Source organism: Saccharopolyspora endophytica (assembly GCF_018070075.1).
Classification (GTDB): Bacteria; Actinomycetota; Actinomycetes; order Mycobacteriales; family Pseudonocardiaceae; genus Saccharopolyspora; species Saccharopolyspora endophytica.
Genome location: NZ_JAGPXE010000022.1, coordinates 1 through 48218, shown reverse-complemented (window position 1 = coordinate 48218; position 48218 = coordinate 1). Strand labels below are relative to the sequence as shown.

45 protein-coding genes and 1 CRISPR repeat array are annotated in these 48218 nt (G+C 65.8%); of the genes, 25 read left to right on the top strand and 20 right to left on the bottom strand.

What is annotated here, in order from left to right; all coding sequences use genetic code 11:
* Nucleotides 1–205: 205 nt before the first annotated feature.
* The gene (locus tag KBO27_RS32400; protein ID WP_210973672.1) at nucleotides 206–1555 is read left to right on the top strand and encodes a tyrosine-type recombinase/integrase; all 1350 of its coding nucleotides are present in this window, start codon (nucleotides 206–208) and stop codon (nucleotides 1553–1555) included.
* A gap of 529 nt (nucleotides 1556–2084) precedes the next feature.
* On the opposite strand, the gene KBO27_RS32395 is transcribed toward KBO27_RS32400, so the two are convergent.
* The 6 genes from KBO27_RS32395 to KBO27_RS32370 all read right to left on the bottom strand — a co-directional run bounded on the left by KBO27_RS32395 (nucleotide 2085) and on the right by KBO27_RS32370 (nucleotide 6176).
* Nucleotides 2085–2867, bottom strand: coding sequence for a sulfite exporter TauE/SafE family protein (locus KBO27_RS32395; protein WP_210973671.1), 783 nt, complete (start codon nucleotides 2865–2867; stop codon nucleotides 2085–2087).
* 82 nt (nucleotides 2868–2949) lie between these two features.
* Nucleotides 2950–3540, bottom strand: coding sequence for a rhodanese-like domain-containing protein (locus tag KBO27_RS32390; protein WP_210973670.1), 591 nt, complete (start codon nucleotides 3538–3540; stop codon nucleotides 2950–2952).
* Nucleotides 3541–3579: 39 nt separating this feature from the next.
* Complete coding sequence (locus KBO27_RS32385; RefSeq protein WP_210973676.1) at nucleotides 3580–4998, bottom strand: MBL fold metallo-hydrolase; 1419 nt, start codon at nucleotides 4996–4998, stop codon at nucleotides 3580–3582.
* A 155-nt stretch (nucleotides 4999–5153) separates the two neighbouring features.
* Nucleotides 5154–5327 carry a rhodanese-like domain-containing protein gene (locus KBO27_RS34080; protein WP_246538722.1) on the bottom strand — a complete coding sequence of 58 codons (174 nt, stop codon included), beginning with the start codon at nucleotides 5325–5327 and terminating at the stop codon, nucleotides 5154–5156.
* 82 nt (nucleotides 5328–5409) lie between these two features.
* Nucleotides 5410–5679 (bottom strand): metal-sensitive transcriptional regulator, encoded by a 270-nt coding sequence (locus KBO27_RS32375; protein ID WP_443706195.1) that lies wholly within the window; start codon nucleotides 5677–5679, stop codon nucleotides 5410–5412.
* A 155-nt stretch (nucleotides 5680–5834) separates the two neighbouring features.
* Nucleotides 5835–6176, bottom strand: a complete 342-nt coding sequence (locus tag KBO27_RS32370) for a hypothetical protein (RefSeq protein WP_210973669.1) — start codon at nucleotides 6174–6176, stop codon at nucleotides 5835–5837.
* A 77-nt stretch (nucleotides 6177–6253) separates the two neighbouring features.
* On the opposite strand from KBO27_RS32370, the gene KBO27_RS34880 reads away from it, so the two are divergent.
* The gene (locus KBO27_RS34880) at nucleotides 6254–6640 is read left to right on the top strand and encodes an SbtR family transcriptional regulator (RefSeq protein ID WP_372448895.1); all 387 of its coding nucleotides are present in this window, start codon (nucleotides 6254–6256) and stop codon (nucleotides 6638–6640) included.
* A gap of 71 nt (nucleotides 6641–6711) precedes the next feature.
* On the top strand, nucleotides 6712–7503 hold the full coding sequence (locus KBO27_RS32360) for a MerR family DNA-binding protein (protein ID WP_210973667.1): 792 nt from the start codon (nucleotides 6712–6714) through the stop codon (nucleotides 7501–7503).
* A gap of 79 nt (nucleotides 7504–7582) precedes the next feature.
* Here the strand turns inward: KBO27_RS32360 and KBO27_RS32355 are convergent, their stop codons facing one another.
* The 8 genes from KBO27_RS32355 to KBO27_RS32320 all read right to left on the bottom strand — a co-directional run bounded on the left by KBO27_RS32355 (nucleotide 7583) and on the right by KBO27_RS32320 (nucleotide 14189).
* Nucleotides 7583–8083: a DUF4396 domain-containing protein gene (locus KBO27_RS32355; protein ID WP_210973666.1), complete on the bottom strand. Its 501-nt coding sequence runs from the start codon at nucleotides 8081–8083 to the stop codon at nucleotides 7583–7585.
* A gap of 277 nt (nucleotides 8084–8360) precedes the next feature.
* On the bottom strand, nucleotides 8361–10673 hold the full coding sequence (locus KBO27_RS32350; RefSeq protein ID WP_210973665.1) for a heavy metal translocating P-type ATPase: 2313 nt from the start codon (nucleotides 10671–10673) through the stop codon (nucleotides 8361–8363).
* 14 nt (nucleotides 10674–10687) lie between these two features.
* Complete coding sequence (locus tag KBO27_RS32345; protein WP_210973664.1) at nucleotides 10688–11644, bottom strand: DUF8832 domain-containing protein; 957 nt, start codon at nucleotides 11642–11644, stop codon at nucleotides 10688–10690.
* Between the two features lie 52 nt (nucleotides 11645–11696).
* Nucleotides 11697–11906: a heavy-metal-associated domain-containing protein gene (locus tag KBO27_RS32340; RefSeq protein WP_210973663.1), complete on the bottom strand. Its 210-nt coding sequence runs from the start codon at nucleotides 11904–11906 to the stop codon at nucleotides 11697–11699.
* 27 nt (nucleotides 11907–11933) lie between these two features.
* Nucleotides 11934–12215, bottom strand: a complete 282-nt coding sequence (locus KBO27_RS32335) for a metal-sensitive transcriptional regulator (RefSeq protein WP_210973662.1) — start codon at nucleotides 12213–12215, stop codon at nucleotides 11934–11936.
* Nucleotides 12216–12380: 165 nt separating this feature from the next.
* Complete coding sequence (locus KBO27_RS32330; RefSeq protein WP_210973661.1) at nucleotides 12381–12602, bottom strand: heavy-metal-associated domain-containing protein; 222 nt, start codon at nucleotides 12600–12602, stop codon at nucleotides 12381–12383.
* A 19-nt stretch (nucleotides 12603–12621) separates the two neighbouring features.
* Complete coding sequence (locus KBO27_RS32325; RefSeq protein ID WP_307870742.1) at nucleotides 12622–13665, bottom strand: urease accessory protein UreH domain-containing protein; 1044 nt, start codon at nucleotides 13663–13665, stop codon at nucleotides 12622–12624.
* A gap of 107 nt (nucleotides 13666–13772) precedes the next feature.
* Nucleotides 13773–14189, bottom strand: coding sequence for a hypothetical protein (locus KBO27_RS32320; protein ID WP_210973660.1), 417 nt, complete (start codon nucleotides 14187–14189; stop codon nucleotides 13773–13775).
* A gap of 731 nt (nucleotides 14190–14920) precedes the next feature.
* Between KBO27_RS32320 and KBO27_RS32315 the strand changes: the two genes are divergently transcribed.
* From KBO27_RS32315 to KBO27_RS32300, 4 genes are all read left to right on the top strand, one after another.
* Nucleotides 14921–15556: a DUF305 domain-containing protein gene (locus KBO27_RS32315; protein ID WP_307870741.1), complete on the top strand. Its 636-nt coding sequence runs from the start codon at nucleotides 14921–14923 to the stop codon at nucleotides 15554–15556.
* Nucleotides 15557–15745: 189 nt separating this feature from the next.
* Complete coding sequence (locus KBO27_RS32310) at nucleotides 15746–16249, top strand: hypothetical protein (RefSeq protein WP_210973659.1); 504 nt, start codon at nucleotides 15746–15748, stop codon at nucleotides 16247–16249.
* A gap of 247 nt (nucleotides 16250–16496) precedes the next feature.
* Nucleotides 16497–17477: a 2,3-diaminopropionate biosynthesis protein SbnA gene (sbnA, locus tag KBO27_RS32305; RefSeq protein ID WP_307870740.1), complete on the top strand. Its 981-nt coding sequence runs from the start codon at nucleotides 16497–16499 to the stop codon at nucleotides 17475–17477.
* The gene (locus KBO27_RS32300) at nucleotides 17474–19960 is read left to right on the top strand and encodes an MFS transporter (protein WP_210973657.1); all 2487 of its coding nucleotides are present in this window, start codon (nucleotides 17474–17476) and stop codon (nucleotides 19958–19960) included. The genes sbnA and KBO27_RS32300 overlap by 4 nt, the downstream gene beginning before the upstream one ends.
* A gap of 1118 nt (nucleotides 19961–21078) precedes the next feature.
* On the opposite strand, the gene KBO27_RS32295 is transcribed toward KBO27_RS32300, so the two are convergent.
* Nucleotides 21079–22410: a hypothetical protein gene (locus KBO27_RS32295; RefSeq protein ID WP_210973656.1), complete on the bottom strand. Its 1332-nt coding sequence runs from the start codon at nucleotides 22408–22410 to the stop codon at nucleotides 21079–21081.
* A 1712-nt stretch (nucleotides 22411–24122) separates the two neighbouring features.
* Nucleotides 24123–24457: direct repeats of the CRISPR family, unit length 29 nt; unit sequence CGGACCACCTCCACGTGCGTGGAGAGCAC.
* Between the two features lie 408 nt (nucleotides 24458–24865).
* Between KBO27_RS32295 and KBO27_RS32290 the strand changes: the two genes are divergently transcribed.
* Nucleotides 24866–25630 carry a hypothetical protein gene (locus tag KBO27_RS32290; RefSeq protein WP_210973655.1) on the top strand — a complete coding sequence of 255 codons (765 nt, stop codon included), beginning with the start codon at nucleotides 24866–24868 and terminating at the stop codon, nucleotides 25628–25630.
* 238 nt (nucleotides 25631–25868) lie between these two features.
* Here the strand turns inward: KBO27_RS32290 and KBO27_RS32285 are convergent, their stop codons facing one another.
* On the bottom strand, nucleotides 25869–26078 hold the full coding sequence (locus KBO27_RS32285; protein WP_210973654.1) for a DUF397 domain-containing protein: 210 nt from the start codon (nucleotides 26076–26078) through the stop codon (nucleotides 25869–25871).
* A 23-nt stretch (nucleotides 26079–26101) separates the two neighbouring features.
* Nucleotides 26102–26959 carry a helix-turn-helix domain-containing protein gene (locus tag KBO27_RS32280; RefSeq protein WP_210973653.1) on the bottom strand — a complete coding sequence of 286 codons (858 nt, stop codon included), beginning with the start codon at nucleotides 26957–26959 and terminating at the stop codon, nucleotides 26102–26104.
* Nucleotides 26960–27239: 280 nt separating this feature from the next.
* On the opposite strand from KBO27_RS32280, the gene KBO27_RS32275 reads away from it, so the two are divergent.
* The 8 genes from KBO27_RS32275 to KBO27_RS32240 all read left to right on the top strand — a co-directional run bounded on the left by KBO27_RS32275 (nucleotide 27240) and on the right by KBO27_RS32240 (nucleotide 31566).
* Nucleotides 27240–27413 (top strand): hypothetical protein, encoded by a 174-nt coding sequence (locus KBO27_RS32275; protein WP_210973652.1) that lies wholly within the window; start codon nucleotides 27240–27242, stop codon nucleotides 27411–27413.
* A gap of 273 nt (nucleotides 27414–27686) precedes the next feature.
* Nucleotides 27687–28172 (top strand): hypothetical protein, encoded by a 486-nt coding sequence (locus KBO27_RS32270; protein WP_210973651.1) that lies wholly within the window; start codon nucleotides 27687–27689, stop codon nucleotides 28170–28172.
* Nucleotides 28169–28435, top strand: a complete 267-nt coding sequence (locus KBO27_RS32265; protein WP_210973650.1) for a hypothetical protein — start codon at nucleotides 28169–28171, stop codon at nucleotides 28433–28435. Before KBO27_RS32270 ends, KBO27_RS32265 begins: the two co-directional genes overlap by 4 nt.
* A 226-nt stretch (nucleotides 28436–28661) precedes the next feature.
* Nucleotides 28662–28991 (top strand): hypothetical protein, encoded by a 330-nt coding sequence (locus KBO27_RS32260; protein WP_210973649.1) that lies wholly within the window; start codon nucleotides 28662–28664, stop codon nucleotides 28989–28991.
* Between the two features lie 203 nt (nucleotides 28992–29194).
* The gene (locus KBO27_RS32255) at nucleotides 29195–29431 is read left to right on the top strand and encodes a hypothetical protein (RefSeq protein WP_210973648.1); all 237 of its coding nucleotides are present in this window, start codon (nucleotides 29195–29197) and stop codon (nucleotides 29429–29431) included.
* Between the two features lie 99 nt (nucleotides 29432–29530).
* Nucleotides 29531–29821 (top strand): hypothetical protein, encoded by a 291-nt coding sequence (locus KBO27_RS32250; protein ID WP_210973647.1) that lies wholly within the window; start codon nucleotides 29531–29533, stop codon nucleotides 29819–29821.
* A gap of 264 nt (nucleotides 29822–30085) precedes the next feature.
* The gene (locus KBO27_RS32245; RefSeq protein ID WP_210973646.1) at nucleotides 30086–30880 is read left to right on the top strand and encodes an alpha/beta hydrolase family protein; all 795 of its coding nucleotides are present in this window, start codon (nucleotides 30086–30088) and stop codon (nucleotides 30878–30880) included.
* Complete coding sequence (locus KBO27_RS32240; protein WP_210973645.1) at nucleotides 30877–31566, top strand: acyltransferase; 690 nt, start codon at nucleotides 30877–30879, stop codon at nucleotides 31564–31566. The genes KBO27_RS32245 and KBO27_RS32240 overlap by 4 nt, the downstream gene beginning before the upstream one ends.
* Here KBO27_RS32240 and KBO27_RS32235 read toward each other — a convergent pair.
* The gene (locus KBO27_RS32235) at nucleotides 31531–32277 is read right to left on the bottom strand and encodes a glycosyltransferase family 25 protein (RefSeq protein ID WP_210973644.1); all 747 of its coding nucleotides are present in this window, start codon (nucleotides 32275–32277) and stop codon (nucleotides 31531–31533) included. The genes KBO27_RS32240 and KBO27_RS32235 overlap by 36 nt on opposite strands.
* 18 nt (nucleotides 32278–32295) lie before the next feature.
* The gene (locus tag KBO27_RS32230; protein WP_210973643.1) at nucleotides 32296–33483 is read right to left on the bottom strand and encodes a hypothetical protein; all 1188 of its coding nucleotides are present in this window, start codon (nucleotides 33481–33483) and stop codon (nucleotides 32296–32298) included.
* A 160-nt stretch (nucleotides 33484–33643) separates the two neighbouring features.
* Here KBO27_RS32230 and KBO27_RS32225 point away from each other — a divergent pair, with 160 nt between their 5' ends.
* Genes KBO27_RS32225 through KBO27_RS32210 form a run of 4 tightly spaced genes read left to right on the top strand, consistent with a single transcriptional unit; the run spans nucleotide 33644 to nucleotide 37618 of the window.
* Nucleotides 33644–34651, top strand: a complete 1008-nt coding sequence (locus tag KBO27_RS32225) for an NAD-dependent epimerase/dehydratase family protein (protein ID WP_210973642.1) — start codon at nucleotides 33644–33646, stop codon at nucleotides 34649–34651.
* Nucleotides 34648–35913 carry a glycosyltransferase family 4 protein gene (locus tag KBO27_RS32220; RefSeq protein ID WP_210973641.1) on the top strand — a complete coding sequence of 422 codons (1266 nt, stop codon included), beginning with the start codon at nucleotides 34648–34650 and terminating at the stop codon, nucleotides 35911–35913. The genes KBO27_RS32225 and KBO27_RS32220 overlap by 4 nt, the downstream gene beginning before the upstream one ends.
* Complete coding sequence (locus KBO27_RS32215) at nucleotides 35913–36953, top strand: hypothetical protein (protein WP_210973640.1); 1041 nt, start codon at nucleotides 35913–35915, stop codon at nucleotides 36951–36953. The genes KBO27_RS32220 and KBO27_RS32215 overlap by 1 nt, the downstream gene beginning before the upstream one ends.
* Nucleotides 36950–37618, top strand: a complete 669-nt coding sequence (locus KBO27_RS32210; RefSeq protein ID WP_210973639.1) for a hypothetical protein — start codon at nucleotides 36950–36952, stop codon at nucleotides 37616–37618. The genes KBO27_RS32215 and KBO27_RS32210 overlap by 4 nt, the downstream gene beginning before the upstream one ends.
* Here KBO27_RS32210 and KBO27_RS32205 read toward each other — a convergent pair.
* On the bottom strand, nucleotides 37573–38574 hold the full coding sequence (locus KBO27_RS32205; RefSeq protein WP_281420934.1) for an aminoglycoside phosphotransferase family protein: 1002 nt from the start codon (nucleotides 38572–38574) through the stop codon (nucleotides 37573–37575). The two genes, KBO27_RS32210 and KBO27_RS32205, sit on opposite strands and share 46 nt — an antisense overlap.
* Before the next feature lie 42 nt (nucleotides 38575–38616).
* Here KBO27_RS32205 and KBO27_RS32200 point away from each other — a divergent pair, with 42 nt between their 5' ends.
* Genes KBO27_RS32200 through KBO27_RS32180 form a run of 5 tightly spaced genes read left to right on the top strand, consistent with a single transcriptional unit; the run spans nucleotide 38617 to nucleotide 48125 of the window.
* Entirely contained in the window at nucleotides 38617–39066 is a 450-nt protein-coding gene (locus tag KBO27_RS32200) for an NUDIX domain-containing protein (protein WP_210973637.1), read from the top strand.
* Complete coding sequence (locus KBO27_RS32195; protein ID WP_210973636.1) at nucleotides 39059–40714, top strand: PD-(D/E)XK nuclease family protein; 1656 nt, start codon at nucleotides 39059–39061, stop codon at nucleotides 40712–40714. Before KBO27_RS32200 ends, KBO27_RS32195 begins: the two co-directional genes overlap by 8 nt.
* Complete coding sequence (locus tag KBO27_RS32190) at nucleotides 40674–41849, top strand: restriction endonuclease-related protein (protein ID WP_210973635.1); 1176 nt, start codon at nucleotides 40674–40676, stop codon at nucleotides 41847–41849. The genes KBO27_RS32195 and KBO27_RS32190 overlap by 41 nt, the downstream gene beginning before the upstream one ends.
* Nucleotides 41842–45291 carry a pPIWI_RE_Z domain-containing protein gene (locus tag KBO27_RS32185; protein ID WP_210973634.1) on the top strand — a complete coding sequence of 1150 codons (3450 nt, stop codon included), beginning with the start codon at nucleotides 41842–41844 and terminating at the stop codon, nucleotides 45289–45291. Before KBO27_RS32190 ends, KBO27_RS32185 begins: the two co-directional genes overlap by 8 nt.
* A 20-nt stretch (nucleotides 45292–45311) precedes the next feature.
* Entirely contained in the window at nucleotides 45312–48125 is a 2814-nt protein-coding gene (locus tag KBO27_RS32180; RefSeq protein WP_210973633.1) for a pPIWI_RE module domain-containing protein, read from the top strand.
* The last annotated feature ends 93 nt before the right edge of the window (nucleotides 48126–48218 follow it).

The window sequence follows — 48218 nt, the reverse complement described above, 5'->3', positions numbered from 1 at the left end:
CCGCACCCGATGGACGATACGTTGGAAGCCAGTCCTCGACGCCTTCGCCATCACCTTCGGTGACCGCTGGCCGGACGCCGAAACCTACTGATCAACACGCTGGAAACACCGTTCCTGCGAAAGACCCTTGAGCTGCGTGGTTCTGCACCGCACGCTGGAAGCCGATGGAGTGAGAGTCCCCGAACTTGCACACCGAGGAGAAGCCATGGGCTACTGCAAGCAGCGTCTCAACCGGCAAGGCCACGCCCGCTACACCGCCTACTACTGGGACCTGCGCGGCCGAGCCCGCTCCGCGGGCACCTTCAGCCGCAAACGCGACGCCGAGCGCGCCTGGCGCCGCGCCGAAGCCGAGACCACCGAGGGCCGCTTCGTGGATCTGGCCAGCGGACGGCAGCGCTTCGGCCGCTACGTCACCGATACCTGGCTGCCCAACCACACCATCGAACTCAACACCCGCCAAGGCTACGAACAGATCATCACCAAATACCTGCTGCCCGGATTCGCGACCATGCGCATGAACGAAATCCTGCCCACCCACATCCGCGACCACCTCCGCCAGCTGGCCGACGACGGCGCCACCGCACACACCCTCGCCCGCTGCAAAACCGTGCTCTCGGCGATCTTCACCACCGCACTCAACGACCGCATCGTGGTCTTCCACCCCTGCAGCGGCGTCACCACACCCGCCGTCCCCAAACGCCCCCTACGCATCCTCACCCCAGCCGAATACGACGCACTACACGCCGCACTCGCCGCGGCCCGCTGGCAACTGCTCGCCGACCTCGCCCTCGAAACCGGCATCCGCTGGGGCGAACTCGCCGAACTCCGCACCCACGACCTCCACCCCGCAAGCCGCGTGCTCACCATCAGCCGCGCCGTCGTCGAACTCAACCAACCCAACACCGACGGAACACGATTCGTCGTCAAGCACTACCCCAAAAACACCGAATACCGCCAACTCCACCTCACCACCGAACTCACCACCGCCCTCCAACACCACATCACCCAACACGACCTCGTCGCCGACGATCTCCTCTTCGGCACCCCCACCATGACCCCCAACACCCACACACCAAGCACCACCCCGGCACCCGCCGGGCACGGCACCGCCACCCGCTACAACACCGGATGCCGCTGCCAACACTGCCGTACCGCCATCGCCACCTACCGCCACCACCGCCGAGCCCACGGACACGACCGCCCCACCCGCCACCGCCGCATCCGCCACGACCAACACCTCGACCGCGGCTGGTTCCGCAAAAACATCTGGTACCACGCACTAGCCGACGCCGGCCTCACCCACCCGGTCCGCATCCACGACCTCCGCCACACCAACGCCTCCTGGATGCTCGCCGGCGGAGCCGACCTCGAAACCATCCGCGAACGCCTCGGCCACCGCAGCCTCCGCGCCACCGAGCGCTACCTCCACACCCTCCCCCACACCCACAACACCGCCCTCACCGCACTCCACCGAACCCGCACATGCCCACCCAGCACCCCGAGAACTGGTCAACTCACGGTCACAAACCCCACCCCGCAGAAGACGAAGAGCTGAACCCACTCGACACGAATGCCCAGACCAACGCCACGGCCACCACTCAAAAGGCCGCACAATGAACGCAAAAACCGTGCGACCAGGGTGCACATCCCACGGTCACACCACGGTCAACACCGTGCCCGAACAACAAAACGCCCTGTCGGCAACAACGCCGACAGGGCTTCTCACCTGCATCAAGAAATGGTGCGCGATACTGGGATTGAACCAGTGACCTCTACCGTGTCAAAAAAAAAAGGTAGACAGCCATAGCTCCCTGACCTGCGAGAATCGAGAACGCGCAGTTTACGACCATACCGTCCCCGCTACCTACAGCCGGTTGAGCGCAGTTCACTGCACATCCATCCTCCCAAAATCCTCCCAAATCCTTACTCCCAAAGATCGTTCGGACACGCTCAATGCCTCGACAACCACGGAGACCGGACAGAAGGACGATGGGTGCACCCTTGGGAAAGTCAGCATGTCAACCGAAGCCTGGGCAATTCCTTTCGCTTCCTGAGGGAGTTGTCGATTCGGGCCTGGGCGGTCCTCATCCGAGGGCCGAGGGGTTGACGAGGGCGGCCGCGGCGACGAAGACCGCGACGGCCAGCACCACGAAAGCGAACCAGCGGCGCACGCTTGACGAGTTCAGCCGTGTCGACAGCCGAGCGGCCACGATAGAAACCACCAGAGACGTGCCTGCGAACAACAACAGGACCCGGTAATCGATGGTCGCGATCGAGCCGGCGTGCGCGGCGAGTCCAGCTCCCGAGTTGATTAAGACGACCACTAGCGAGGTCGCCACCGCTTGCTGCGCTCCCAAGCCCAGCAGCAATGACAGCGCGGGGACGATGATGAAGCCGCCGCCGACGCCGAACAGTCCGGTGAGCACGCCGACGGTCGCACCGGCGAGCACGGATTTGGGCAGGCAGGTGCGCCAGTTGATGCCGCCCTGCTGGGTGCGGCAGGCGCCGGTGTGGTTCTCGCCGCCGCGCAGCATGCGCACCGCGACGATGACCATGAGCGCGGCGAAGGCCAGCAGCAGCCAGCGCTGCGGGAAGAGCTTGCCGAGCGCGGCGCCGCCGAAGGCGGCGGGGATGCCGGCCGCGCCGAAGACCAGCGCGACCGGCCACCGCACCGCGCTGCGCCGCTCGCGGGGCAGCAGGGCGCCCAGCGAGGACAGTGCGACCACGGCTAGCGAGGTGGGGATGGCCGTCTGCAAGGGTTGTCCGACGCCGTAGACCAGCGCCGGTACGGCGAGGATCGAACCACCGGCACCCAGCAGTCCCAGTGCCAACCCGATCACGGCGCCGAACACCACTGCCAACAACAACGAAACCACCTATCCCGGTGGCGGACTCATCGACCGCCCCGCCGCCGTCAACGCCGTGCACGCACTTGCCGGAGAGCAGCTCTCAGCCGTGCGGCCCGTTCCCGTCGGTGAGGGCCTCGAGCAGGGCCCGGCCGTCGGTGCTGGGAGTGCGGTTGTGGGGCAGCAGTCCGAGGACGCGGGACATCGCGCAGGTGTTGCTCACCGCGGCGAAGGTCAGACCCGCGCCGACGAAGCCGGCGACCCACTTCAGTGGTTCGTAGGCGGTGCTGGCCACCACGCCGGTGAGCACGAGCAGTCCGGCGACCAGCCGCACCTGCCGCTCCATGGCCCACGTGCCGCGTCCCTGGTTGATCTCGCCGCCTTGCTGCTGCCAGCCGGTGATGCCGCCGCGCAGCACGCTGAGCCGATCGAGCCCGGCGCTTTCCAGCAGGGTGCGGGCCTGCTCGGCACGACCGCCCGAGGCGCACACCAGCACGACCGGGTCGCCGTGCTGGGCGGTGAGCTCGTCGCGGTGTTCTCTCAGCAGGTCGAGGGGAACGTTGTAGGAGCCCGGGATGTGCGACGAAGCGAACTCCCCGGGCGCGCGCACGTCGATCAGCCGAATCTGGGGGTCGGCGTCGCGTAATGCGCGGACCTGCGCGGTGTCGACGACCTTGGGCAATGCTTGGGGCATTCTTCGGATACCTCCGCGTTCTTGTTCGGGTTGTGGGTGTCAGGTTCCGTCGGTCATCGGCACGCCGGCCGCGGCGGCGGTGTCGAACTTGTCGTCGATGAGCACGACCGTGTGTCCGGCCGCTTCCAGCAGCGAGGCCGCCGCGGTGGCGCGGTAACCGCTGCCGCAGTGCACCCACACCGCACCCGCGGGCACCTCGTCCAGCCGGTCCTTGAGCTCGTAGAGCGGCACGTGCACCGCACCGGTGATGTGGGAGGCGGTGAACTCGTTGTTGGTCCGCACGTCCAGCACCACCTCCGGCGCCGGGAGACCGTTGGAGCTACCGCCCCATGCCGAGGCCAGGTCGGCGAAGGTGGCCGTCGGCGTGCTGCGCAGCTGACCGGACTCGGCCGCCAACTCCTCCGGGGAACCCACAGCGGCCGCGGCGAACTTGTCGATGCCGATGCGGGCCAACTCGCGCTGCGCCTGGCCGACCTGCTCGCGGGACTCGCCCAGCAGCGTGATCGGAGCGCCCCAGTCGATCATCCAGCCGAGCCAGGTCACCATTGGCCCATCCAGCCCGAGGCTGACGGTGCCAGCGAGGTGTGAGACCACGTAGGCCTTGCGGGAGCGCAGATCGACCACCCACTCCCCGTGCTCCAAGCGGCGGCGCAGCTCCTCGGGCTCGGCCCGGACGGGTTCGCGCAGGTCCAGCGGCTCCGGTCCGGTGGTGTTCTGCACGCCCATGTGCGCGTAGTAGGCCGGGTAGGCGTCCAGCCCCGCGAGGGTCTGCTCGACGAAGTCGCCTTCGGCCAGCGTCAGGGCCGGGTTGATCCGCTTTTGCTCGCCCAGCGTCGCGGAGTCGCCCGAGGCCTGCGTGGCCGAGCAGAAGCTGCCGAACCCGTGGGTCGGCCAGATCTGCGCACCGTCGGGCAGGATCGAGGCCAGTTTCTGCGCCGAGGCGTGCTGGTGCCGAGCGAGGTCCTCGCTGTGCTGCTCGCCCAGCAGGTCGGTGCGCCCGGTCGTGCCGAACAGCAACGATCCACCCGTGAACACGCCCACCGAGCCATCGGTGCCCTCCAGCACGTAGGACAGGTGGTGGAAGGTGTGCCCCGGCGTGGCCACCGCGCGGACCTGCATCCGCGGTGAGAGCTCCACCGCTTCGCCGTCGGTCAGCGGGCGCCGGTCGAACGGCACCTCGTCGGCAGCCGCCAGCCCGTACTCGGCGCCGGTCAACCGGGCCAGCTCCAAGCCACCGGAGACGTAGTCGTTGTGCACGTGCGTGTCCAGCACCAGGGCGATCCGCACGCCCAACCGCCCGGCGGCGGCGATCACCCGATCCACGTCCCGCTGGGGGTCGACGACCACAGCCACCTCGCCGTCAGTGGCCAGGTAGCTTCGGTCCCCCAGCGAGGACGTCTCGATCACCTCGACCACCAGGCCACCGGCCAAGCGGTCCTCCTTCTTCACCACATCCATCGCCGTCACCGTTGCGCACCCCTTTCAACCTCGTTGCCTGCTTCGATCCACCCCGAAGTCCCACCGGCCACCGAAACCGCTTGGCCACCGGCCGCGTTCATCGCCTCCGCAGCCTTCAAGCTGCGCCCGCCCGAACGGCAAATGACGTAGCACTCCTACCTCGCAAAACGCTGCGGCGAAGCCAGCACCTCCTCCAGCGGCACGTTCACCGCACCCGGCACATGACCCGAGGCGAACTCCTCCGGCTCACGCACATCGACCAACCGAGTACCCAACCGCCACGCCCCGGCGAAGAACTCCACACCAACTTCCGGCGCCTTCTCAGACAACGATCCCTCCCTAAACCCCAGGGGGTATCAATGAATTCAACGACTTCGACCGCCAGGAGAAGGGCACTGCACGACCTCGCGCTCAGGCGAGCGCGAGAAACAGGCGCTCCAGCTCCTGCTCGGTCATCGGCGGTTCATCGCCGTCCTCGCGAGCCTGCTGGCAGTACCTCATACCGCTGGCCACGATCTTGAAACCAGCACGGTCCAGAGCACGCGAAACAGCCGCGAGCTGGGTCAGCACCTCAGCGCAGTCCCGCCCCTCCTCCATGGCCTCGATCACGCCGCTCAACTGACCCCGCGCCCGGCGCAGCCGCGTCAGGGCATCCCCCACCAACTCCGGCTTCATCTCCACTGCGACCATCTCCCTTCACTGGCCACAACGTAACAAACCCCCGGGGGTATTCCGACTCGGCGAAGGATCATCAATTTGCATATCGCCTGCCGAAGCGCAGAAGGACCGCAGGCTCGATGGGACTGCGGGCCTCTCCGCGGCGGCACGGTGTCAGCTCAGCAGCTGCGGGATGGCTTTCCATAGCAGATTCGCCGCGGTGGCCAACAGCAGCACGGTGATGACGGCATCCAGCCTGCGCTTGTCAATGGCGAAGCGGCTGCGGATGACCTGCCCATCGCGAGGTCGAGCAGCGTGACGAGAGCGATGGTTGATCCCAGCCAGATTCGGTACTCGGTGAGGACGCCCTGCAGCCACATCTGGACGATGCGCTCGCCGATGACCACGGCGAAGAACAGGGATAAGCCGTCGATGTAGCGCTGGGCGTTGCGTTCGAAGGTTTGCAGGTAGGCGGGTAGCACCGGGCCGAGGTTGACGGCTCCGAGCAGGAATCCCTGCACCGCTCCGACGAGGCTCAGCAGGGCCGGGTGGCCGCTCTTGGTGTGGTGGCGAATCGGCGGGTGAGCTGGAAGGTGATGTGGGCGAGCAGGATGAGCGCGACCAGCACCGACAGCAATGCCTGGTCCGGTTTGGTGCTCAGCAGGGCAACCCCCACCACGGAGCCGAACAGCCCGAAGCAGTGCTGAAGGAGTTCGCGCAGATCTCCTACCAAAGACACGGAACCGAGCTCGCTGCTCTGCTGCACCGCGGCGAGCACGTCACCGACGCGCAACAGCACCTGTCCGCATTCCTCCAGCATCTGATCGCCGAGGGTGGACAGACCGGCGAGCTCCGCGATGACGTGGCACCCGCTGAGCTGGCCAACTTCTGCCTGCACTCGCTCACCGCCGCTGCCGGACTGCCCTCCCAGGAAGCCGTGCAACGGCTCGTCACGGTCACTATGTCTGGACTGCGACCCGAGTGACCATCCGCAGGCTTGCCGAGCCTGCGAGGGTGGCGCATGACTGGACCTTCCATCTGGGTGGAAGGTGCACGGTGAGCGCGGAGAACGAGACAAGGATCTATGCCGCTACGGGAGGTTCGGTGCGCATCGGAGAGCTCGCCCGCGCGGTGGGGGTCAATCCCAAGACCGTGCGCTACTACGAAGGCATCGGTCTGCTGCCCGCTGCAGACCGGACCAGCGCTGGTTACCGGGTCTACAACGACAGTGACGTCGAGCGCGTGAGGTTCATCAAGGCAGCTCAATGGCTGGGCTTGCGTTTGGATGAGATCGCGGAAGTGCTCGCGTTGCGTGATGCCGACCAGCGCCCGTGCGGTTATGTCCGCGGTGTGCTGCACGAGCACGTCGCCGACATCGATGAGCGCATCGCCGAGCTGCAAGCGATGCGGTGGAATTTGCTGCGCTTGGAAGAGAAGGCGGACCGCTTGGCTTCCGAGCCGGGTGCGGCTTCGGCCTCGTGTCCCCTCATCGACCATGTGCGCGCCTCAGAATCAGGCGTGGAGTTGACTTTCCACTCTGATGGAAGCCCTAGCGTGCCGGGTGTGGAGGTGATGACGATGGCACAGCGCCAGATCGAGGTATTCACAACTGGGTGTCCCGGTTGCGCGGACGCGGTGGCCCTAGTGGAGGACATGGCCGGCCCAGGCTGCGAGGTCCATGTGCGTGACCTGCGCAGCGATAGTTCTGCCGTCGCCAAGGCAGCCGACTACGGGGTCACCCGGGTTCCGGCTGTGGTGGTCGATGGCAGGTTGGCTGACTGCTGCCGGACAACGCAAGGCCCGACCCGTGAGGGGTTGGCCGCAGCCGGTGTGGGTAGATGCTCGTAAGCCCGTGACTGTGGTGGTCCTGCTTGTCATGGGCAGGACCACCACGCCGCGAGGCTCCTCTGCGTTTAGGCACTACAAGCTAGTGGTGGTACTGGTGCACCACGGCGTGACCCTTGCCGCGACCGATGAGAGCGCGGTTGACCGGGACAGTGAGCACGAAGGCGATGGCCAGCGACGCGGCCAGCGAGAGCCAGAACAACCAGCTGGTCAGACCGGCGTCCATCGCACCGGGGATGAGCACCATGAACAGGTTGTCGACGATCTCCATGACGGTGATCGACAGGGTGTCGGCGGCAAAGGCAACGCCGATGGCCGCACCCAGACCCACGCCCGCGCGCAGCACGGGAACGATCGTCAGGCTGTAGCCGAACAGGAACGCCAGCGCAATCGCGAGCACGATCGTGGCCAGGTTTCCCCAGCCCAGCGCGGTGCCGATGATCATGCCGAGGACCTCGCCGATCGCGCAGCCGGTCAAGCAGTGCGACGTGGCGCTGATCGCCGAGCGGGTCAGCTCCCGCCTGCTTTGCTGCTCATCGGTCGTTTCGTGGCCGTGGTGTTGGTGTGCGGGCCGGTCAGTCATTCCGCTCCTCCATAGAAGTCGTCGAAGCGCGGTCAGGGGCGCTCGTGGCAGCGCCCGAACAGCTGCGCCGAGGCTCGGAGAACGACCGAGGGGTGAGTCGTTCGCGCACTCACGTGCAGGGCGGGCGCGAGAGCACGGCAGCATTCGCTCAGGTTCAGCTCGACGGCCAGCAGCCACCTCCCGGCACGTCGATGGTGCTTTAGCAAGGTGCGGTTCATTTTCAGAGCTCCTCTGCCACCGGCGGGTAGGCCGGGAAGTGCTCCCGGCCTACCCGTGCTCAGGCGTTGACACTCGTGGTGCGCGTCCGTTGGCGTGCTCTGCTTCCTGCCGGGGTACCCGTGACCGCAGTGCGGAATCGCCGCAGCCGGAGGCTGTTGGCGACCACGAAGGCGCTGGAGAAGCCCATCGCGGCACCGGCGATCATCGGGTTGAGCAGTCCGAACGCGGCCAGCGGCAGCGCGGCCACGTTGTAGGCGAACGCCCAGAACAGGTTGCCCTTGATCGTGGCCAGCGTGCGGCGGGAGAGCCGGATGGCGTCCACCGCCGCCCGCAGGTCACCGCGCACGAGGGTGAGGTCGGAGGCTTCGATGGCGACATCGGTGCCGGTGCCCATCGACAGGCCGAGGTCGGCTTGGGCCAGTGCGGCGGCGTCGTTGATGCCGTCGCCGACCATCGCCACCACCCGTCCCTCCTTCTGCAGGCGCGTGATGACCTCGACCTTGTCCTGCGGCAGGACTTCGGCGATGACCTCGTCGATACCGACCTCGCCGGCCACGGTTCCGGCGACCGTCTCGTTGTCCCCGGTGAGCAGCACCGGCCGCAAACCGAGTTCACGCAGCTGCGAAATCGCCTCCGCCGAACCGGGTTTGACGGTGTCGGCGATCTCGAGCACGGCGCGCGCCGCGCCGTCCCAGGACACCGCGACCGCCGTCCGTCCCGCCCGCTCCGCGGTCCGTTGCGCGGCGACGAGCTCGTCCGGAAGCGGCTGGCTCCACTGCTCCAGCAGTGCGGGCCGTCCGACCAGGACCGCGTGGCCGTCGACCACCGCCTGCACGCCCAGGCCTTCGGTGTTGCTGAACTCCTCGACCGCGGGCAATTCGCCGACGCGGTCGGCGGCACCGCGGGCGATGGCCTGCGCGATGGGGTGCTCGGAGGCGTGTTCGGCCGCGCCCGCCAAGCGCAGCACCTCGTCCTCGTCGGTTCCGTGGGCGAGGTGAACGCCGACGAGGGACATCTGCCCGGTGGTGACGGTGCCGGTCTTGTCCAGCACGACGGTGTCGATGCGCCGGGTGGATTCCAGCACCTCCGGGCCCTTGATCAGGATTCCCAGCTGCGCGCCACGTCCCGTGCCGACCAGCAAGGCGGTGGGTGTGGCCAGTCCGAGCGCGCAGGGGCAGGCGATGATCAGCACGGCGACCGCGGCGGTGAAGGCCGCCGTGGCGCCGCCACCGGCGCCGAGCCAGAACCCGAGCGTGGCGGTTGCCAGCGCGATGACGATCGGCACGAACACCGCTGAGATCCGGTCGGCCAGCCGCTGCACCTCGGCCTTGCCGTTCTGGGCGTCCTCCACCAGTTTGGCCATCTGCGCCAGCTGGGTGTCAGAACCGATCCGTGTCGCGCGCACCACCAGGCGGCCTCCGGCGTTCACGGTCGCGCCGGTCACCGCGTCTCCCGCGGTGACCTCGACCGGCACGGATTCGCCGGTGAGCATGCTGGCATCGACCGCCGAGCTGCCCTCCTCCACGACGCCGTCGGTGGCGATCTTCTCACCGGGACGTACCACGAAATGGTCGCCGACGGCGAGCTGGTCGATCGGGATGCGCTGCTCGCGTCCGTCGCGGAGCACGGCGACGTCCTTCGCGCCGAGTTCCAGCAGCGCGCGCAGCGCCGCCCCGGCCCGGCGCTTGGAACGCGCTTCGAAATACCGCCCGGCGAGAATGAAGGTCGTCACGCCCGCGGCGACTTCGAGGTAAATGTTGCCGTCACCGGCCATGCGCTGAACGGTCAGCTCGAAAGCGTGCGTCATGCCCGGTGTTCCAGCCGTGCCGAACAACAGCGCGTACAGCGACCACAGGAACGCCGCCAGGGTCCCCATCGAGATCAGCGTGTCCATCGTGGCCGCTCCGTGGCGCAGGTTCGCCCACGCGGCCCAGTGGAACGGCCACGCACCCCACACGACGACCGGGGCGGCCAGCACGAGCGAAATCCACTGCCAGTAGGTGAACTGCCACGCCGGCACCATCGCCAACGCAATCACCGGAACCGACAACGCGGCCGACTCGAGGAGCCGATCACGCAAGATCCGAACCGGGTCCTCCGGTTCCTGGCCCTGCTCGCCGCTGACCTCCGGCGCCGGCAGGGCCGCGGTGTAGCCGGCGGCCTCGACCTGCTCCACGAGCTGCTGCGGGTCCAGGCCGGGCGGCAAGAACACCTTGGCTTTCTCGGTGGCGTAATTGACGGTCGCGGTGACGCCTTCGAGCTTGCCGAGCTTCTTCTCCACCCGCATCGCGCAGGACGCGCAGGTCATGCCGCCGATCGCGAGTTCGATTTCCTGGCCCGTCACGTTGGGGGAATCGGTGACGTTGCTCATCGAGATTCTCCTGTTCACCCGTGGCTTCCGTGGCCATCACCGGACGACGGCTGTGGCTGTTGACTGCCAGTCGGGCCGGTGTCGACCGTGAACTCCGCGGTGCGGACTTGGCCCTGGTGCTGGAAATCGAGGAAAAGACGGTACGTGCCCGCGGAGGGAACCTCCGCTTGGAACGTGATCGCCGGGCCCGCTGGAGTGCGGCCATCGCCCGGGGCACCCTCGGGATGCACGTGCAGGTAAGCGAGATCGCCCGTGCGCAGCGCGACCAGGTGCCCGTAGGCAGCCAGGTAGGGCTGCAGATCCGCGACCGGCCGACCATCCTTGCTCACGGTGAGCGTGACCGGGGACGTCCGCCCCGGTGAGAGCTCGCCGTCCAACCTGACCTGGTAGCCATCAACCACCGCGACGCGGGAGGACGGTTGCCGGATCGGTTCGAAGGTCCCCGGTGCGGAGACGTCCAGTTCCAGCGTCTGATCCTCGCCGCCGGTCGGGGCGAAGTCAGCGAAGACCCGATAAGTACCCCCGAGGGGTAGCTGCATCGGTACGGTCCAGGTGCCGTCCGGGCTCATTTCCGGGTGCAGGTGCTGGTAGCCGGCGGTGTCGCGGCGGACGACGATCAGGTGCATCCGCTTGTCGTGCTCGGTGTCGAAGCGCGTCACCGGGGTCCCGTCGGGGCCGGTGATGCGGAAGGAAAAGTTCTGGGTGCTGCCCGGGGTGATCGTCGTCGTGGTGGACGTGAGGGTGTAACCGTCCCTGGTCGACGCGAGTCCTGCCGGAAGCTGGTCTTGCGGGGCTCCCGCGACGGTACCGCTGTGGTTGTCCCCGCCGCCGGCGTGCCCAGCGCCGACGTGCCCACTTTGCGCCGTGGCGCCGGTGGGGAAGGGACCGACGGCGGATCCGGCCGCCCACGCCCCGCCGAAGGCGAGCGTGAGCACCGCACCGTAGGCGGAGAGCTTCGCTGCTGTGCTCATCGTTGAAACCCTTCAAGTCCGGACCCGCCTGGCGGGCCTGGCGGCCGAGGCCCTACTGGGCCGACAGTTCGTAGCCGGCCTCTTCGACGGCTTCACGCACCGCCGTTTCGTCGAGCGCCGCGTCGCTGGTGACCGTGACCGCGCCGGTCGGCAGGTCGACCGCCACGTCCGACACACCGTCGATCTTGCTGACCTCCTCGGTCACCGACGCAGCGCAGTGGCCGCAGGTCATCCCGTTGACCGTGTACATCGTTTCCGCCATGTCAGTTCCCCTCCGGGTTTCGAGTGGCTACGAGCGAACGAGACGAGCGATCGCGTCACTGGCCTCGCGGATCTTGGCGTCCGCCGTATCGCCACCCTCGGATACCGCTTCGGCGACGCAGTGCCCGAGGTGCTCGTCCATCAGCCCCAACGCCACCGACTGCAGAGCCTTGGTCGTGGCACTGATCTGCGTGAGCACATCGATGCAGTACTCGTCGCCCTCGATCATCTTCGCCAGGCCACGAACCTGGCCCTCGATGCGACGCAGCCGCTTGGCGTAAGCGTCCTTGTCGTGGCTATAGCCGTGCATGTCCCCGCCTGACTCGAATCGATCGTCACATTCAAAACGAACATACCCCTAGGGGGTAGGGGTAGTCAACGGAGGCGCTCATCTGCCCGGCAAGACGGAGGTCACTGTGGGCTTGTGGTGGGACCAACTGTTGGCCCCACCACAAGCCTCATCCCGGTCGCTCGGTCAGCCGGCGTGCTCGGCTTGGTAACCGGTATCAGCGATGGCGGCGATGACCTCGGCCGTGCTGGATCGGGTGAGGTCCAGTTCCACGACGCTGAGGCCTTGCTTCGTCGAGGTCCTGGTGCTGTGCACGCCGGGCAGGTCTTCGAGGACGTCGTCGATGAGCAGGCTGCAACTACCGCAGTGCATGCCGGTGACGCGGAAGGTGACGGTGGTGGTCGCCATGAGGGTTCCTCCTTCTCGGTCAGGCGGCGGTGATCGTCCCGGTGTACATGCCCATGCCGCAGGAGTAGGGCAACGGTCCCGGCGGGAGCGCACCGAGCTCGACGGTGGTAGCACCCCTCTCCGGAAGAATTTTGTCCACATTGCGGTCCGGGATGATGAACGAGCGCACGCAGCCCTGGGCGTCGTCGGACTGGATGACCAGCGTGGTGGGCATTCCGGCGCGGACCTGGACGTTGGCCGGGCTGTAGGCACCCGTGGTCGCCGTGATCACCACCGTCTGGTGCCCGTCGTGGACGGCCACCGCGCCCGCGGGCGGTGTGTCGTCGGCGGTGGCGGCTTGGGAGATTCGGCTGGCGGCTAGCGGGGAGCCGGCGAGTTCGAGCCCGCCGTTGACGGTGTAAAGACCGGTGAGGACTACGACGACACCCGTGAGCACGCCGAGCCGACCGCGCCAGGCGGTGGCGGCCTTGCGGGCGAGGTAACCGAGCACCGCGAACAGCGGACTGGTGCCGATCACGAATACCGCCATGGTGGCCGCGCCGGCTAGTGGTGAGCCAGAGGCCAGTGCCAGTGCCTCGACGGAGAGCGTCACGCCGCACGGGATGAGGACGCTGACGACACCGAGCAGCGTGGGAGCCATCGCCGACTGGGAGCGGGAGCGGTCGCGCACGATCCGCATCCACGACAGGGGTGGTTCGATGATGATGTTGCGGAATCCGGGAACGCCGAGCTGAGCGAGGCCGAACGCGATGATCACCGCTCCGGCGAGCAGCTGAATCCACGTGCGCAGGCCCACCGACAGCTGAGCCACGCCGCCCAACGTGCCCAGCAGCGCACCGAGGAGCGCGTGCGAGACGAGCTTTCCGAGCAGAAAACCGCCGACCGGCGCCAAGTCATCGGCAAGTCGACCGAATGTATTTCGGGTCTGCAGGCACGCTCCGGATTCTCGGTCGGTGGTGCGTCGCTGGCGGGAGATCATTCCGGCCAGCAGGCCACCTTGCACGGCCGCACAAGAGACCCCACCGGCCAGCAATCCGGTGAGCAGAACAGCGATCAGGTCCACGAAGAAGACTCCTACGAAACGTAAGTGAGGTGGAAGAAGCCGCGCGCCACAGGCGCGCTCGGCGACCGCACGGATGTGAGTCGTGCGGTGTTGGGAACGAGCTTCTTCTACGTTCGCAGGATGCAGAGCTGAATCAGGCTGGGCCGCAACGGTGTGCGCGGGCGGAAGCGAGAACCGCACCGCATCAGGATGCGCGTGCCGAGCGGGATCAGCGACCGACGCAGCATCACCAGCGTCCCGAGCATGGAGACCAACAGCACCATGCAGGTCATCAGCGCAGACCGGCCCGTGGAGTCGTCGTGGCCGGCGACGCCCATCGCGTCCGTCGTCGCACCGGGCATGATGGCGCTCGGATGGTGGTTGCCCGCGCTGTCGGCGTTCCCGTGCCCTGGCTGGGCCATGTCGCTCATGGCCAGGTCAGCCGTCGCCGCCAGGTGCACAGTGGGCATCATGCCGTCAGCGCACTGCGGAGCGTGCATGAGAGCGAACCCCGCCACCACCGTGAGCACGGCAACGAGCCGCACGAGGGGACCTCGCGCAGCTCGCACGCAACGGTTCGGCTCCGCCATCGGGCCTAAGCTACCGGGAAACGCGGGGTCAGCTCGCCCTGGCCCCCTTCCCGGTTCAGCCAGAGCGGCTGGCCCAGGGCTGCCCAGCTCTGCTCGCGTCTTCCGCGACGCGAGAGGACGCGAACCTGCGCACAACCCACCCGAGCACTGTTCGCCCGCAGCCCGAGAACCGGTCTACCCTGCTTCCGCATACCCACCCCGGGTACGGTTAGGCCCATGCGCGTGCGATCCCGGATCTTCCGGTGGGGGCTGTTGCTCACCCTCACCTTGGGTGTGGTGCTCATGCACCACACCCCGGGGACGCATGACGCCACGAGCCCGCCCGCACACACCCACGCGGTGAGCGCGGCGTCGATCACGGCGACAGCCGAGGGCGCCTGTGAGTGCCATACGCCGATGGACCACTTCGGCGCGCTGTTCTCGTCCGGTCACGGGGCTCTGCACTTGTGCCTGGCGATCCTCATCGGATTCGCAGTCACCTCGCTCGTGACCCTTGGGCGCGGCCCGGACGCGACCGCACCTGGCCTGAAGCGCGGACTGGCTCCGCCAGGCGGGCCCAGGCGGCCTCCGATTCCCGTTGCCCGGCGTCTCGCCGTGCTGTGCGTGATGCGGTGCTGATCAGAAGCGTTTCCCGCTTACTTCAAGCATTTGCATTCACACACAGCATTGAGACGTGAGGAACTTTCATGATGAAGCGCACGCGCGTGCTCACCGCCGCGGCGGCCGTGGCCGCGGCGACAGCTCTCGCCGCAGGCTGTTCCGGCGGCGACGACATGGCGAACATGCCAGGGCATGGCACCGCGCCCGGTGCCGGTCAGCAGCAGGCTCCAGGACAGGCCGCGCACAACCAGGCGGATGTGACCTTCGCGCAGGGCATGATTCCGCACCACCAGCAGGCGATCGAGATGTCACGCATGGCGTTCGACCGTGCGCAGTCTCCGGAGGTCAAGAAGCTCGCCGAGCAGATCCAGGCCGCGCAAGGCCCGGAGATCGAGAAGTTGACCGGGTGGCTGCAGAGCTGGGGCGCCGAGGCGCCCACCGGGATGCCCGGGATGGACCACGGCGGTCACGGCGGCCATGGCGGATCCGGCGGCGGGATGATGTCACCGGAGGAGATGGGTCGGCTCGGTCAGTCCTCGGGTGCGGAGTTTGACCGGGCGTTCCTGTCGATGATGATCAAACATCACGAGGGGGCGATCGAGATGGCCCGGACCGAGCTCGGCGCCGGGCAGTTCCCCGAGGCCAAGCAGATGGCCCAGCAGATCATCGACTCCCAGCAGGCCGAGATCGACACCATGAAGCAGCTGCTGCCCCCGGGCTGACCCGTCGGCGCGCGTGGGGGAAGAGGTTTCATCCTTCCCCCACGCGCGGCACACAACGCGCCCTTTTCGGCCCGGCCGCACCGAATTCGAGCTCACAATGAGTCAATTCCCCTGCAGATACATCAACTTTCGAATCCATCGTGTGAGAGATGACATACCGGTTCGCAGCCACTCGACGGCATCTCTAGTGTGGTGCCCGTGAAGAAGTCCACCACGCAGCAACACGGAATGAGGAAGTGGCTCGCACTTCCTCTTCTCGTGCTGGGCCTTCTCCTCGTTCCGCTCGTGCTGCTGCCGGCGCACGCGCTTCCCGGGCACGCGGCGACGATGTCGATGTCAAATTCGGCGAACGCGCACCACGGCGAGCCGGGCGGACATGCGCACGATCACGACACCCACCTCCCGGCGCTCTCGGATTCCGCCGTCACGAGCCACGAGGGCAGCGATCGGGACCACGGGGCGCCGTACTGCGATGCCGGCCCGGACTTCAGCGCGGCAGCGCCCTCACGCCCGCTGAACACCCCACCGGAACTCGGATTCCTCCTTCTCGCGCTGGCGTTCGCTGCGGCCTCGGTCGCAGCGCTGCTCGCCGAGCCCGCCTGGGCTCCGCATTTGCGGCACTGGTTCTCCCGACCACCGTGGAGAACATCCGGAATCTCTTTCCTCCACTTCGCGTGCATCGCACGAACCTGATACTCGAATCGGCCTCTCGCCCGGCCACATCGCAGGTGAATTCTTTCTGAACGCGCCCTTTCCGCGTTCGTCTTCGCCTGGGTGCATGCCGCTCTTGGACGGGAGCCCCCTTCGCGCGACGTGACGTCTCCCCATTGATGCCGGTTTTTCGGCAGGCGAGTCGTCGTACGCGCCTCGGTTCACGCTTTCCGCTTCTTCTCATCGCGGTGGCGCCCCGACGTGCGCCCCGAAAACCTGGAGGTTCGCAGTGATCCACGATTCGGTGATCGGTTGTGTCGGCTCAACCCCGATGGTGCGGCTCGACCGGTGTTTCCCCGAACCCGACGTGGAAGTGCTCGCCAAGCTGGAGATGCTCAATCCGGGTGGCAGCATGAAGGACCGCCCCGCGCGGTTCATCGTCGAACAAGGGCTGGCCGACGGAACCCTTCGACCGGGGATGCGGCTGGTGGAAAGCACCTCCGGCAACCTCGGCGTCGCCCTGGCCATGGCGGCCGGACTACACAAGCTGTCGTTCACGGCCGTCGTAGACCCCAAAACATCCCCCACAAACCTGCGCCTGCTCGAGCTCTTCGGCGCCGACGTCGAGATGGTGACCGAGCCCGACGAGGCCGGCGGCTACCTCCACACCCGGGTCCGCAGAGCCCAGCAACTCGTGCGGCAGATCCCGAACGCCGTGCAGATCAACCAGTACGCCAACGACCTGAACTGGCGCTCCTACCACGAAACCGCCGGCGAAGAGATCCTCGACGCCGTGGACGGGCCGATCGACTACCTGGTGGCCGCGGTGTCCACGACGGGGTCCATCCAGGGCATCGCCCGACGCCTGCGCGAGGACCACCCGAACCTCAAGGTCATCGCCGTCGACGCCGTCGGCTCGGTCATCTTCGGCACACCAGCGGCTCCCCGCCAGATTCCCGGCTTCGGGGCCAGCCGCGTACCCGAAATCTTCGCCCCAGAAGAGATCGACGACGTCCTGCACGTCGCCGATGCCGAGTCCGCTGCCGGATGTCGACGGCTGCTGGCAACCGAAAAGGTCTTCGCCGGCGGGTCCTCCGGCGCGGTCATCGCCGGAGTGGAGCACCTCATCTCCAGGCTGGAGGGCCCGGCCCGAATCGTGACCGTGCTGCCCGACCGCGGCGAGCGCTACCTCGACCTGGTCTACGACGACGAGTGGGTCGCCAACCTGCCCGACCCGTGGCAAGAGCCGGAAGCGGCGGTGACACCGTGACCCGCGCACTGCGCACGCAGCCCGTCCTTTCACCGCGGCAGGCGGAACCCGAGGACGGTCACGGCCGCAACCTCGTCCTGCTGTGGGCAGGGCAGTTCGTCAACACCGCCGGGCTGATGATGCTGGTGCCGATCATGCCGTTCTACCTGCGGCAGATCGGCACCAGCGGCATCGCCGAAACCCAGACCTGGGCCGGGGTGGCCATCGCCGCCCCGGCCCTGGCGCTCACCGTCGCCACCCCGCTGTGGGGTCGGCTGGGAGACCGCATCGGCCGCAAGTGGATGGTGGTGCGCGCACTGCTGGGACTGGCGGTGGCCATGGTCGTCATGGCCACCGCGAGCACCCCGCTGGTGCTCGTCGCCGGTCGCCTGCTGCAGGGCACGCTCGGCGGAGTCGTCGAGGCCGCCGCCGCGTTCGCCGGGTCCGCGGGCTCGGACGAGAAGCGCGGCTCGTCGCTGGGCAAATCGTTCAGCGCCACCGCAGCGGGAGCGTTGGCCGGTCCCATCGCGGGCGGCCTGTTCGTCGGCTCAGGCGGCCTGCCGCAGCTCATGCTCGTGATCGCCGGAGCCGCGACCGCGCTCGCTGCGGCCAGCGCGGTCGGTCTGCGCGAGCCCGCGCGCGAACCAGCCACCACGGGCGGTGGCGAGACCGCGGCACGGCAACGGCGTCGTCCCTCGGTGCGGGAAGTCCCAGGTGCCACAGCACTGGCCCTGGCCGCGATCGCGGCGTACTTCGGCGTCTACGGCCTGATCCCGGTCTACGCCGAGCACGTCGAAGGCATCGTCGCCGAACGAGGCGGCGCGAGCCTGTGGGTGGGCGTGCTGCACTCGGTGATGTGGGGGGCGACCCTGCTCGGCTCGTTCTGGTGGGGCAAGCGCAACGACCTCACCGGGCGGCCAGTGCGCACCTTCGCGCTCAGCGCCGGTGGGTGCGCGGCCTCCATCGCGGTCGTGGCCTTGCCCCTGGATCCCTACACGATGATCCCGCTGCGCCTGGTGCAGGGCTTCTGCTTCGCCGCGCTGGCCCAATCACTGTTCCTGCACTTCAGCAGGCACGCCCCCGCCGACCACAAGAGCGCGTTCGTCAGCACCGCCAACAGCTACCTGCTCATCGGCCAATCCGCCGGTCCCCTACTCGCCGGACCGCTCGTCGGATTCATGCCCGTCCCCGGCGCCGTGCTCATCATGGCCGGAGCCTGCGCACTGGGATGCCTCCTGGCCCTCAAACCATCAGCGGAGGAAAGACACTCCCACGAGAAAAATCACGACGACGTAAGCGCGGACGAGGAAGTCGAATCCGAGATGACCCGGCCAACCCCTACCGTCACATCATCGCGCAACGGAGTTGCCATCGCACCGTTCCGCGGCTGGCGCATCACCCACCGACACCTCAACACCCTCGCAGGCCGATACATGACACCGTGGAACGGAACCCGCTCGGCCGGTGGGGCTCTGGCTGAGTGGCAGCGCAGCGGAAAGCTCATCCAGGATCGGCGTCCCGCGCTCTACGCCTACGAGCAATTCGGGCCGCACGGAACCATCCGCGGTGTATTGGCCTTGGTACACCTGGACGGCGGGCTGCTCCCCCACGAGGACGTCATCCCCGACCACGTCCAGCGGCTCACCAAGGTCATGGAACGCGGTCGGGCGAACCTCGATCCCGTCCTGCTCGGCTTCTCCGGTGACGGCCGCACCACGACCTGCATCGACAACGCTGCACACCGCCCACCGATCACCGAAGTACTGGCCCACGACGGCCAAACGCACCGCCTGTGGCCCATCACCGATCACGTAGAGCAGGATCAAGTCATCGCCGAGCTGGACACACGGGCCGCTTTCATCGCCGACGGCCACCACCGCCACGCTGCGGCCCGGCAGTACCGGCGCGCAGCCTATGCGGCCGGGCAGGGTCCAGGACCGTGGGACTACTTCCCCGCCTTGCTGGTCGACGTCACCAAGACCCCGATGAGCCTCGCCCCCGTGCACCGCGTGCTGCCCCGCCTCGACCCGCGCCAGGCACTGCACATGGCCTCCGCCCGGTTCCGCGTCACCCGGATGCACGGCGAGATCGCTGACTGGACCGCGACGCTGAAGCACCACGCGAAGAACGGGCCGGCCTACGTCCTGGCCACACCACGCGGTGGATTCCTGCTCACCGCACCACAACCGCGCTTCCTGGACGCAGCGCTCGAAGGCACGCCCGCAGCGCTGCGCGCGATGGACGCCGCGATCCTGGACACGGCGCTGCTCGACCACTTGTGGCAGATCCCGGACCGCCCCGGACACATCAACTACCAGCCGAACCCCCACGCCGCCCTCCGCATGGTCCACGACAGCGGAGGCGTCGCCGTGCTCACCACTCCCCCAACCCAGCAAGACCTCAAAGCCGCCGTCACCTCCGGAATCCGCCTACCCCGCAAGTCCACATCGTTCGGACCAAAACCACACCCAGGGTTGCTATTCCGGACACTCGACGACCGTTGAGAGACCGTGCCCCGCAGATCCCCTGATCCGGCAGGGCTTCTTGCCGCCCCAACTCCCACAACACCGCCCCTCACCGCGCTCCACCGAACCCGCGCGACACACCCACCCAGCACCGCGGCACCTGGTCAACCCACCACGGTCACGAACCCCGCCCCTGCAGCATCCGAAAACTAGTTCCGCGCAACACGAAGCCGCAGATCAGAGCAAATCTGATCCCTAAAAAGCACTGCGGAGTGAACGTAAGCGGCCGGGAGCCCCCAAAGATCAACAACGGCGGGAAGGACCGCCGCCCAACTCTCGTCGCGGTGTGATTATCCCGCAGCCCCGGGTGTGCGCTCGGCGAGTCATAACCACCTACCCGAACGGCTCATAGCCCCTCCACTGCTGCGACGGCGGGACAGAAACCTGCGTGGAGAGCACGCCATCGGGGCGCGCCCAAGCTCTTCCGATCCCCGGATCACCTCCACATGTGTGGAGAGCACTGGTCCAAGCTTCGAACCAGAACACGCTGCGCGGACCACCTCCACATGCGTAGAGAGCACGACCAGGCGACGCACGGACCCTCGATAAATTTCGGACCACCTCCACGTGCGTGGAGAACACATCGAGTTCCCCGCTCCCTACCAGCCCCTGCACGGATCACCTCCACGTACGTGGAGAGCACCGCCAGCTGCGCCACCTCGCCTACGACCGGAACGGACCACCTCCACATGCGTGGAGAGCACAACACGCCAGCCGCGGTGTGGCGCCGGATCGACGGACCACCTCCACGTGCGTGGAGAACACGCCTGGACCGCCGGCACGCCAACCAGCGCGGGCGGACCACCTCCACGTGCGTGGAGAGCACTCGTCGAGGAGGTAGCGGATGCCCCACTCCCACGGACCACCTCCACGTCCGTGGAGAGCACACTTCTCGACCTGGCGTTTTAGGAAGGGGTAGCTGGGTCTGCCCAGCGTTTGCTTGTACACCTTGATGTGTGAAACTTCGGCGTCGCTTGGAAGGATGCCGTCGGCCAGGGTGCAACCGGCTACACCGGGGCCGTGTCGTGGATCCCCAGCCGCACGGAGAACCGGACCGCACCAACGCACCCAATCGGCCCAACTACGAGCCCCCACTCTCACTGATCTTCGAGGAATACCGCCTTGATCAGGTCGGCGGCGTCGACGGCGTCACCAGTGGGCGCCTGGAACTCGCCGGTGGTGACGGCGTCATTGCCGTCCTCGGTGAGGCCCCATGTCACGGTCACAAAGCTCGCTTCCAGGTCGCGAGCAAGGATCACATAGTCGTCCTGATCACTCATCCAGGGCGTGTCGGGACGGAGCGACTCGGGCGTGAGGACAACTTCGGCGTCGTTGCCTCGATTTCGCCAAGACACGGGGTAACCTCGCGGCGTAAACCCGAACCCGCCGGGATCGAATCCCACGCCGAACGGTTCCTGCCGACCGACCACCGGCTCGACTACCTTCATGTAGTCAGCATCATCGGCATCGAGGTAGTCGATCGCCTCGCACTCGTGGAACGTCACGATGAGCTGAGGCTTGGCGACGAACCGGCCGCGGCTGACGATCTTGATCCCCGCGCCCGGCAGGACGACGCCCAAGAAGTGCTGTCGACCTTGCGCAATGTGGGCGCTCTTCTCGGCCCGCCAGGCGTCCAGCCGCGCCTCCCGTTCCTCGGGCGACACCGGCATTGACCTACCGAAGACGCTCTGTACCAGGAACGGCGGCGTGACTGACCGTGATGCCCGCCCGCGCGGCTTGGTGAACTGCTCCTCCTCGAAGTCGTACAGTCGTTCGAGCACGTCGTCAACGCGTTTAACGCGGCTAATCACGCCGAGGACCCCGACGTCGAGCTCGATGGGGAACTTGCCGCCGCCACGGGCGCGCTCAACGAGACCAAGCACCTCACCGGCCCGAGCCGGACGGGTGTTGCTGGCGCCCCGCACGTAGATCGCACCGTCGTCGAGGCTGTCCCGACGATCCTCACCCTGAAAGCTCTTGTGGCACGGAAAGATCCCCTGCCCCTCCTGTGGCGGCTGTGCGATCAGGAACAACACCTCTCGGTCCTCATCGACGCCAATCCTCCCGAACTCGAAAGCAGGAAACTGCGGCCCGAGGTACTGCCGGAGCCGATCCTCAAGCTCGTGGGCCTCGACGCCCCGCGGGATACCTTGCGCCTGGCCCTTCTGCGCACCGATCACCAGGACGGCGTAGCCCTGGAAGTTCCGCACGGCTTCCTGCGGGCGGCGGTTCGCTGCTCCCAGGAGGAACTTGGCGACCTTCGCGACACCTGCCGTCTTGGTGAGGTCCAGACTGCTCTTGACCTCCAAATAGCTCGTCTCAGCTTCGTCGCCGAGGGCGAGAACGTGCTCCAGGATGCGCCGCAAAGAACTCTCGTCGATCTTAGGCATCAATTCCGACGGGCTGACCGGGGCATGGTCATCAGGCATACACCGATTATCCCACCCCAAGTTGACCTCGGGCGCGAATCAAATCGCCGACCCCAACAGTGGTGAACCGTTCGGCGTCGTTCTCCAGCGGTTTCAGCCGAGTGCGACAGCGCCTCCACGCCTCGTGGATGCTCGCCACTCAGCGCTACCCCACGACCACAACGCCGCCCTCACCGCACTCCACCGAGCCCGCACCACCCCGGCACCCGGTCAACTCACGGTCACAAACCCCACCCCGCCCCAGCCAACAAGCCGAGCCCACTTGACACGATTTCCCAGATCAGCGGCCCGCCCACCACCGAAAAACCGCACCGTGAACGCAAAAGCCGTGCAACCGGTGCGCGCATCCCACGGTCAAACCGCGGTCAACACCGTTCCCGAACAACAAAACGCCCTGTCGGCAACAACGCCGACAGGGCTTCTCACCTGCATCAAGAATTGGTGCGCGATACTGGGATTGAACCAGTGACCTCTACCGTGTCAAAAAAAAGGTAGCGCTCTCCCACTCCCTGACCTGCGAGAATCGAGAACCAGCAGGTCGCGGCGATGCCGTTCCCGTTACCTAGGTGCGGTTGAGTGCACTTCAACGCACTTCCATCCTCCCAGAATCCTCCCAAATCTTTGCTCCCAAAGATCAACAACGACTCAAGGCGCTGCCTGAAGGCGCGGTCGGAGGGTGGCGGAAAATGACCGCAACTCCACTCTCGTTGCCGTGTGATCTTCCACAGTCCCGGGTGTGCACTCGGCGAGTCAGAACCACCTACCCAAACAGCTGACAGCGCTCCACTGCTGCGACGACGGGACAGAAACCCCCTCGATGACCGCACTCGACATGTGGCTACATGACCACCAAATACGGTTCACCTCCACCTACGTGGAGAACACAGCATGGCGTCGGCCGCCGCAGTGGCTTCGCCCGGACCACCTCCACGTGTATGGAGAGCACGCCGGCATGCAGACGCGAACGGCGTGCCACCTCAGACCACCTCCACGTGCGTGGAGAAGCACGTGGGCGAGTACACCCAGATGCCGGACGGGACCGGGCCACCTCCACGTGCGTGGAGAGCACGTCCACCGTTCCTGCGTGTCAGTGAGTTGTCGCGGACCACCTCCACGTGCGTGGAGAGCACGCGTGTGGAGCGCGGCATCATGGTTTTACCTCCGGACCACCTCCATGTGCGTGGAGAGCACCGAGGCGGTGGCGAGCCCGAAGACCTGCGGGTCGGACCACCTCCACGTGCGTGGAGAGCACAGCGGTACATGGGGGCTGGAAGATCTCGCCTCCGGACCACCTCCACGTGCGTGGAGAGCACTGGATCACCGAGGTCATCGGCAACCGCCACTTCGGACCACCTCCACGTGCGTGGAGAGCACCACCTGGTGCGGGTGATCGAGTGGTCTCGTGGCGGACCACCTCCACGTGCGTGGAGAGCACCGCAGGATCTCCGCTTCTTGGGTCGGCTCGCACGGACCACCTCCACGTGTGTGGAGAGCACCGCCAGGGCTTTTCCAACGCGGCGTTCTTCCCCGGACCACCTCCACGTGCGTGGAGAGCACTGCAAGCGGGCGGTGCGGGCCATCGCGAGGATCGGACCACCTCCACGTGCGTGGAGAGCACGTTCCGGCCTGGTCCTGCGCCTGGGCGAGGAGCGGACCACCTCCACGCGTGCGTGGAGAGCACCACATCCGCCGAAGCGTGCCGGCCGCCATCGACGGACCACCTCCACGTGCGTGGAGAGCACTGCTTGAGGCTGCTGATCACGGTCGGTTCGACCGGACCACCTCCACGTGCGTGGAGAGCACTACGACGGCAGCGACACTCCTCCGTACCGGGTCGGACCACCTCCACGTGCGTGGAGAGCACGACACCTTGTCCAGAACCGGATCCGGCAGTGCCGGACCACCTCCACGTGCGTGGAGAGCACACCCAAAAGCCAGCAGGCCCCACCCGCTGGGTCGGACCACCTCCACGTGCGTGGAGAGCACCACGGCCGCCGCCGCGATCAGGTAGCCGCCGTCGGACCACCTCCACGTGCGTGGAGAGCACACTTCGCGACCTGGCATTTCAGGAAGGTCGTTGCACGTTTTCGTGATCTCGGGGTGGTCCCGGATCGGCGACCGGCAGTTCGTTGACCACCCGATGACTTCCGACGCCCTCATGGTCCGTGACGGCCTCGGAGCCGCGTCCTGTGGGGTTGGGGAGCGCCAGGATGTCGCCCTGGTGGAGAGGACAGATCTTCAGGGCACCTTCTCCCTCGATCAGGCGTTGATAACGAGGCATGCGACAGATGCTGGAAGGCCCGCGCGGTTGTACACCCGGATGAAAGTTGGCCGAAACGAGGCAGTGGGTCGATTGTACGATCCGCCACCCTGCCCACGGCCATACAAGTGAATCCGATGGATCGGCGCCCCAATCTCGCAATGATCCCCGGCCTCGACGTCTATCGTGCGGCCCGTGACAACGGATGACCATGACAACTCGCGTAACAGCTTGCTTGGACAACTCGAGGACGTGCAGCTCCATGTCGACGGGACGAGCTATCTCGTTGGAGCCGACCTCACCGATCCGGGCGCGATGGACTGGCATGCCAGGGCAACCCTCCATGCCCTGCCCGATAACGACATGCCCGGAGCTGATCCGGTCCTTGCCTGGAAGGACGCCGCAGGAATCGCCCTGTCCAGCACCAAGATTTCCGATCACGATGGCCTGGAGCTCACTATCCTCCGAGCTAACGGCATCACAATCGACCTGGAGCAGGTTGAAGACGTTTTCGATGCCCTCGACTCCCGCGGGCAGGACGAGGCCGATTTCCTCCCTCTCTTCTCTGGCAACCGAGACGGATTCGGCTTCACCGAACTTGCGGCTGAGATCGAGAACAGTTTAGAACCTGGAGGAAACCAGGTCGTCATCCTCGACCGCGTCCGGCTCGCGCCCGCTTGGAGAGGTTTCGGCGGCATCGGACGACTTCTCATTTCGCGAATCCTGCGGTGGATCTGCGACGACCCGCGGCTGGTCGCGGTACAGCCCTTCCCCATCGACCTCGACAGCGACCAACGACAGAACGACGAAATCTTCACTCCCGCCCTGCAGCAGGTCCGCCGGACCTGGTCATCTCTCGGCTTCGAACCCTTCACCGACAACATATGGATCATGGATCCGCGCAAACCATCGCACCACAACGCGGTCGCTCACCTCAACGAACAGCTTGGACTGCTGTGACTCTGGTCAGCCTGCTCAACTACTCCACCGCCGAGTTGGACGCTGAGAGTTGCTGCTGAGAGTGTCGATCAATGGACGGACCCGGCAAGGAAAAGTCCCGGGTTGCGAGCGTCGCGGCGCACTCGTCGCAGGACCCGGATAGTCTGCCCTCTCGGGTGGCCACCCGTTGCACAAGAAGGCGCCCGCCCCCGGTAGCAGCGATACCGGGGACGGGCGCTTCTCTTCTCGACAGCGGACGTCACATGTCGGCCTTGCCAGCCTTGACGTTCGAGAGGAACGCGGCCCACTGCTTCGAGTTGAAGACGAGGCGGTCCTTGCGCTCCGGATCCTTGGTGTCCTGCACCCCGGCGTAGCCGGGGACCAGCGCGGCCTCGACGCAGGCGTTCTGCGTGTCGCTGCGGCTGCTCTTGAACCACTGAGCGCCCGCGAAGTCGGGCTTGTTCTGCATCAGCTTGGGGCCTTTCGTTGCGGTTAGCCGTACTGCTTCGCCACCGACCCGAGCAGATCGAGCGATTCCTTCGGCCCGAGTGCGGCGGCTTGCAGCCTGCTCCACAAACTAACGTAGCCGCTCACGACGTCCTTGCTGTCCAGGTACCGCGCATCGTCGAAGGATTCGACGTAGACGAACTGGAGGTCAGGGGTGGCCCCTGAGGAGGAGATCGTCAGCAGAGTGAAGTTGTGGCTGATCGCGCCAGCGTAGGTCTGGGCGTCGAACGGCATGACCTGGAGATGAATATTCTCCATCACGGCCAGGTCTTCGAGGTAGCGGATCTGGTCTTTCATGACCGCCCGCGTGCTGATCTGCCGGCGTAGGCAGGACTCGGACAGGATGAAGGCTGCGTTCGGAGGATCGGGACGGGTGAAGATCGCCTGACGCTCTTGCCGAGCTCGCACACTCGCATCCACATCGCCGTCTTCAACCCGCGGAGATGACGTCGTGAGCGCTCGGATGTACGCCTCAGTCTGCAAGATCCCGGGCACGAGTTCCGACTGAACCTGCTTGATGTCGCTGGCATCCGTCTCCAGATCGACATACATGCGGAACCACTCAGGGAAGACGGCCCGGTAACCGCCCCAGCGGCCGCGTGCGCTGCGCGTCCGAGCAAGCTCGATCATCCACTGCTTGTGCTCGTCGGTGTCGCCGTACTCGTTGAGCAGCAACACCAGGTCACCCTTCGAGATGCCCGACTGGCCGAGCTCAAGGCGACTGATCTTCGTGACAGCGCAGTCCAGGATCTGCGCCGCATCCGCCTGCTCCAGACCGGCAGCAAGACGAGCGTGACGCAGCTCGTTGCCCAGCTGGAGGCGGCGCACTGTCGGAGTTGCCATCCGTCGTTCCCTCTTCTGCTCGGACGTGTATGCGCCCAGTATCCGCCATCTCGTCGGCCCTAGATCCATCACCCATTAGGAGCATTCCTTAAATAGGAATGCAACTTTAGGATAGCTAGCGTGTTGAGTATGTGACAGGAACGCTTACATAGGACTGCATGCTACTCATGATGTGGGGGTCTCACACGTGGGTCGGGATGCTCGGGAGCGACGAACGATGAAGAGAACGCGAGCACTACGCACAGGAGCGGTGCCCTGCACGGGCGCCTTCGGGCGAAGCATGTCCACAACGGTCGCGGTCGACACGACGGGCAAGATCTTCGTTCCCGCGCCCCCCGACAAGACTGCCGCCTTCGAACCCGGCGAGGTCGTCGAGCTGATCGCAGCGCTGAACCCCGCATGCGAAACCGCTCGCACCCTCCGCAACTGCCGCAGGTCCCGGGCTGCGAGCTGACATGCAAACCTACGCGCTGTTCACCCTCGCGGCGGTGACCCCGTTCGCCTATCTGATTCGAGACCTTCAGTCCGTGCGCATGTGGCGTGCTCGTCGTCGTGCACGACGTACGACACGCGAAATCTGGGCGCGATACCCCGAAACGCAGCCCGGCCGTGCGCACGGACCCCTGCCCACGCCGCCTCCCCTTCAGCGGCGTGGGCAGGCCATGCCCCCGGTGGTGCAAGGACGTTGCGTGGGCACGGCGCCCACCGGGGGCAGGAGGGCCGCCTGATGAGTGTGATCATTGCGCGACTCAGCGCCGGGGCAGATCGACGGGCCGACCGGCGCGCCCATTTCTTCGACCCCGAGTACTCGCTACAGCCAGGCGGCATGCGCCAGGCGCTCTGCGGCTTCACTGCACACGAGTCCGTTCTGGAGCCGCTGCCCGACGCAGTCGGGCCTCTGCCTTGCGAACTGTGCATCGCCCGAACCTCGCCCCACAGAACGCTCGCGCCGGACACGCAGGTCGCGGTTCCAGCTGATGACGTCGACAGCAGGAGGATCTACGCGGTCGGCCTGCGCGGCGAGTCGGAGTGGCACCGCGTACCCGAGCACCCGGTGATGCAGATCTACGAGGGACGCGAGGTCGTAGTCACCGAGTGTGGCGTCATCGGCTTCCTCCTATTCGGCACGCCGCCACCAGGTTATGAGCCCTGCGACGCATGCCCACCGTTCAAAGCCAGACCTGCTCAAGACGACCAGAAAGCACTGCCATGAACAATTACACCTGGCGCCAGTCAGGGCTGGACGCCCGCAGTCACGCATTTAGCGCGGAGGACGGCTTCATCCCGAAGATCCTGGTTGAACTGCCCGGAGTCATCGTGCCCGCCGAGTGCCACGTGGCCGCCTGCGACACGCAATTGCCAGTCGCCTACGTGATGTCTCAGGGCAGCGGCAAAAGGTGCCCGCAGTGCACGGCAGTGGTCAACCCACGCCCGCAGAAGCACACCATCCAGACCGTGGCGGACCTCGCTCTCTGACCCCGACCCCGCCCGCAATCGCTGCGCCCTCCGCAGTCCGACCAGCCGGTTCCATGACCCACCAGTAGGGAGTAAACCCCGATGACTGAACAGGTGCCAAATCGTACGCCGGGCGCAGGCGGCATGTCGGCGTCGCCGTACACGTCGTGGTCGGCCGCCGTCGCGCAGTTGGCGCGCACCGACCTCGGACACAGAATCGCGAGAACGGTCCGGCGGTGATCCAGGAATGATCGAAATCGCCCAGATCTCCGCCTTTGTCCTCGGTTCGTCGCTGCTGATCACGATATGCGCGTGGCTGGGGCGCGGCTACTTCGGGTCGCCGGGCAAGCACGGTGGAGGCACGGAGGGCTCGTTACTCGTGCAGCAGCTCGTCGACCAGGCCGAGCACGAACCGCGGTGGGCCACGATCACGGGGGACCTGGCGGACGAAATCGCCGACCTTGAAACCACCACGCAGCTGTATCTGCCCGACTTCAACCGGGCGTCGACTCCCAGCGACCGCGCCCCGGGCCTCGACACGCTCGGACGAGACCCCGTCGGCCTGTACCGGCTCTGACTTCTCACCGCGCTCCGACACACATCCCGAATCGGTCGCCACCGAGTGTCGGAGCTCGGTCGCGTGGTTCATCCGCTGCCACACGACGTCCCGTCGACGCGCAGTCACACCTCGTCGACGGGGCACCCCTTGGGGGCCTGGTGATTTCCCCGAACACCAGGCCCCCATTGCGGCCACGCAGTTTCAAGGATCAGGAGAGCCGCATGGCGCTACAGCCCACCTCGTGGATCGAGCTTGGCGAACACACGTTCCGCTGGCAACGCGGCGACGAGCACATGGTCGTGCTGCGCGGTACCGAGCTCGGTGCGACGTGGCATGACCGGCACCTCGTCGCCAAGATCCCAGTCAGCCCCGAGGGGTGGCGGGACGACAACGATCTACGGACCCGTGCGAGCGCGTGGTTGCAGCAACAGGCCACCAACCCCAAGCGCCGCCCCTAAGACGCTCCCCTTGTCTCCCGCCCCGGTGTCGTGACATCCCACCACTCCACTCCCCGCCGGCACTGGGGCGGGTTCCAACTGTGGAAGGCCGTGTTCTGTATGCATGATCCCGATCGGTGGCTGCGCCTCGGCGTGCACTGGAACGCCTACGTCGGAATCGACGACGATGACCCGCTCGCGGCCATGTCCACCCGGGACCGGTTGACGACAGCGTCGACGGCGGTGTTGATGGCGCCCGAGGAAGCGTGCGCACCCGTCGAACATGTCGCCCCGCCGCCGGGTGAGCAACAGCTCGGCGTTGCGCACGAGCAGCACATGAACGTCAATGAGGCGGCGATCGTAACTCGCCGTCGACGGTCGCCGGTCAGGTCCCATCTGTCGGGCAGCTAAGCGCCGCATAGCTCTTAACAGCCTGCTCACGACGCTTTACATCACCAGCTCGGGGACGTGAGCGCCCAGCCATTGCTTCGCTCCTTAGCCAGCTGATCGTCCTTGCCCGGGCCGCGCACCCGCTCCGTGCCCGGCGGCCACGCCGTGAGCCTGCCGAAGCGGGCAGCAGGTGCGAGAGGCTCGTTGAGCGATGAGGGATCATCGGGATCGAGTACGTACTGGTTGCTCGCCCTGCGCTGGGCTGTGCGAATCACTGGAGGAGTCATGACCGTCAATCGGGTGGAGTTGGTCGCTGCTGACGGGGTCAGTCTGGACGCCGTGGAGCATCCGGCCGTCGGTACACCGGTGGGGGCGGTGGTGCTGGCGCATGGCATTACCGTCGACATGGATGAAGGCGGGATGTTCGTTCGGCTGGCTGAGCGGCTGGCAGGTCTGGGAATGAGAGTGCTGCAGTTCTCGTTCCGGGGCCATGGACGCAGCGGCGGAACGTCTCGCGGGGTGACGATTGCGGGTGAATGTCTCGACTTTCAGGCCGCTGCGACCTACGTTCGTGAGTCCTACCCTGACAGTCCGATGTCGGTCGTGGGTGCGAGTTTCGGTGCGGTATCGGCTGTTCTCTCCTTGCGGCACTGGCAGTCCTCCTTGCGCGGGCTAGCGTTGTGGAACCCCGTGCTGGATCTCAGACACACCTTCGTCGCTCCGGAACTTCCATGGGGCCTGGAGAATTTCGGCCCCGAGCAGCAGAACGCCATGTCCGAGCGTGGGTTTCTTTCTGTTGATGGCGAATTCGCACTCGATCACGTCCTGTTTGACGAGTTCATCCTCTACGATCCACTGTCGGCGTTCATCAGGAGCCGGATCCCTTCGCTCGTAGTGCATGGGGATTCCGACACCTATGTTTCCTACGACATCGCTCGAAGCGCCGCGGAATCGCGACCCGAGACGCACATGCATACCGTCCGGGACTCGGATCACGGATTCGATTCGCGGGAACGCGAGGATGAAGCGATCGGGGCCACGGTGGACTGGCTGGCGCGTCTCCACGGAGTCTCGGCATGACCTCACGCGACGAGTACGGGCATGTGTCACTCGCCCCCAGCAGTGTGGTCGGCGAGTACTGCGTTCTCGGATGCCCCAAGGAGTCCCGTCTGCGTACCCTGTCCTCCGATCCGGGCTCGGCAAGCAAGGGTGCGCCCGTCCATATCGGCGCGGACTGTCTGTTGTTTCACCATGTGACCGTGTACGAGGGCGTGTCCATCGGCGCTGGCTGTGTATTAGAGGATCGGGTTCGCCTGGGTTACGACACGCAGGTAGGCCCGGGGACGCGGCTGATGTATGGCGCGTATGTCTGTGATCGAGTCCGGATCGGGAGAGACACACGAATCGCAGGCTTTGTCTGTGACGAGGCCATGATCGGCGATCGGGCGAGCGTGATGGGTGATCTGGTGCATGAGTACACCCGGCCGCACGAGGACTGGTGGCGTGTGGATGAGGCACCACCGGTGATCGAGGCTGATTCGGTTGTGGGCTACGGCGCCCGCATTATCGGGAGCGTTCGGATCGGCCCGCGCAGCTATGTAGCGGCGGGGGCGGTCGTCACGCGGGATGTGCCACCGGAGCACATTGTCACCGGCATCAACCAGGCAGTGCCCGCCGCTCAGTGGCCCGGTAGACGCCTGCGTGGGCTCATCACGCACTGGGACCGGCCATCACCTCACGGGCCTGGGGTCGTCGACGAACGGTGAGTTCTCCGTGTCGCTTCCCGCTTCCTCCTTCGGCAGCTGAGTCACCAGTGGCGGTTCGAACGCCAGGGCTTTGAGTCGACGAGGGAACCGTTCCCGCAGGTCGGCGCGCGGATGGTTGTGATAGAGCGCAGGCAGGAATTCGTCGACGGGAACGAGGGCCTGCTCCACGTGAGCGTCCAGGACAGCATCGAGTGCCGCTCGCGAGAGCACGTAGCCGTAGGTGCAGTGGCTGTAGCCGGGCTCTACGACGCCGGGTCTGACGGGCATGTCGGGTCCCAGGGCGTCTCGGCCAAGGTAAAGCAGCTCGATGCAGCGGTATTCGGCGGTTCGGTGCAGCTGTTCCAGAAGCGTCTCGACAAATCGAGGGACGGGGACAGCGTCGTCCTCCAGGATCAGGATGTAGGGCTCGCTGCCGTAGTCGCGGGCGTGGGACCAGCAGGCGTGATGGGCCAACGTGCAGGCGATCTCACCGTACTTCAGCGGCCTGTTCCACCAGGGATTCTCGGAAGTGGTGTCCTGCCACGGAAACAGCCTGTAGCCAGCGGTGTCGAGCTCACCCCTGGTGAGCTGGTGGCCATCGAACGGCCCGTTCCAATCCGAGGTGAACGTGGCCCGGAGTTCGGAGGGAAGGACGGCTCGCATGCGTTCCCGGCGGTCCGTGCGTCGTGGCAGGTTGATGACGTAGGTACGGAGATCAGCGGCGGTGAGCATGTGCGGTCCCAGTCTGATTCAGGGTCTGAGGTAGCGATCGGTGTTGTCGATGAGCGTGGTGTAGCTGGTCGGGCCGGTGGCGGCCAGCAGCAGTAGGGGTGGTGTCCTCGTCAGGTCAGCCATATCGGAAATGCCTCCGACACGGCGCGCTTCGGTGACCAGGACAAAATTCTGGTCACCGACTCGTTCGGTGATGTAGGCGGCGTTGGCGGCGCCGCGGGCACCTTGGAGGAAGCATTTCGCGGCGCCGAGGACTCCGAGGGTCAGGCATCCTCCAAGGAGGATGACTGTGGTTCCTTGCGCCAGCGTGAGTCGGGTGAACACGGCGAGGTCCTCCACGAGTTCACTGTCCTGTGTCCATCGTGGCCCGAGGGTAAGGTCAAGCTGCGGGATGACCAGCGGGTCGTCCTCGCCGAGCGCATGTGGTTCGAAAAGGAACGGGAGCTGGGGAAGAAACTCTCGGTACTTGGCGTTCCAGGGTGGCCCGCCGATGACAATGCAGGTGTCCGTATCGCTGTCGAAGTACTCTGATGGCGAGAAATCTCGGATGACGACGTCGGGATCAAGCTGGGCGAGCCGTGTCCGGGTGAAGATCAGGCTGTCCAGGTCCGCGAATTTCGCGTACCGGAGGTAGTTTCGATCGTGAGGATCAGCGAATTCGGGGCGTTCTTCTTCGGGAATTTCGGAGCAGACGATATCCACTCTCGAGTGGCGGGTCAGCTGCCAAAAGTCCCGTAAGCTCCCTTGCCATGACCCTGGCGAGTCCTCGGCTCCTCCGGACCGCGAGGGCTCATCAACCAACTCCGGCGTCTCGGTAGCTCGGCTACCTGGATTAAGAATCGCTGCAGCCTCTTCGCCACCGGCGATGTGCAGGGCGAGTGTTCCGAGTGCCTTGTCGGCGTGCCTGCGCACGGTCTTGCTCGCGCACCCGAGCTCCTGCGCCAGTGACTCCTGCCGTTCAGTCAGTGTCATGTAGTGATGACCAGCATCCCAGTTCAGTTCTACCTCGACGTAGCGACGCGCGTGAGCCGCCAAGCCCGCGACGCGGTGGCGCAGCGCCGTGACCACCGCGATGACATCCCCCGCCTCCGGCGGAGAAGTTAACCGTTCACGGGTCACCAGACTGAGTTTGAGCACGGCATCAGGTTCAGCCAACGCCGCGTTCTGACGCAGACGCTGCAAGTCTCTCTTGATCTCGGCAGCCACGATGTCAACCCCAGCAATCCCCACCTGTCCAGATTATGTCCAACTGCCGACAGCCGATGTCCAGGGATCGGGTAACTCATTGGGATAGCACCCTCCCGCGTGGCTTGGGCACGCTGGGCCGGAGCACGTGATCAGCACAGATCAGGCGTGAGGTGCAGGAATGAGCTGTCAATACCGTCCGGACAACGACATACGAGACCGACGGGTACTTGTAACCGGAGCCGCGGGATTTCTCGGCCACTTCGTCGTGCGCTTGCTATCGAAAGCGGGATACACCGTGGAGGCGGTCGACGACGGCAGCGCCGGCACCCTGACTCGCCTGCGGAACTTGGCTCAACTCCCTGGTGTCAGCGAGCACGGTCTTGACGTCACCGACGCACAGGCAATGCGCGATCTCGTGGACAGGAGACCACCGTGGGGTGTGGTGCACCTGGCCGCACATCACTTCATCCCTACCTGCGAACGGAATCCCGACGAGGTGTGGCGAATCAATGTGCTGGGCACGCAGCGACTACTGGACGCCTGTGCGCAGCAGCCGGACAGGGTCCAACGATGGTTCGCCGCGTCCACCGCCGATGTCTATGGCCCCTCCCCGCAGGCGCACCAAGAGACCGACCCCGTCCGGCCACGCGGCGTCTACGGTGTCTCCAAACTGGCGATGGAATGGTTACTGCGCGATCAAGCACATCGCCTACCCCAGACCGGCATGGTGACGGGTCGGCTCTTCAACTTGGTCGGTCCCGGGGACCCGCATCCGCACCTGCTTCCCGAAATTCTCACCCAAGCTGCACGCAGTGACAGGGTTCGGCTTGGTGACCTCTCCACAGCTCGGGACTACCTGCACGTCGCCGATGCCGCTCACGCTGTGGTGGCGTTGCTGACCAATCCCGTCACGGGAACCGTCAACATCGGCTCCGGACAGTGCCTGACCGGACAAGAACTACTTACGTTGGCATCCCATGCGACGGGACGCCGACTGATCCCGGAACTCGACACTACCCGGACTCGCCGCTGGCAGCGTTCATGGTGCCAAGCCGAGACCACGTCCTTGGACGCCCTGCTCCCTCAGTGGCCACTGCGATCGGTCCAGGAGGCCGTGAACGAAGCCTGGGCCGAAGTCACGGCCCAAGCACACGCGTCCACCATCCTCGCGCGGGAGGCATCGTGACCGCATTGAAAGTCGTCTTTCTTCTGGACACCACGAACGTGCGGCAGGGCCAAGCGCTCGCCGGTACCCCCGCGCGCACGATCGCGTTGGCAACGCATCTCCATCGTGCCGGAGCGGCCGTCACACTGGTGTTGTGCGACCGTGGAGCCGACTACGGCCAAAGAACCCAATGGCCGGTGGCCACGCTGCTCGTCCATCCCTCAGAATTCGGCTCTGCCGACGCTCTGGCAGCACATCTCAACGATGTGAATCCGGCGTTCCTCGTCTCCTGCGAAGCTGAGCACCTGCTCACCGTGGCCGCTCCTGCCGCTAGCGCGGTAGGCGCTCGGCTTGTCTACGACATGCATGACGACGACGCTGCGGTCGCCCGCGGCTGCGGTGAACCTGAAGCGGTAGCGGCCAGCCATGCCCGAACCCAGCAAGCCGCGCTGAAAAGGGCGGACCATGTGGTGGTCTCCACGGTGCACGAGGAGCGCCTGGCCCGTCGGCACCGGCATGCCGACGACGAGATCTTCACCGCGCCTAATGGAGTCGACACTCCCCAGCGAACCCTCTGGGGTTCTGATCTGCGGGGACCCGCCACGCTGACGTTCGTCGGTAACCTCTTCTACCAGCCCAATGCCGACGCGGTGCGGCAACTATGTGACTGGGTCCTGCCTGGCCTGGAAAGCCGCAACATCGCAGCGCAGCTGCGGGTCATCGGCAATGCGCCTTCCTCATTTCTCCACGAGCCGCGCCCGTGTGTGCGGTTCACCGGTCGCGTGGATGACCTCGATGCGGCCCTGGCACCCACGAGCCTCGCGGTGGCGCCCTTGCGGGCGGGTTCCGGCGCGAAGATGAAGGTCTTGGACTATTTGGCGGCGGGTTTGCCCGTGCTGGCCACCGACCATGCGGTGACAGGCCTCCCACCCCGCCACCCCGGTGTCATCGTCGAGAACGACCTTCGCGCGTGGCCCGAGCGCATCAACGGATTGCTGCAGGCCCCGGCTGTGCTTGCCGCGCTGTCTGAACAGGGCCGGCGGTGCGCCGAAGACCACCTGTCCTGGTCGCTGATCGCCACACGGCTCCTGCGCGGACTCGCGATTTGGCATGCGAGTACTCCGACACCAGCACGTCCCTCGGCACAGCCGCGCGCCACATCCCAGCCTCGCTGGCAACGCGAGCACCGCCTGCAACCAGCTGCGTTGACCTCCCCTCGACGGGCGCATTGGCTGCGTCGTACTCCCCCTGCCCGCCCGGACATGTGCGGGAGCGATACCTGATGCCCTACCGGCTCTACCGCCTTCTCGGAACACACTGTCTGGTGATCGCCGATGTCGACGTTCTCGCCGACGTCGACGACTACCTCCACCCGTTCACCGTTCCCGCCGACCACGGCCTCGATCCCGACATCGTGGTGACGACCGCCGTGAACGAAGAGGAGGTGCTCGCTACCCGGAAAGACAGCCACACCTGGCCACCTCCGCACCGTGTCCTCAGCCATCCCGCACAGTGTTACCAGCGCTGGTATCGCCGTGGGCAGACCATCCTGCTGCCCGAGCATGGTGGCGACCTCGGCGATCACGTCATTCGGTATGACGAGGGCGCTCTGCGATGCGTTGTCCAGCACCGTGAAGCCGCGGCGACGGTGCTGGTTCGGTTGGTGCGCCAGATCGTGCTTCGCGCAACGGAGCGCCTCGGCGGCGTGAGTGTGCACGGTGGCATCACGCAGCTGCCTGATAGTCGCAACATCCTTATCGCCGGTCGTGCGGGGGCTGGTAAGACCAGTGTGCTGACGTTGCTCGCAGAACAGCACCACGCCGCAGTGATCTCCAACGACAGAACTGTCCTCGTTCCCTTTCCCGACGGCTCGTGGCAGGCGAGCGCGGTGCCGTTGTGCTGGCGTTTCACTGCCGAGACACTGCACGCCTCGGCATGTCTGGCAGCCTGTGCCGCCTCGGACGGTCTGCGGCGCGGAATCGACCCCCTCGACGGCAAGCTGGAACTCACGCCCGCGGAGGTCGCCAGCTTCCTCGGTCGACCGTGGCTCTCGCACACGGGTCTCGACGAGATCGTCGTGCTCCGAAGGGCCACGGCGGCCGGTTCGGACATCACTCCGCTTCTCAGGCACCTTTCACTGGGAACCGACGATCCGTTCGCCTCCGACTGGATCGGCCTCAACTCCCAGGCACCATTGTCAACCGAAGACGATCCGTGGCACGCGCTGGGCAACGCTGTTCCGATCACGGTACTCGACTGGACTGACCCGGACGAGCTTCGCGGTCTCGCCTCCGCCATCGCCTCGAATGGGGTGGCCTCATGAGGGGCTGCATTCTGACCGGGGTGTGGGGTGCGGGCAAGACCACCCTCTACCGCCATCTTCAGCACCGCCTCGTGGCGTCTGGCTGCCAATCCCTAATCACCGTGCCGCAAGCGGCAACGATCACCACGCACACTTACACCGGCGAGGACAACGACGACCAAGCTGCGAACCTGCTGGCCTGGCTGACATCGCTCACCACATTCCTCGGTGACGTGGACCGTCGATGGCAAGCCAGCAGTCTGCCTCGTCATCGCGAACGGCACGCCTGGACACCCACGGTCCTTGCCGAAGGACTCGGCTTCGACCTACCCGCCTACCCGCACCTGAGTATCGATCGCCATAGCTTGCTCGCTACCGAAGGTGACCTCGCGGCAGCCGGTCTCACGCTGGTGTTTCTGCGAGTCCCCCACGAGGCGATCAAGACTCAGTGCGTTCAGGCCACCCGGATTCATCGCGGGCCCGGGTGGAGCAACTATCTCCTCCAATTCGGCGACACCGATACCGAACGGGCCCGTCACATCGCCTCGATTCAAGACACTATCGAGAGCTGGGTCCACTCCTCACCACTGCCGTATCTCGAACTCAACACACACGACCACCGGTGGGAACACCACGCTCATCAGCTCTGCTCGCTCATGCTCGATTCCCAGGAGGCGCACGCGTGATCGGCACCGTCGGAACTCACCCACCGCTCCAGCCGGCGCCAATAATCCGCGCGCATCCCGGCCTCGCCGACACGCGCCCAAAACAGCACCCCCGTGAGCAACTCCAGCCCAGTGGCCACGCTCAGGCGCTCACCAAATTGCTCAGGACAGCCCGCCACAGACCAGTACCCGGCGACAAACGACGCGGCCCAGTCCGGTTGACCCTCACAGACCCACATCGCGGGCTTAACGAAGTCCATGACCGGGTCGAGCCAACGAAGGTGTTCGAGATCCATCAGCGCGGCGAAGCACCCCCGTTCGACCAGCACGTTCGGCAAGTACACATCCCCGTGCACCACAGAGGGCGATACCACAGACGACACAGCCTCAGCCTGCTCAGTCACCAACGCGCATGCCGCGTCGAACACCCGCCGATCAACTGCCCTGAAAACCGGCTTGTCGGTATGTTGAAGGTTCTCAACCCGCGTGGCCACCAACTCCGCCCAGGAACTCGTCACCGGTTGATCCGCGTGCGGGTGCTCGCTGAACCCAGGCGTGTCCAGTCGATGCAGCCTGGCCAGCTCTTCGCCCACACCGCGCAGCACCGATTGCATCGCGCCGTCGCCCTCGACCACGCTGGCGTGCCAGTCCTCTGCGTCCGTACCGGGCAGAAACGTCGCCACCGCTACCAGACGGGACGACATCTCAAGCGTGGTCGTAGACCAGCCGAGCATCTCCGGCACCGCGATGCCGGCGGTATGGACCCGTCGGTGCTCGGCGAGCCTGCCTACGACATGGGTCTCGGGTCGTTGCAGGCCCGTTTTCACCACGACTGTCCCGTACGACTCGGTGTGGGCCATCCACGACTGGTGTGCCCGACCCCGACCTAACCGGCCAATCACCTCAACACGCTGATCCAGCACTCGCGAGGCCGCAGCACCTACCTGGCGCTGCCGGGAAACGTCGTCTCGTCCCATCGTCGTGGAACTCCGTTCTCTGGAAAGGAATGCCAGCACCTTATGACCGATGCCGCAACGCACCCCGAGCCCGAACTCATCGCCCGCGCCCTCATCCGCCACAACACTCGCCTACTACTAGTCCGCGAAAAGGGCAAGAGCTGGTGGTTTCTCCCCGGCGGTCATCGAGAGCCCGGTGAGGTGCTGGAAGAGGCGCTTCGGCGGGAGCTTCTCGAGGAGCTCGGCGCTGATGCACGTCTTGGTTCGCTCCGCAGCGTCATTGAACACTCCTACACCGACAACGGCGCCCACCACTACGAAGTCAACTTCCTGTTCGAAGTCACTCTCGACGATCACGACGTCATAAGCCGGGAGGACCATCTGGAATTCGGCTGGCATGACATGGACTCGCTCCCCGAAGTGCGTCCGGGACCGGTCGTCCACGCACTCAGCGCGTCCTTGGAGTCCGGGACGTCCTGGTACCCCTTCAAGCTGAACCAGGTCGATGACTGAGCCGGGGGCGACGGACGACGCTCTGCCGGTCATCGATTTGATTCGCATCGGCGCCAGCTCAGGCAGAGCGGGCGAGACGACCTGTCCCGCGTCGCTGGCATCGAAATCGCGGCCGCGGTCACGGCCGATCACGCGCTGGCCAAAGGAACAGTGGGATGGATTTGTTCTTCGACCGGTCATGCATGCCTTGGACCGCATCGAGTTCGACGGCATAGCACCGGAGCAGGCCATCACCGATATTGCGTTACCCGAACCGCCCATGCATCCCGGGGTCATTCGCTACGCCGAGCACGCCACGCGCAGCTATCTCGCAGCGCACCACCACGACACGGCCCGAATGAAACCGGTCCGCGAGTTCTGGGTGGCACAACGTGTGACCGACTCGGCGGTGTGGGAGCTGTATGCGTGGGGACGCCGGTATGAATCACTGGACGGCCGGGTGCGCGAGTTCCGTTTTCTGAGACAGGGCACAGCCAGTACGGAGCGCGACGAGTCGACCGCGATTGCCATCGCGGCCTACGTCGCCGCGTTCGGTCTACCGGCTGCCTGGCCGAATCCTTGGTCGGAGCCTTTTCGCCCCGAAGGGAGGTCCACTGCTGAGCAGGTCCGCGTGCGCAGCGTCGGGCTGGCCGACGGTGGCACTGAAACGCTCTTCGATGGCACAACTGCTGAGGCCGAGCAGTACTTCGCAGCCCATGGACGAAACCGGATCGGTGCGATCGCAGCGGGCGACGGCGATCTGTTGCCAGGCTTCGGTTGTCTCGACTGCAAGCGGGTGGGGTCCTGCCACGGTCCGACTCGCGCTCCGGGATTGCTCGGGCTGGATTCCTCGCAGGGCGCGTTGCGGACGATTTCAGTTTCGGGGCTTCGCTATTACCAGCGTTGCCCGGCGCAGGCCTACCTACGGTCGGTACACCTCCCGACGAGCTACGAGTACAGCGGTGAAGCCGAACTCGGGCAAGCCGTACACGCCTGGCTGGAACAAGCACACGCGGCCACGCCGCAGTCCTGCGAGTCCAGGCCCTTACCTGCGCTGGGGGCCGGCTGGTCGGCCGGCAACTGGCAGGTGAAGGGGGAGTTGGCTGACGCCGGGGTCCGCATGCTGGCCCAGCACGCCGAGGTATGCCCATTCCACAACGCCCCCGACATCACCCATGTCCGGCCCGAACCGCAGGTGACCGCCTTCGACCCCCAAGCTCGGGCGATCGTGCTGGCCAAGCCGGACCTCGTGTACCAGGAAGCAGGGGCGTGGGTCTGGCGCGAGGTGAAAACGACCCAGAAGGCACCAGCGCGACTGACCGGTGATCCGTTGCGGGTATTCCCGCAGCTCGCCCTGGGAATCGTAGTCCTGGCCGACGGAGTACTTGGCCCCGAGGAAGCGGGCCGCGTCGAACTGGAAATCCTTCGGCCCGAGGGCGCCGAGATCGTGCTGATCGACCCCAGCGACCCGGAGCGCGTCACCACAGCCCGGACGGTACTGCGAGACATGGCCACGTCATGGCGGGCCGATCACCGCTTCGACGCGCAGCCAGGCCGCCATTGTCAGTGGTGCCCGGTATCACAGTGGTGCCCAAGCTCCCCCGATCTTTCGCCCGACGGAAAGGACCATGACCACGGTGCCGAGCCCGCACACGACTACTCCACTTGAGCCGATCTTCGATGGTGCTCACCTGGTGAAAGCCGTCGCCAGCGCAATCGTGCGGCTGTCTCAGCAAGCCGGCCCACAGGAGGGGGTCTACGACGCCGTCGTGCAAAGCACCTACAACCAGCTGGTCCTGCTGTGCCTTCAAAAGCAGCGCACACCTCCGGCGAGCGTGCCGGACATGGCGCGCTGGGCGGCCACCCGCTCGATCGGAGACACCCGCTGGCCGTGGACCCTGCCAGAGGATTTCGACGGCACGGTCACACTGGTCGACGCCCAAACAGCCACCCCCACGCAGCAATGCATGGAGTGGCAGGTCGCCGCTGCCAATGTAGCCGCGGAGCAGGTCGAAAACCAGCTAATGCTCACCGCGATCGCCACATGCCAAAACGCGGGTGCACCAGAGTCTTACACCGCGTTCCGGCGCTTGCTGATCACGCGGCCAGTGCTCACCCAGGCCCAGCGCGCGGCCCTAGCCGATGACCTCGACCTTGAACTCCTCCGGGACCTGATCCACCGATGCTACGAGCCCGCGCCGGCGTCCTATCTACGGGACGGCGCGTATGCGGTGTGCGCACGGTGTGGGTGCCTGCTGGTGCCGATCGGACGGGACCGCTACGTCTGCGAGCTCGACCGGTGCCGCCGAGACCAGCATCCGCGCGTCGGTGCCACGCTTGACGCCCGCCAGGGCGGTGGTGTCTACCAGCTCACGCGCCCGATGCGGATGTTCATCACCGGGCCCGGGCTGGCCGAAACCGACCTCGAGGAAGCCCTGGTCCAGCGCGGGCTGCGCCCGCAGATGTGGCCCAACTTCGACGCCTACGACCTACGAATCGAGTTCCCCCGTGGGCGCGTGTGGGCCATCGATGTCAAAGACCGCGCCAACCCGGCCCTGCTAGGCCGTAGTACCGCGCCTCTGCGCCCGGATCCGCCATATAACGCGGGATTTCTCGTGGTACCGCACTACCGATTCGACGAGCGAGAGGACTACCCACGGGTGTACGCCCACCACCGCCCCGACACCGCGGCTGAGGTTGATCTGCTCTCCGACACCGCGCTGCTGGCACGCGTGGACCAGGAATTGGACCGCGCCGGAACACGTCGCCGCGCCGCCGACAACCGGGGAGGTGCTCGTGCGTGAACGCAGCAACTGGCCTGACAACCTCATAGGTCAGCTCTCCCCCGTATGGCCTGGTCACCTGACGGATTTTTCGCCGGGCGACATGCTCGACGTCGAGCTCGGCCTTTACCTCCTGTCCTCGGTGATGCCCGAGAACACCGCGCAGGACGCCTGGACTCTGTTCGGCGGTTACCCCTATAGCGAGGTGTTCGGAAAACAGACCGACGAAGCATCCCTGCGGGTCATGCGCGGCAGGCACTACCTGTGGGACATGCGGCGTCGCCGAGCGTGGACCCGGGCGCTTGAGTCTTACCTGCAGGTACCGGAGGAACTCCGCGCCTATCGCCTTGCTGGCATCGAGGACGCACCCGAGTCTCGCGAACCAAGCAGGGCGTCACAGCGGTTCGACACATTCGAACACCGGTTGACCTCGCCACCGGCGTTTTCCCGGCAACCACTGCCGGCCGCGCAAGCAGGCGAGTACGAATTCTATGTACGTGATCGACGCTATTCTGTGACGTTCCCAGCGGACCTGCTCGATCAGATCCCAGCACCGACCGGGCATGACCTCGAGGCCCCACCAGTCGGCGGTGGCGAACCGGTCGAGGTCACCTGGGGCGATCTGGAAACCGCAGCCGCGGAGATGGACCGGATCGAGCGACAGGTCTCCGGTAGACCCAACGAATGGGCACGTCGACTCGACCGAGTGCAGTTGCTGGTCCGCGACGAGGTCGCCGGAGAGTTTATCGAGCCCGGGTCAGGGCTCTTGCGCATTGAGCGTCTGCTCAACATGGTCGGCATGGTCGGGGCTGGCAAGTCCACGCTGCGTGACATCCTCGCCTTCTGGGCCGCCACGGTGACCGGCCGTCGCATCACCATTGTCGTCGGTGACGTCGCCGAAACCCTGGCCATCGTGGATCAGTTCACCCGCCTCGGCATTGATGCCGCCCCGGTCATCGGCCACTCGACACGGGAGCGCAACCTTGAACGGCTTCACCGCCGCATGGCCTCAGCGGGCGCGGAGACGATGCTCGGCCACGATCATCCGAGCTTCGATTACCTCAGTAGCGCGTGTCCTCTCGACGCGCTGCGCGGAGTAGAGGCGCCCCGACCACTGCGGATCGGCGAGGCACCGTGCACCTCCCTCTACCCGGTGCAGTCCCCGACCGACAACACCGACGATCTCCTTGACCTGACCACAGTGACCGCTACCAGTGACTCAAGCGCGACCGGACGTCGGCAACGTCACGGATGTCCTCTGTGGTCGGCCTGTCCTCGTCACCATGCGGCGCGGCAGCTCCTTGACGCACAGATCTGGGTAGCGACCCCAGCAAGCTTGGTGCATAGTGGCATGCCGCAGGCCCTGCAGTCCGAGCGGATTCGGCATCTCGAAGCCGCGTGCCGACTCAGCGATCTCGTGATCGTGGATGAGGCTGATCGCGTCCAGATGCAACTGGACCGTGCATTCGCTCCCGCGACCACCCTGGCCGGCCAATCACCGAACTCATGGCTCGACGAAGTGGCAGGGCACAAAGTCGAGGAGCTTGCCCGCAGAGGCCGGCTCCAGCTCTCCGCTGCTGATGTCGACGACTGGACCGGCGCTGTGGACACCGTCTCGGCCGCCACCAACCGGCTTTACTCGTTGCTCATCGGCACACCACCGTTGCGGCAATGGATCACCACGGATTACTTCAATGCCTGGACGCTGCAGGAGTGGCTGATCTGGTCCTGGTTTCCCGATCTCACCCAACCTCTCGACCAAGCAACTCCCCAGAACAACGTGGCCAAAACCACCTCCGCGGAACGTGGACGCCGTCAGAAACAGATGCACCGGCTGCAGACTGTGCTCGACCAGTTCCGCGACAATCCGTTGGAGGAGAAAACCCCCAGCGGCACGTCGGATGACGTCACGCCAAGGGCCAATACACTGGTCCACCTCACGTTGCAGCTGCTGCATGCCGAGCGCGGTTCATTCATCCGCGAGCGGCTGCGCGCGGTGCTGCTCGACCTCGTCGAACACGACGACACCATCAAGGACGACTTGGAAACTCACGCGTCCCGTTTTGAACTCACCCTCGTGTTGGCCGCACTACACCACCGGCTCGACAGGATGACCATCCTCTGGCCCAGAGTCGAGGCGGCGCTGAACCTCGAAGCCACCTCCAACGTCCTCTCACGCCGCCCGCCCAAGGACTACGAGCCGGTTATCCCCGAATCCCCCATGGGCAACGTCCTCGGATTCCAGTTCCAGCTCGGTGACCGCACCGCCACTGGCGAACAGAGCGGCGAACTGCGGTTCTTCCGTTGCAGCGGTGTCGGACGTGAACTCCTCCTCTCGCTACCCGATTTCCCCGCCGTGGACAACCGGCCAGGACCGCACGTGCTGCTGATGTCGGCGACCAGCTGGGCAGGCACCTCGACCCGCTACCACGTGCACGCGCCCGTCGACGCGGTACTGCGACCACATCACCGCGAAGTCGCCGCGATCCTTGAAACCACCATGCGCCCGGAATTCCTGTACTGGCCAGGCACGACAACACCACTGCGACTCTCCGGCAGCAGGGGTGACGAACGCGAGAAGGTCCTGGAGCAGATGCTCAACCAGCTCGCCATCCCCGATCGCAGCCTGGGCGATGCCCCCAGCATGCTCGATGCCGAACTCGCCGACATCGATGATCCCGATAGACGTCGGATCCTGCTGCTAGTCGGAAGCTACGCCGAAGCCAAGCACGCCGCTCGTCACCTCGATGCCGTCCCGGAATGGAGCGGGCGAGTCACTCAGCTCGTGTCCGACGACGCCGATCTCGACAACAGTTGGATGGTGCTGCGCCGGGGCGAGCTGACCAAATTTCCCGACACCGGCAGTGAGATCCTCGTCGCCCCACTCCTGGCTGTCGAACGCGGGCACAACATTGTCCTGCCCGGAGGCAAAGCCGCAATCGGCAGTGTCTATTTCCTCGCCCGCCCCCACCCCCGACCCGACGACATCGCACTGGCCATTCATGCGATCAACGATTGGGCTGTCCGGCAAATCCGAGACCCGCACGGCCGGTTCCACACCGACGCCCGCCTCGCCGGGACTCCTAATGCTGCGGCCGAGGCGTTTCGAAAGCGAGCACGGCTGGCATGGAACAGGTTTCTCACTCGCCGGATGGCCTGGAGCAGCCTGACCCCGGAGGAGAAGATCTCGTTCACCTGGGACCAGCTGGTGGTCATGTGGCAGGTCATCGGCCGGTTGGTTCGCGGCGGTGTCCCTGCACGCGTCATCTTCGTCGACGCCGCGTTCGCGCCGCGTCAGGCCGGATTCCAGGCAACAGACACCCCCGAGACCAGCCTGCTCGCCAGCATGCGCGCCGTCCTCGACCCCTACTTCAGCGACGGTGGGACCACTACACCGCTGGATCGCTCACTTGCGAACGCCCTCTACGAACCACTCTACGAAGCCCTCAAAGACCTCGATTGAGCACTTGAGGAAGGAGACCCATGGCATTCACCGAGATCCAACCCGCCGCGTTCGTCCCCGACTCCAGCCGCGGCCCCTTCGAGACCGAACTGCACACCTTGGCCTTTCCTCCTGCCTGGCGGGAACCCGTGCTCGAGCTGTTCAAATCCAGTAAGTCCGAGGCGAGGAGGGACCGGATCAAAGAGATCCCGATCAGATCCCTCAATTCGCTACTGCGGACGGTCGCACCCGACCTCGTCGCCGTCGACGCCAACGCCTCCTTCACTCCGGATCACCCCTGGCTCTACAGCCGCAGCGACTACCCTCCCCGTGCTCTTGCCCGGCTGGTCCGTGCCTGGCTACGGGATATGGCACCGGGAGAGGAAGGGTTCCATGCCTACCGGGACACCGCCCGGAAACTCGACTTCGACGAGCTGCGCTGGCAACCGGAGAGAGTGGACCTGCTCGAACACGAGCTGTCGCCCGGCGGCACGTGCGTTCCCGCCCAACGACTCTACCGGGTCCTCCCCGAGGTCCTGGCCGACCGCATCGCTGCCCAACCGCCGTATGAATTCTGTGGCGAGCACGTCCGCTTCCATCGGGTCGCGGTTGATGCTCGCGCCAGCGGTGCCGAGCTGATGTCGTGGCCCCCGCTTGAACACACCACCAAGGTCAAAGAAGCCAACCACGAACGTTACGGCTCCCAGCGGACCTGGTACTACTCCGCAGTCATCACGCTGTCGCTTCGCACCGTGCCGTTCTCACCGATCCCGCACATCCACGTGAGCACCAGCATCCGGCGCTGGGTATCGGGCCAAGTATCGATGTCGGGAAGACAACGGGTCTCCGCCTATCTGCTGACCACCAAACCCTTCCTCGCCGAAACCCCTGACTTGGACACGATTGACACACCACCGCCACCTGGCCGCTTCGCCGTCGCCCAGTTCGCCTGGAAGCCACACACCGGCCAGATCGAATGGTCCCAGGGCGGCACAGAAGGCATGCTCGCCAATGTCGGGGCCATCGAGGAACTGCCCGGCGCCGACATCTTCGCGAAAGAGCCCGACACCTGGATCCATGGCCGGGACGGTCTCTTCGGCGCGGCCTCCCATCACACACAGATGGGGTGGCACGGTATCGGCGCCGGTCTCATGCCAGCCGAACGACGCCGCCTCACCGAGTGGGCCGGCGCAGCGTTGGCACCAGAATTCGTTCCGGCTCCACCGTTGACCCGCAGCCCCATCAAACAGAGGAATCCCAGCAATCTCCTCACCTCGAAAGTCCCCGTCCCGAAACCAAGCCGCAATAACGCCACCGATCCCGAGAAACTCGAAACTGAGCAGAAAATCGCGGCCGCCCAAGCGCAGAACGACATCATCGAGCTCGACAACGCCGTTCTGCGCCGCCAGTACACAGCACGCGCCCTTGACGGTGGCGACCTCACCGCGGTCCTGCTTTATCAGTCCGAGCACATGCGCGACCAGCTCATCACGGCCGCCGAAGCCAACCTCGGCCTGGCCGACTACCGCGAGGAATCCGGACCAGAGGTTTGGACCTGGGCCTCGCCCGACCTGCGCGTCCGCATCCACGCCCGAGAGCTCGGCTCTCTGGGAGCCCCGCTAGGTACCGACAAGGCTCCGCAGAAAGGCAAAGAACACGATGGGGCAATGAGCGCACGCCGGTCAGCCCTGTCCAGTTACCTGCGTGACCTCGCCGCCGATCTCAGAGAAACGACCAACGTCGCGTTCGTCGAGCTCGACGGACGAGAATCCTTCCGGCAACGCCGTACCGACCCCAAATTCGCGATCCGGCTCGGATGCGCCGACGCCGGCATGGTCAGCCAATTCCTCACACCGGGACAACCGACCGATCCCGACGACGACGCAGCATTCCGCGTTGAGGCGGCATGGGCCGACGGCCTGCGGCAACTCGGCATGCGCTTCCTACCCGAACACACCCTCAGCAACGACACCATCCCCGACGAGCTCAACCAGGTCGCCTTCTGGCTGGTCAAACACCAAGCAGCTGGCACCATGGGACACGCGCAGTTCACGCCGGTGGCCATCCTGATCCGACCCGGCCGCCAGACCATCCTCGGCCGGACTCCCGACACCAACGGATGGGTTCCATACCCACAACTCCTCATCGCACTGACCGGCCAGATTCGCCCCGATGACCTCGCAACAGCCGACCAGCAGACCAAGGCCACCGCCATCTTCGTAAAAAACACCCTCTACACCCTGCGTAGCGAACCGACCCTCGTCGTCACTCACGCCCGAAACACCCGTTCCCGGTGGCCCTGGCTGACCAATAGCGGCCTGCTCCCCAACCGCATCCAACTCGGCAACGGCCCCGCCCAGCGACTCCGTCTCTTCGGCCCCAAACTTCGGATCGCCCGAATCGCCGGCAGCGACCGGAATGAGACTCCCCAATCATGGGCTCCCAAGACTGACAAGGCCGGACGTGCGTCGGCCGGAATCAGCAAGGGCCTGTGGAAACCCACCGACCGCGATGACCAAAACCGGATCTTCTATAGCACCAGCGACAAGCCAGGAACCCACACGCTGTCGGTCGACTCAACAAAACTCACCCACACGATCACCGCAGCGGACAAGCCGGAAATCCACCCCGACAAGAACGCATGGAACCCCGAGCTCCTACAGATCGCGATGGTCGGCTTCCCGGACGCTACGGAAGCCGAGCACTGGGCAATGTTCCTGCACCAACAGCGTTTCGCCGAGGACTATCGCAATGCACTCGGGCTTCCCTTGATCTTGCACCTCGCTGAACTCACCGACCACTACGGGCTCCCGCACGACGACGGGACTGTCGGGGTAACGGTGTTTCCAGCCTGACGCGCCGGGCGTGGGTCCGGCGGGATGGGCACTGTGAGTGATGAGCTCTGACGCTGTGAGCGCAGACCGGAAGAAGATCGGCAAGTCGGATCG

Bases quoted from the DNA above. Each gene is read 5' to 3' on its own strand.
- KBO27_RS32400 (WP_210973672.1), top strand. From the start codon at position 206: ATGGGCTACTGCAAGCAGCGTCTCAACCGGCAAGGCCACGCCCGCTAC.
- KBO27_RS32210 (WP_210973639.1), top strand. From the start codon at position 36,950: ATGAGGGGCTGCATTCTGACCGGGGTGTGGGGTGCGGGCAAGACCACC.
- KBO27_RS32385 (WP_210973676.1), bottom strand. From the start codon at position 4,998: ATGGATGTGGTGAAGAAGGAGGACCGCTTGGCCGGTGGCCTGGTGGTC.
- KBO27_RS32345 (WP_210973664.1), bottom strand. From the start codon at position 11,644: ATGAGCACAGCAGCGAAGCTCTCCGCCTACGGTGCGGTGCTCACGCTC.
- KBO27_RS32285 (WP_210973654.1), bottom strand. From the start codon at position 26,078: ATGCAGAACAAGCCCGACTTCGCGGGCGCTCAGTGGTTCAAGAGCAGC.
- KBO27_RS32260 (WP_210973649.1), top strand. From the start codon at position 28,662: ATGATCGAAATCGCCCAGATCTCCGCCTTTGTCCTCGGTTCGTCGCTG.
- KBO27_RS32350 (WP_210973665.1), bottom strand. From the start codon at position 10,673: ATGAGCAACGTCACCGATTCCCCCAACGTGACGGGCCAGGAAATCGAA.
- KBO27_RS32180 (WP_210973633.1), top strand. From the start codon at position 45,312: ATGGCATTCACCGAGATCCAACCCGCCGCGTTCGTCCCCGACTCCAGC.
- KBO27_RS32335 (WP_210973662.1), bottom strand. From the start codon at position 12,215: ATGCACGGCTATAGCCACGACAAGGACGCTTACGCCAAGCGGCTGCGT.
- KBO27_RS32200 (WP_210973637.1), top strand. From the start codon at position 38,617: ATGACCGATGCCGCAACGCACCCCGAGCCCGAACTCATCGCCCGCGCC.
- KBO27_RS32330 (WP_210973661.1), bottom strand. From the start codon at position 12,602: ATGGCGACCACCACCGTCACCTTCCGCGTCACCGGCATGCACTGCGGT.
- KBO27_RS32235 (WP_210973644.1), bottom strand. From the start codon at position 32,277: ATGCTCACCGCCGCTGATCTCCGTACCTACGTCATCAACCTGCCACGA.
- KBO27_RS32245 (WP_210973646.1), top strand. From the start codon at position 30,086: ATGACCGTCAATCGGGTGGAGTTGGTCGCTGCTGACGGGGTCAGTCTG.
- KBO27_RS32390 (WP_210973670.1), bottom strand. From the start codon at position 3,540: ATGCCCCAAGCATTGCCCAAGGTCGTCGACACCGCGCAGGTCCGCGCA.
- KBO27_RS32340 (WP_210973663.1), bottom strand. From the start codon at position 11,906: ATGGCGGAAACGATGTACACGGTCAACGGGATGACCTGCGGCCACTGC.
- KBO27_RS32355 (WP_210973666.1), bottom strand. From the start codon at position 8,083: ATGACTGACCGGCCCGCACACCAACACCACGGCCACGAAACGACCGAT.
- KBO27_RS32240 (WP_210973645.1), top strand. From the start codon at position 30,877: ATGACCTCACGCGACGAGTACGGGCATGTGTCACTCGCCCCCAGCAGT.
- KBO27_RS32280 (WP_210973653.1), bottom strand. From the start codon at position 26,959: ATGGCAACTCCGACAGTGCGCCGCCTCCAGCTGGGCAACGAGCTGCGT.
- KBO27_RS32215 (WP_210973640.1), top strand. From the start codon at position 35,913: ATGCCCTACCGGCTCTACCGCCTTCTCGGAACACACTGTCTGGTGATC.
- KBO27_RS32205 (WP_281420934.1), bottom strand. From the start codon at position 38,574: ATGGGACGAGACGACGTTTCCCGGCAGCGCCAGGTAGGTGCTGCGGCC.
- KBO27_RS32295 (WP_210973656.1), bottom strand. From the start codon at position 22,410: ATGCCTGATGACCATGCCCCGGTCAGCCCGTCGGAATTGATGCCTAAG.
- KBO27_RS32265 (WP_210973650.1), top strand. From the start codon at position 28,169: ATGAACAATTACACCTGGCGCCAGTCAGGGCTGGACGCCCGCAGTCAC.
- KBO27_RS32270 (WP_210973651.1), top strand. From the start codon at position 27,687: ATGAGTGTGATCATTGCGCGACTCAGCGCCGGGGCAGATCGACGGGCC.
- KBO27_RS32255 (WP_210973648.1), top strand. From the start codon at position 29,195: ATGGCGCTACAGCCCACCTCGTGGATCGAGCTTGGCGAACACACGTTC.
- KBO27_RS32190 (WP_210973635.1), top strand. From the start codon at position 40,674: ATGACCACGGTGCCGAGCCCGCACACGACTACTCCACTTGAGCCGATC.
- KBO27_RS32195 (WP_210973636.1), top strand. From the start codon at position 39,059: ATGACTGAGCCGGGGGCGACGGACGACGCTCTGCCGGTCATCGATTTG.
- KBO27_RS32225 (WP_210973642.1), top strand. From the start codon at position 33,644: ATGAGCTGTCAATACCGTCCGGACAACGACATACGAGACCGACGGGTA.
- KBO27_RS32315 (WP_307870741.1), top strand. From the start codon at position 14,921: ATGATGAAGCGCACGCGCGTGCTCACCGCCGCGGCGGCCGTGGCCGCG.
- KBO27_RS32250 (WP_210973647.1), top strand. From the start codon at position 29,531: ATGCATGATCCCGATCGGTGGCTGCGCCTCGGCGTGCACTGGAACGCC.
- KBO27_RS32275 (WP_210973652.1), top strand. From the start codon at position 27,240: ATGTCCACAACGGTCGCGGTCGACACGACGGGCAAGATCTTCGTTCCC.